General features: G+C 31.8%; 56 protein-coding genes and 1 other RNA gene (2 of these 57 only partly in view). 30 read left to right on the plus strand and 27 right to left on the minus strand.

The features are described from left to right. The 9 genes from tpiA to rnpB form a co-directional block, all read right to left on the minus strand. Positions 1–1,845, minus strand: the 5' portion of a protein-coding gene (gene tpiA, locus Y592_RS07050; protein ID WP_088368932.1) for a triose-phosphate isomerase. Its footprint begins 108 nt before the window's first position; only the first 1,845 of its 1,953 coding nucleotides appear in the window; the start codon lies at positions 1,843–1,845; its stop codon lies beyond the left edge, outside the window. A 66-nt stretch (positions 1,846–1,911) separates the two neighbouring features. Then, complete coding sequence (gene gap / locus Y592_RS07055; RefSeq protein ID WP_075666289.1) at positions 1,912–2,910, minus strand: type I glyceraldehyde-3-phosphate dehydrogenase; 999 nt, start codon at positions 2,908–2,910, stop codon at positions 1,912–1,914. 91 nt (positions 2,911–3,001) lie between these two features. Continuing rightward, on the minus strand, positions 3,002–3,718 hold the full coding sequence (locus Y592_RS07060) for a hypothetical protein (protein ID WP_075666290.1): 717 nt from the start codon (positions 3,716–3,718) through the stop codon (positions 3,002–3,004). 12 nt (positions 3,719–3,730) lie between these two features. Beyond that, a complete protein-coding gene (locus tag Y592_RS07065) occupies positions 3,731–5,050 on the minus strand; it encodes a hypothetical protein (protein ID WP_075666291.1) in 1,320 nt (439 codons plus the stop codon). A 13-nt stretch (positions 5,051–5,063) separates the two neighbouring features. Continuing rightward, a complete protein-coding gene (fliI, locus tag Y592_RS07070; protein WP_075666292.1) occupies positions 5,064–6,368 on the minus strand; it encodes a flagellar protein export ATPase FliI in 1,305 nt (434 codons plus the stop codon). Further along, on the minus strand, positions 6,361–7,044 hold the full coding sequence (locus Y592_RS07075; RefSeq protein ID WP_075666293.1) for a FliH/SctL family protein: 684 nt from the start codon (positions 7,042–7,044) through the stop codon (positions 6,361–6,363). Before Y592_RS07075 ends, fliI begins: the two co-directional genes overlap by 8 nt. 40 nt (positions 7,045–7,084) lie before the next feature. Beyond that, the gene (gene ackA, locus Y592_RS07080) at positions 7,085–8,305 is read right to left on the minus strand and encodes an acetate kinase (protein ID WP_077287768.1); all 1,221 of its coding nucleotides are present in this window, start codon (positions 8,303–8,305) and stop codon (positions 7,085–7,087) included. A gap of 22 nt (positions 8,306–8,327) precedes the next feature. Continuing rightward, positions 8,328–9,263, minus strand: a complete 936-nt coding sequence (gene fba, locus Y592_RS07085; protein ID WP_075666295.1) for a class II fructose-1,6-bisphosphate aldolase — start codon at positions 9,261–9,263, stop codon at positions 8,328–8,330. Between the two features lie 43 nt (positions 9,264–9,306). Then, an RNA gene (gene rnpB / locus Y592_RS07090) (RNase P RNA component class A) lies at positions 9,307–9,628 on the minus strand. A gap of 39 nt (positions 9,629–9,667) precedes the next feature. Between rnpB and Y592_RS07095 the strand changes: the two genes are divergently transcribed. The 27 genes from Y592_RS07095 (at position 9,668) to fliY (ending at position 38,725) form a co-directional block, all read left to right on the plus strand. Further along, on the plus strand, positions 9,668–10,150 hold the full coding sequence (locus Y592_RS07095; protein ID WP_232218175.1) for a DUF4894 domain-containing protein: 483 nt from the start codon (positions 9,668–9,670) through the stop codon (positions 10,148–10,150). A 5-nt stretch (positions 10,151–10,155) separates the two neighbouring features. After that, positions 10,156–11,421 carry a cell division protein FtsA gene (gene ftsA / locus Y592_RS07100; protein WP_075666296.1) on the plus strand — a complete coding sequence of 422 codons (1,266 nt, stop codon included), beginning with the start codon at positions 10,156–10,158 and terminating at the stop codon, positions 11,419–11,421. Positions 11,422–11,423: 2 nt separating this feature from the next. Beyond that, positions 11,424–12,479 carry a cell division protein FtsZ gene (gene ftsZ, locus Y592_RS07105; RefSeq protein ID WP_075666297.1) on the plus strand — a complete coding sequence of 352 codons (1,056 nt, stop codon included), beginning with the start codon at positions 11,424–11,426 and terminating at the stop codon, positions 12,477–12,479. Then, positions 12,460–14,157, plus strand: coding sequence for a GspE/PulE family protein (locus Y592_RS07110; RefSeq protein WP_077287770.1), 1,698 nt, complete (start codon positions 12,460–12,462; stop codon positions 14,155–14,157). Before ftsZ ends, Y592_RS07110 begins: the two co-directional genes overlap by 20 nt. Further along, positions 14,147–15,289, plus strand: coding sequence for a hypothetical protein (locus tag Y592_RS07115; RefSeq protein WP_075666298.1), 1,143 nt, complete (start codon positions 14,147–14,149; stop codon positions 15,287–15,289). The genes Y592_RS07110 and Y592_RS07115 overlap by 11 nt, the downstream gene beginning before the upstream one ends. Positions 15,290–15,334: 45 nt before the next feature. After that, positions 15,335–15,892: a ribosome recycling factor gene (gene frr, locus Y592_RS07120; RefSeq protein ID WP_075666299.1), complete on the plus strand. Its 558-nt coding sequence runs from the start codon at positions 15,335–15,337 to the stop codon at positions 15,890–15,892. A gap of 1 nt (position 15,893) precedes the next feature. Continuing rightward, positions 15,894–16,571 (plus strand): polyprenyl diphosphate synthase, encoded by a 678-nt coding sequence (gene uppS / locus Y592_RS07125; RefSeq protein WP_075666300.1) that lies wholly within the window; start codon positions 15,894–15,896, stop codon positions 16,569–16,571. After that, positions 16,568–17,389, plus strand: coding sequence for a phosphatidate cytidylyltransferase (locus Y592_RS07130; RefSeq protein ID WP_075666301.1), 822 nt, complete (start codon positions 16,568–16,570; stop codon positions 17,387–17,389). The genes uppS and Y592_RS07130 overlap by 4 nt, the downstream gene beginning before the upstream one ends. A 12-nt stretch (positions 17,390–17,401) precedes the next feature. Next, entirely contained in the window at positions 17,402–19,981 is a 2,580-nt protein-coding gene (gene alaS, locus Y592_RS07135; protein ID WP_088368933.1) for an alanine--tRNA ligase, read from the plus strand. A 1-nt stretch (position 19,982) separates the two neighbouring features. Further along, positions 19,983–20,996 carry a rod shape-determining protein gene (locus Y592_RS07140; protein ID WP_075666303.1) on the plus strand — a complete coding sequence of 338 codons (1,014 nt, stop codon included), beginning with the start codon at positions 19,983–19,985 and terminating at the stop codon, positions 20,994–20,996. Continuing rightward, complete coding sequence (locus tag Y592_RS07145; RefSeq protein WP_075666304.1) at positions 20,993–21,607, plus strand: hypothetical protein; 615 nt, start codon at positions 20,993–20,995, stop codon at positions 21,605–21,607. Before Y592_RS07140 ends, Y592_RS07145 begins: the two co-directional genes overlap by 4 nt. 1 nt (position 21,608) lies before the next feature. Continuing rightward, positions 21,609–22,202, plus strand: a complete 594-nt coding sequence (locus Y592_RS07150) for a diguanylate cyclase domain-containing protein (RefSeq protein WP_075666305.1) — start codon at positions 21,609–21,611, stop codon at positions 22,200–22,202. A 9-nt stretch (positions 22,203–22,211) separates the two neighbouring features. Then, positions 22,212–23,462 (plus strand): UDP-N-acetylglucosamine 1-carboxyvinyltransferase, encoded by a 1,251-nt coding sequence (gene murA / locus Y592_RS07155; RefSeq protein WP_075666306.1) that lies wholly within the window; start codon positions 22,212–22,214, stop codon positions 23,460–23,462. Position 23,463: 1 nt separating this feature from the next. Further along, positions 23,464–25,257, plus strand: a complete 1,794-nt coding sequence (locus Y592_RS07160; protein ID WP_232218176.1) for a polysaccharide biosynthesis protein — start codon at positions 23,464–23,466, stop codon at positions 25,255–25,257. Next, positions 25,254–25,763: a hypothetical protein gene (locus Y592_RS07165; RefSeq protein ID WP_075666307.1), complete on the plus strand. Its 510-nt coding sequence runs from the start codon at positions 25,254–25,256 to the stop codon at positions 25,761–25,763. Before Y592_RS07160 ends, Y592_RS07165 begins: the two co-directional genes overlap by 4 nt. Positions 25,764–25,778: 15 nt before the next feature. After that, positions 25,779–26,066: a hypothetical protein gene (locus tag Y592_RS07170; RefSeq protein ID WP_075666308.1), complete on the plus strand. Its 288-nt coding sequence runs from the start codon at positions 25,779–25,781 to the stop codon at positions 26,064–26,066. A gap of 51 nt (positions 26,067–26,117) precedes the next feature. Next, a complete protein-coding gene (fusA, locus tag Y592_RS07175; protein ID WP_075666309.1) occupies positions 26,118–28,175 on the plus strand; it encodes an elongation factor G in 2,058 nt (685 codons plus the stop codon). Positions 28,176–28,278: 103 nt separating this feature from the next. Then, a complete protein-coding gene (locus Y592_RS07180; RefSeq protein WP_077198547.1) occupies positions 28,279–29,226 on the plus strand; it encodes a hypothetical protein in 948 nt (315 codons plus the stop codon). After that, entirely contained in the window at positions 29,223–31,433 is a 2,211-nt protein-coding gene (fliK, locus tag Y592_RS07185) for a flagellar hook-length control protein FliK (RefSeq protein WP_077287787.1), read from the plus strand. Before Y592_RS07180 ends, fliK begins: the two co-directional genes overlap by 4 nt. Continuing rightward, positions 31,411–32,073: a flagellar hook assembly protein FlgD gene (locus tag Y592_RS07190; protein WP_237254748.1), complete on the plus strand. Its 663-nt coding sequence runs from the start codon at positions 31,411–31,413 to the stop codon at positions 32,071–32,073. Before fliK ends, Y592_RS07190 begins: the two co-directional genes overlap by 23 nt. A gap of 5 nt (positions 32,074–32,078) precedes the next feature. Further along, a complete protein-coding gene (locus tag Y592_RS07195; RefSeq protein ID WP_075666313.1) occupies positions 32,079–34,196 on the plus strand; it encodes a flagellar hook-basal body complex protein in 2,118 nt (705 codons plus the stop codon). Positions 34,197–34,213: 17 nt separating this feature from the next. Then, positions 34,214–34,426, plus strand: a complete 213-nt coding sequence (locus Y592_RS07200) for a flagellar FlbD family protein (protein ID WP_075666740.1) — start codon at positions 34,214–34,216, stop codon at positions 34,424–34,426. Further along, complete coding sequence (locus Y592_RS07205) at positions 34,426–35,214, plus strand: motility protein A (RefSeq protein WP_075666314.1); 789 nt, start codon at positions 34,426–34,428, stop codon at positions 35,212–35,214. The genes Y592_RS07200 and Y592_RS07205 overlap by 1 nt, the downstream gene beginning before the upstream one ends. After that, positions 35,214–36,080: a flagellar motor protein MotB gene (locus Y592_RS07210; RefSeq protein ID WP_075666315.1), complete on the plus strand. Its 867-nt coding sequence runs from the start codon at positions 35,214–35,216 to the stop codon at positions 36,078–36,080. Before Y592_RS07205 ends, Y592_RS07210 begins: the two co-directional genes overlap by 1 nt. An 11-nt stretch (positions 36,081–36,091) precedes the next feature. After that, positions 36,092–36,616, plus strand: a complete 525-nt coding sequence (locus tag Y592_RS07215) for a flagellar basal body-associated FliL family protein (protein WP_075666316.1) — start codon at positions 36,092–36,094, stop codon at positions 36,614–36,616. Between the two features lie 13 nt (positions 36,617–36,629). Beyond that, positions 36,630–37,619, plus strand: a complete 990-nt coding sequence (gene fliM / locus Y592_RS07220) for a flagellar motor switch protein FliM (protein ID WP_075666317.1) — start codon at positions 36,630–36,632, stop codon at positions 37,617–37,619. Then, positions 37,619–38,725, plus strand: a complete 1,107-nt coding sequence (gene fliY / locus Y592_RS07225; RefSeq protein WP_075666741.1) for a flagellar motor switch phosphatase FliY — start codon at positions 37,619–37,621, stop codon at positions 38,723–38,725. The genes fliM and fliY overlap by 1 nt, the downstream gene beginning before the upstream one ends. 29 nt (positions 38,726–38,754) lie before the next feature. On the opposite strand, the gene Y592_RS09110 is transcribed toward fliY, so the two are convergent. From Y592_RS09110 to Y592_RS07270, 10 genes are all read right to left on the minus strand, one after another. Then, positions 38,755–38,856 carry a MetS family NSS transporter small subunit gene (locus Y592_RS09110; protein WP_143609944.1) on the minus strand — a complete coding sequence of 34 codons (102 nt, stop codon included), beginning with the start codon at positions 38,854–38,856 and terminating at the stop codon, positions 38,755–38,757. Positions 38,857–38,870: 14 nt separating this feature from the next. Then, positions 38,871–40,364, minus strand: coding sequence for a sodium-dependent transporter (locus Y592_RS07230; protein ID WP_075666318.1), 1,494 nt, complete (start codon positions 40,362–40,364; stop codon positions 38,871–38,873). 205 nt (positions 40,365–40,569) lie between these two features. After that, positions 40,570–41,595 (minus strand): AAA family ATPase, encoded by a 1,026-nt coding sequence (locus tag Y592_RS07235; protein WP_075666319.1) that lies wholly within the window; start codon positions 41,593–41,595, stop codon positions 40,570–40,572. Beyond that, positions 41,546–42,088 (minus strand): SMC-Scp complex subunit ScpB, encoded by a 543-nt coding sequence (gene scpB, locus Y592_RS07240; protein ID WP_075666320.1) that lies wholly within the window; start codon positions 42,086–42,088, stop codon positions 41,546–41,548. Before scpB ends, Y592_RS07235 begins: the two co-directional genes overlap by 50 nt. A 1-nt stretch (position 42,089) precedes the next feature. Then, complete coding sequence (locus Y592_RS07245) at positions 42,090–42,740, minus strand: segregation and condensation protein A (protein ID WP_077287789.1); 651 nt, start codon at positions 42,738–42,740, stop codon at positions 42,090–42,092. Beyond that, the gene (locus Y592_RS07250) at positions 42,740–43,342 is read right to left on the minus strand and encodes a CBS domain-containing protein (RefSeq protein ID WP_075666322.1); all 603 of its coding nucleotides are present in this window, start codon (positions 43,340–43,342) and stop codon (positions 42,740–42,742) included. Before Y592_RS07250 ends, Y592_RS07245 begins: the two co-directional genes overlap by 1 nt. Before the next feature lie 15 nt (positions 43,343–43,357). Then, positions 43,358–44,299: a hypothetical protein gene (locus Y592_RS07255; protein ID WP_075666323.1), complete on the minus strand. Its 942-nt coding sequence runs from the start codon at positions 44,297–44,299 to the stop codon at positions 43,358–43,360. Then, positions 44,259–45,431, minus strand: coding sequence for a bifunctional phosphopantothenoylcysteine decarboxylase/phosphopantothenate--cysteine ligase CoaBC (gene coaBC, locus Y592_RS07260; protein ID WP_075666324.1), 1,173 nt, complete (start codon positions 45,429–45,431; stop codon positions 44,259–44,261). Before coaBC ends, Y592_RS07255 begins: the two co-directional genes overlap by 41 nt. A 1-nt stretch (position 45,432) precedes the next feature. Then, positions 45,433–46,227: a 3-methyl-2-oxobutanoate hydroxymethyltransferase gene (gene panB / locus Y592_RS07265; RefSeq protein WP_075666325.1), complete on the minus strand. Its 795-nt coding sequence runs from the start codon at positions 46,225–46,227 to the stop codon at positions 45,433–45,435. A gap of 49 nt (positions 46,228–46,276) precedes the next feature. Beyond that, positions 46,277–47,017, minus strand: coding sequence for an MBL fold metallo-hydrolase (locus tag Y592_RS07270; RefSeq protein WP_075666326.1), 741 nt, complete (start codon positions 47,015–47,017; stop codon positions 46,277–46,279). A gap of 62 nt (positions 47,018–47,079) precedes the next feature. On the opposite strand from Y592_RS07270, the gene Y592_RS07275 reads away from it, so the two are divergent. Beyond that, positions 47,080–48,051 carry a polysaccharide pyruvyl transferase family protein gene (locus Y592_RS07275; RefSeq protein ID WP_232218177.1) on the plus strand — a complete coding sequence of 324 codons (972 nt, stop codon included), beginning with the start codon at positions 47,080–47,082 and terminating at the stop codon, positions 48,049–48,051. On the opposite strand, the gene Y592_RS07280 is transcribed toward Y592_RS07275, so the two are convergent. The 7 genes from Y592_RS07280 to Y592_RS07310 are packed head-to-tail and all read right to left on the minus strand — an operon-like array spanning position 48,041 to position 53,460. Next, a complete protein-coding gene (locus Y592_RS07280; protein WP_075666328.1) occupies positions 48,041–48,805 on the minus strand; it encodes an ABC transporter ATP-binding protein in 765 nt (254 codons plus the stop codon). The genes Y592_RS07275 and Y592_RS07280 overlap by 11 nt on opposite strands. Then, on the minus strand, positions 48,789–49,325 hold the full coding sequence (locus Y592_RS07285; RefSeq protein WP_075666329.1) for a transglycosylase SLT domain-containing protein: 537 nt from the start codon (positions 49,323–49,325) through the stop codon (positions 48,789–48,791). The genes Y592_RS07280 and Y592_RS07285 overlap by 17 nt, the downstream gene beginning before the upstream one ends. 10 nt (positions 49,326–49,335) lie before the next feature. After that, a complete protein-coding gene (locus Y592_RS07290; RefSeq protein WP_075666330.1) occupies positions 49,336–49,677 on the minus strand; it encodes a divergent PAP2 family protein in 342 nt (113 codons plus the stop codon). A 9-nt stretch (positions 49,678–49,686) separates the two neighbouring features. Next, positions 49,687–50,097 carry an ATP-binding protein gene (locus Y592_RS07295; protein ID WP_075666331.1) on the minus strand — a complete coding sequence of 137 codons (411 nt, stop codon included), beginning with the start codon at positions 50,095–50,097 and terminating at the stop codon, positions 49,687–49,689. After that, a complete protein-coding gene (locus Y592_RS07300; RefSeq protein WP_075666332.1) occupies positions 50,094–50,885 on the minus strand; it encodes an epoxyqueuosine reductase QueH in 792 nt (263 codons plus the stop codon). Before Y592_RS07300 ends, Y592_RS07295 begins: the two co-directional genes overlap by 4 nt. After that, entirely contained in the window at positions 50,885–51,334 is a 450-nt protein-coding gene (gene dtd, locus Y592_RS07305) for a D-aminoacyl-tRNA deacylase (protein WP_075666333.1), read from the minus strand. The genes Y592_RS07300 and dtd overlap by 1 nt, the downstream gene beginning before the upstream one ends. Then, positions 51,331–53,460, minus strand: coding sequence for a RelA/SpoT family protein (locus Y592_RS07310; protein WP_075666334.1), 2,130 nt, complete (start codon positions 53,458–53,460; stop codon positions 51,331–51,333). Before Y592_RS07310 ends, dtd begins: the two co-directional genes overlap by 4 nt. Before the next feature lie 114 nt (positions 53,461–53,574). Here Y592_RS07310 and Y592_RS07315 point away from each other — a divergent pair, with 114 nt between their 5' ends. Both Y592_RS07315 and Y592_RS07320 read left to right on the plus strand, forming a co-directional pair. Next, positions 53,575–55,182: a hypothetical protein gene (locus Y592_RS07315; RefSeq protein WP_075666335.1), complete on the plus strand. Its 1,608-nt coding sequence runs from the start codon at positions 53,575–53,577 to the stop codon at positions 55,180–55,182. A gap of 18 nt (positions 55,183–55,200) precedes the next feature. After that, complete coding sequence (locus Y592_RS07320) at positions 55,201–57,222, plus strand: S8 family serine peptidase (protein WP_075666336.1); 2,022 nt, start codon at positions 55,201–55,203, stop codon at positions 57,220–57,222. Between the two features lie 135 nt (positions 57,223–57,357). Here Y592_RS07320 and Y592_RS07325 read toward each other — a convergent pair whose 3' ends face one another. Continuing rightward, positions 57,358–57,671: the end of a xanthine dehydrogenase family protein molybdopterin-binding subunit gene (locus tag Y592_RS07325; RefSeq protein ID WP_075666337.1), read on the minus strand. The gene runs 1,987 nt beyond the window's last position; the window shows 314 of its 2,301 coding nt (coding positions 1,988–2,301); the start codon falls outside the window, past its right edge — the gene reads right to left on this strand; its stop codon occupies positions 57,358–57,360.

Consider the following 57,671-nt stretch of genomic DNA (forward strand, 5'->3'; position numbering starts at 1 on the left):
ATTATTTGGTTTAATACTTCCACCGTACAATATTCTTATCTTTTCTGAGGCTTCATCACCGTACATTTCTTTAATCAAGTTTCTTATAAATTTGTGCACTTCTTGTGCTTGATGTGGAGTTGCAACTTTACCCGTACCAATTGCCCAAACCGGCTCATAGGCGATTATTACTTTTTCGATATCCTTAACTCCTTTTAGTCCTTTTTTTATTTGTGTTTCAATAACAGCAAATGTAAGATTATTTTCCCTTTCTTCTAATTTTTCGCCCACACAGAAGATGGGATTTAAACCAACTTCTAGGGCTTTTAATATTTTTTTGTTGATTAATTCATCGGATTCTCTAAAGATATTTCTTCTTTCGCTGTGACCTAAAATAACGTATTCTACACCAGCATCTTTAAGCATTTTCCAAGAAATTTCTCCTGTAAATGCACCTTCATCTTCAGAATACATGTTCTGAGCTGCAAGTTTTATGTTTGAATCTTTTAATATTTCATATACAGCAGGAATTGATATAAATGTTGGTGCTATTATTACATCAAATCCTTTCATTTTTGCAAACCCATTTAGTAATATAGATGCAAAATGCATGGATTCAGAAGGAGTTTTATTCATTTTCCAATTACCTGCAAGAATTAATCTTCTATTTTTTTTTTTATTAGCTATAGCTGCAATACCAGGTAGTTCTTTTCCTTCTAGGAATTCAAGAGATGCGCCACCTCCAGTTGAGACATGTGAGACTTTATCTTTTAATTTAAATTTAGCTATAGCTGCTGCACTATCACCACCACCAATAATTGTTGTTGCTCCTTTTTCAGTTTCATTTGCGATAGCAAGAGCTATCTCTTTTGTTCCATTTTCAAAGTCTTCAATTTCAAATACTCCCATAGGTCCATTCCATGCAATTGTTTTTGCATTTGCTATTTTTTCTTCAAAGAGGTTTATTGATTCTGGACCAATATCAAGGCCCATCCAACCTTCTGGAATGCCTTCATCAATCTTGAATATTTTTTTCTCAACACCACTTTCTATTTTTTGTGCGCATACGGCATCTACGGGTAATATAAATTCTACTCCTTTTTCTTTTGCAGAATCGAGAATTTTTTTTGCAAGATCTAATTTGTCTTCTTCAACCAATGAGGAACCAACATCTTTTCCAAGCGCCTTTAAGAAAGTAAACATCATTGCTCCACCGATTAAAATCTTGTCGGCTTTGTTTAATAGATTGGTTATAACACCTATTTTGTCTGAAACTTTTGCACCACCGAGAATTACTACGTATGGTTTTTCTGGATTTGATGTTGCTTTGGAAAGAAACTTTATTTCTTTTTCCATTAAAAACCCTGCTACACTTGGGATGTATTGGGCAATGCCGACATTACTTGCATGTGCTCTATGTGCTGTTCCAAAGGCGTCATTTACGTGTATATCTGCAAGCTCAGCCCATTTTTTGGCAAGTTCTGGATCATTTTTTGTTTCACCTTTATCAAAACGGGTATTTTCAAGAAGAATAATATCTCCAGGGTTTGCATTTGCAATTGCTTTATTTACAGGTTCACCGTATAATTCTGGAACAAATATTACTTCTTTATCCAGTAGTTCACTGAGTCTTTGAGCAACAGGTTTAAGTGAAAATTCAGGTTTTCTTTCACCTTTTGGTCTTCCAAGATGTGACAAAAGAATAACTAATGCTCCATTTTCAATTGCATATTTTATTGTAGGTAGTGCCTCTACAATTCTTGTATCATCTGTTATGATTCCATCTTTTAAAGGGACATTAAAATCTACTCTCATAATTAATTTTTTACCATTTAAATCTAAATCCTTGATTGTCATTTTTTCCATTGATATTTCCCTCCCTTTTAACAATGGGGGCAGCTTTGCCCCCATTGGTATTAAAAATGGAATAGATTATAACATTTTTTCTACAAGTTCTAGTGTATCTACGACTCTACAAGTGTATCCGTACTCATTGTCGTACCAAGAGAAAATGTTTACCAATTTTCCATCCATTACTTTTGTAAGGGTAGAATCAAAGATTCCTGCATATCTTGTACCAACTATATCTCCACTTACTATTGGTTCAGTATTGTATCCTATAATACCTTTTAATTTGCCTTCTGTTGCTTTTCTTACGACTTCGTTTACTTCTTCTGTGGTAGTTTCTTTTTCAACTATTATACTTAAGTTTGTAAGTGAACCAACTGGTGTTGGTACCCTTATTGCCATACCATCGAGTTTTCCTTTCAATTCTGGAACAACCAAAGCAACGGCTTTTGCAGCACCTGTTGTTGTAGGAATAATATTTATAGCAGCAGCTCTTGCCCTTCTTAAGTCTTTGTGTGGAAGATCAAGTATTCTCTGGTCATTTGTATATGAGTGAACTGTTATAAGATGACCTGTTACAATTTTAAATTCATCGTTAATTACTTTTGCAATAGCTGCTATAGAGTTTGTTGTACAAGATGCACATGAAATAATTGCATGCTCAGGTTTTAATTGTTCTTCATTACATCCTAAAACTACTGTAATATCTTCACCTTTTGCGGGAGCGGTAATAACAACTTTTTTTGCACCTGCCTTGATGTGCTTTTCTGCTCCTTCTCTTTTTCTAAATACACCTGTAGATTCGACTACAACGTCAATTCCTAAATCTTTCCATGGAAGATTTTCTGGATCTTTTTCAGCAAATATTTTGATTTCTTTACCATCAATAATAATGGAGTTTTCTGTTGCTTTTACTTCGTTGGGTAAAATCTTGTGTACCGAATCATATTTGAAAAGATGAGCTAATGTTTTTGCATCGGTTAAATCGTTAATGGCTACAACTTCAATGTCGCTATTGCGGCGTATGAGTTCCCTAAGTACTAACCTTCCAATTCTTCCAAATCCGTTAATGGCTATTCTCATGTTTTCCCTCCTTTTTTCATGGTCCTCGTGAAAAATTTTACTATCTTTTTTTGACATCCAATCTACAAATTCAATAAAATTTTTGTTACAATTAGAATAAAAATTCTATGGTATGGATATTTTCTGGGTTTACAAACATTACACCTACTGCCGTTTCAATTAAAAAACTATTAGATTCAAATTTAAGTATCTTTGCGTGTATTTTCGCGCCATCTCTTAATGTAAATACTATGTTGTATTTTGTATTTTCAGGGTAAATTATTAATTTAATTAAGCTGGTTGGGATGGATATAATACCTTTTTCTACGGTGAATGTGATTACGTCACCAAGTCTTGAAGAAAAGTTTGCACTAAATGTTCCTCCTGTTTTTAAAGTAATTTTTAATTTATCAGTTTTCCCTGGGATAATGGATGTATACTGTTTGTTTTCAGTATTTTTTTGTGTTTCTACAAAATTAGAGTATTTAATAGCATCTCTACTTGAAAACACAAATGTTCCGTTATTTGGTAGAAGTACAGTGCCTGAATTTCCATCAAACTTTGTGAGTTTTCCGGGAATATTGATCCATTCATTTTCGTTTGGTTCGATCCATGCGCCAGCTATTGGAGTAGCACTTTCATCGAAATATACTTCTTTTATCAAATCTGTGTACGATACAATTTGTCCTACAATAGATTTAATGCTTATAATATTTGAATTAATAGTCTGTATTTCTCCTTTTATTTGACTGCCATCTTTGAGAACTATAGTATCTGAAAAAGCTAATATTGTAATCAAAGTTAAAAGTGTAATAAAGATCTTTTTCATTGTTTTTCCTCCTTATATTTCAATTTTAAAAAATATACTTAGTTCTAAGATGTTTTTTTGTTCATTTGAGGGGGCAAAGTATGGTAAGCCATTTGCATCGTTTGCATCCACTTTCTTTAAAACATTAAATATCTTTCCAATTTTGGAGTTAAATCCTAAACTAATTATATCAAATTTTTTAAGGACACTGAAATGTAAAAATACACTTTTTTCAAGTTTGGATTCGTTAAGCAAATTAAAATTTGGATCAAATGTGTCTTTGTCTGTCCAAGGATTTATTGGTGATTTTGTTCCAGAGATTACCAACTCAATTGCGGTGTTCAATTTTATTTTGTCTATGTATTCTGCTTCTATCATAAAAGCAAGATTATTTTCTCCATATTTGTATCCAATGTATATATCTTGATAATCTATGGGAAAGTTGTTAAGCTCCAACGTGTTGTAATATGTATAACCATAATAAAATGCGTTACTTGATTCATCGATGCTAGATGGTTGAAATGTGTATTTTGTTGCCCCTGCATGAAAAATCTTTAATTTTATCTTTTCAAGCATTAAAGTGCTTCCAAAAGACCAGGCTATTTTGTCTACTGTATTGTGTTCTGGATTAAAAAACCTGTTTGCGTTAAAGTCATCTATTAAAATCTGTCCGTATAAGTTATAGTACTTACTTTTATATTTTGCAAAAAACCCCATTAAACTGTTATCATTAAATGAATTTCCATATATGTTGTTTATTCTATAGATTTGTATAAAAAAGTTTGGTAAGGGATTGGAAAAATATTCAAAATCAAATATTCTATGAACATATACTGCTGCTTCTTCAAATCCAAATGTAAAGTTATGGATTTTTATAGCGTAATATTTTAAATTAATGCCTTTGTCAATAAAACCATTTTTGTTGTATGTTGCTAGTATATACCTTGACTCGTATAGAAAATTAGAATCTTCATATTTTATTGATGCTTCAGGTTTTGAATGGCCGAGGGAGGATATGAATAGGGAATAAGGTGAATCTATCACGTCATAATTTTCGAAATTTCCGAATTTGATTTTTAGATTATTTTGAGTAATTACAATGCCAGCATTTTTTATTTTTATATAATAATCCCCATAAAATTGTGGATAAAATGGGAGAAATTTCCCGTCATTTGACAATTTCATAGATGCCATGAATGAAAAATTATTGTTTGTGTAGGAAAATTCAGGTATAAAGGTATTTGAAAAGTATTTTATTCCGTTGTATAGGGAATTTTCATATGTTAGAGAAAATTTTACGGCGAATAAAAAAGCGGGAAAAGAAATAATCAAAATAAACAAAAACTTTTTCATTAATTTTCCTCCCCTAAATTTTTTTTGCGATTGAAATCAAGTATTGTACCGTGTCTTCAAAGGACATACTTTCATCGATTGATTGTTTTAGAAATTTATTTATTTCTTCTATAAGTTCAATTGATTTGTCTATTTTAGGATTGGTACCTTTTTTATATGCACCAACATCTATTAAATCTTTTGCATCGTAATATGTTGCAACTAAGTCTCTAAGTTTCATAGCGGCAATCTTGTGTTCTTTAGTAACAATGTCGTTCATTAATCTGCTCACACTCATTAATATGTCAATGGCTGGATAATGGGCTGATTCTGCAAGTTTTCTTGATAGTATTATATGACCATCTACAATTCCACGTACTGTATCAGAAATAGGTTCATTAAAATCATCTGCTTCTACAAGTACAGTGTAAATTCCCGTAATGCTTCCCTTATCGGAATTTCCCGCTCGTTCTAAAATTTTTGGAAGACCTGCAAAAACACTAGGTGGATAACCCCTAGTTGTTGGAGGTTCTCCAGTAGCAAGGCCAACTTCTCTTTGTGCCATTGCCCACCTTGTTAAAGAATCGACCATTAAAAGGACATTATATCCTTTATCTCTAAAGTATTCTGCGATAGCAGTTGCCGTTAGTAAAGCTTTAACTCTTAAAAGAGCAGGTTGATCCGAAGTTGAAACTATAACTATTGAGCGCTTTAATCCATCTTTTTTTAGATCTTTTTCTATGAATTCTCTTACTTCTCTTCCCCTTTCACCAATTAACGATATTACATTTATATCTGCTGAGGTGTTTCTGGCTATCATTCCAAGGAGTGTGCTTTTTCCAACACCACTCCCTGCGAATATTCCTATTCTTTGACCATATCCAAGGGTTAAAAAACCGTCAATTGCTCTTATTCCAACAGATATAGGTGTTGTTATTCTCTTTCTAATCAAAGGGTTTGGAGCTTCTCTTACAATGGGGATCTTTTCTTTTGAAAAGATCTTTTTACCATCCAGTGGTCTTCCAAGGGCATCTATAACTCTTCCAAGCAGCTCTTCTGAAACTGGGATACTTACATGTTGGCCCGTTCTTAGTACTTGACACCCTTTTTTTAATCCAGAGATGTCTTCAAGAGGCATCAGAATGACACCACTTTCATTGAATCCAACTACCTCCGCATATGCCTTTCTATATTCGGTAAGTATTTTGCATAGTTCACCAAGAAAGGCATCAGGCCCTTTTGATTCAATTGTTAGTCCCACTATTTTGTTTACTGCACCTATTTTTTGATAGGGTTCAAATTCCAATAATTTCTTTTTTAAAAATTCAAATTTATCCATTTTTAAGAACCTCATCTATAATTTCGTTGATTAATTTCATTTGAAATTTTAGATCAGTATTGATATTTCCTATTTCAGTTTCTGCGATTACACCAAATTGTACTTTAGAATCTTCTATTATTTCAATCCCTTTATTGTTTAGTTGAGAGATAATGTTAGGATCTAATAGTTTGATATCTTCAGGATTTAAGTATAACTTTACATTTTTCATTCCAGCGATGTGAGTTAAAATTTTGTTTAATTTTCTCTTTGTTATCTCTTCATCTATTTCTTTTTCAAGAATTTTTGAAATAATTATTTTTGTTAACTGGAACAAGTCATTTTCAAATTGTTCCACAATTTTTAGTATGTTCTCGTCGAATTTTTGTATTAAAAAATTTATTCTTTCGTTTAATTTGCTAATACTCTCATGAGTAGCCTTTTTTTGAGAGTTAATTAGATTTTCTTTTTCCTTTATCGATTCATCCAAAATTTTTTGTGCATCTTTTTTTGCTTTTTCAATTATTTCATTTGCCTTTTTTTGTGCTTTTTCAATTATCTCATTTGCCTTTTTTTGTGCGTTTTTAATAATATCAGCTTGTTGTTTTACCTCTTCTTTTTCTTTTTTTTCTTCTACATTTTTTTTGTTAATTACTTGAGGAGTGTCAATATACACGTATCTTTTTTTTATTATCATATTTAACACCTCTAATAAAGGGCTGGCGAATGCCAGCCGATTAATAATCAAGTTGTTTGAGACCTTTTTCAATTATTTCTTTTGTATCCCTTGCAATCATTAATTCTTCATTAGTTGGAACTACTAAAACTTTTGTTTTGGAATCAGGAGTTGAAATTATCATTTCTTTGCCTTTTACGTTGTTTTTCTCTTTATCAATTTTTATTCCTAGAAAACTTAGATAATTTTCGCAAATTTCTTCACGAGTAATTGGTGAATTTTCTCCTACCCCAGCAGTAAATGATATAGCATCTACGCCATTCATTGCCGCTGCGTATGCTCCAATGTATTTTGCGATTCTATATTCATATATGTCGAGTACTAATCTGCATAGTGGATCATTTTCAAGTGCTTTATCTTCTATGTCTCTCATATCAGAACTAAAGTTTTTGGACAATCCTAAAACTCCGCTTTTTTTATTTAATATTGTGTAGACTTCTTCGGCGGATAATCCTTCTTTCTCCATTAAGAATGTAACTATAGATGGATCAAGGTCTCCAGAACGAGTTCCCATAACTAAACCTTCAAGAGGTGTGAATCCCATTGAAGTATCGATACTTTTTCCATTCTTAACCGCGGCAATAGAAGCACCGTTACCAAGGTGAACGGTTATGATTTTGGAATTGTTATAGTCGAGTTCCAACAATTCCGCAGTCCTTTTTGAAACATATCTATGACTTGTTCCGTGGAACCCATATCTTCTAACTTTGTACTTTTCATAATATTCATATGGTATTGCGTAGAGATAGGCTTTTTTAGGCATTTTGGCATGGAATGCGGTATCGAAAACTCCTACATTTGGGACACCGGGAAGCAATTTCATAATAGCTTTTATGCCCATAAGATTTGGTGGATTATGTAAAGGTGCAAGGTATGAAAACTCTTCAATAGCATTTATAACTTCATCAGTTATTAATACAGAGCCAGAGAATTTTTCTCCTCCATGTACAACTCTATGACCCACTGCATCGATTTCGTTAAAGTCTTTAATTGCCCCTATTTTTTCGTCTTTTAAAATTTCTAGTACGGCTTTGAGTGCTTCGTCGTGATTAACCATGGGTTTTTCTACAATAAATTTTTCTCCGTTTTTTTTGTGAACTATTCTACTTCCAGGAATACCAATTCTTTCGGCTATACCTTTGCAAAGTACATTTTCATCATCCATGTCAAGAAGTTGGTATTTAATTGACGAACTGCCGCTGTTTACAACGAGAACAACCATCTTGATTCCCCCTTTTAAAATTTTAAGCTTTCCCGGCTGCATTAAGGAATTCCAATCTTTCCATAACTACTTCTTTCACAAACTCCATACCTTGTTTGAAATATTTTCGCGGATCAAATTCTTTTTCATTTTCAAGAAGATGTTTTCTAAGACCGGCAAGAAATGCTATTCTAAGGTCTGTATCTGTATTTACTTTATTTATTCCTAGTTTAACACACTCTTTAATATCTTCTTGTGGGACACCTTTTGCACCACCCAGATTTGCCCCGTATTTTTCTGCAAGTTCTACGAATTTTTTTGGTACACTGGATGCACCGTGTAACACCAATGGAATCTTAGTTAATTCTTTAACCTTTTTAAGTCTTTCAAAATCTAATTTTGCTTCCCCTTTAAATTTGAATGCACCGTGGCTTGTACCAATGGCGGGAGCAAGGAAATCTACGCCTGTCCTTTCTACAAATATTTTTGCTTGTTCTGGATCTACTAGAACATTTTCTTCAGCCATAACGTTGTCTTCAATTCCAGCTAATTGTCCTAATTCCGCTTCAACGGATACACCGGATGCGTGTGCCCATTTAACTACTTCTTTTGTAATTTCTAGATTTTTTTCGAAAATTTCGTGTGAAGCATCAATCATTACAGAAGAATACCCGGCTTTAATTGCAGCTGCAATATATTCTAAGTTTTTTCCGTGGTCAAGGTGAAGTGCAATTGGAATGTCTAGTGTTTCAGCGTAGTTTTTGACGGTTTCTACGAAAAACTTTGCTCCTCTTAAAGGATCACCATTTCCAGCGTATTTAATTGCCCCTTCACTTGTTTCTATTATTACGGGCGCCTTTTTTTCTGCAGCTCCTTGTAAAATAGCGATTAAAAACTCTAGGTTGTTAATATTAAAAGCGGGAACTGCGTAATAATTTTTACTTGCTTTTTCCAAAATTTCCTTTGTGTTTACATACATTTTTTCAACCTCCTTTTATATGAAAAATAAATTGTTTTTAATATTTAGGAGTGGAGCGGTAAGCCGGATTCTGTTGCTGGAGGCATCTATCTTGGGAATTTGTTACCAAATTCCTCGAGCGGTCTACCCGGGCTAGTGGGCGGGCCACCCAAGCCCTGCTTGACCTTGCTCCAGGTAGGGGTTGCCAAGCGTATGGATTACTCCATACCTGGTGAGCTCTTACCTCACCGTTCCACCCTTACCATATAGGTGGTCTTCTTCTCTATGGCCCTGTCCAGGGATTACTCCCTCCGGACGTTATCCGGTACCTTGCCCATGGAGTCCGGACTTTCCTCGGCAAGTGCCGCGCCTCCACGCTCCACTCCAGTTTGTCATATTTTCATAATTTTATGATAAAATAGTTTATGATGTTTGATAAAAAGATTATATTTTTGTGGAGCGTATTATTCATCTTTTTTTTGTTTTTCTATTATCCAAAAAGTAATTTAAATTATGTCGAGGAGTCTAATAACGTCCCTAGGTTTATTTTACCATATGAAGATAATTTGTGGATAGTTTCCTCAAATGGTAAAATAATTGACATAGTAGATAATTATAAAGTATTTTCTTCTTTGCCTGTGATTGTGATTCCTATAGATGAAATAGATTATTTTAGAGGGAAGGTTAGTGAAAAATATTTGAAAAATCTATCTTTTGGTATACCTAACTTTGTGTATGAAATAAATTTTGTTGAAAATTACATGGTATTAAACAATAATTCAAAAGTGTTTTTTAATGAGAATTTTGATTTTAAAGTTTATTTTGAAAAGTTGAAAATAGTGTATAAATATATTGAACCAAACGAGGTTTATTATTTTTCTAATGATAGGTTAATAAAGGCGAGGTGAAATATATGGGTAAATGGGATCCTGTAACTTCTATAGATATAGGTAATCATAGTATAAAAGGGGTTGTGATTAATTATTCTAATGATGGGAAAGAAGTTATTGCATATTCAACCATTAAGTCCAAAGGAATTGAATCAGGAGAAATAAAGGATGTTGTTGCGCTTAATGAATCTATGAATGTTTTGATTGAAAATTTGGAGGAACAAATTGGAAAAAATTTAAAAGGAGATTTTTTGGTCTCTTCAAGTGTGGGGAATTTCAAGCTTCAGGAGATTAGGGAAGAATTAATACTTACCGAATCTGAAAGTTCTGTTGCCGTTAATGAGAAACACGTAGAAGAGTTGAAAAGTTTGATTTTAGGAACTATACTTGGGGATAATAATAATGTTTATCATTCATATATAAAGAAATATATTTTGGATGAAAAGAAAATAGTTTTTAATCCTGTTAACATGAATGCGAAAAAGTTAGAAGGTGTTTATTCATTTATAATTGGTGACAATATGCATAGAAGTATTGTAGATTATGCCACAAGGGATACAATAGGAGAGGCAGAATATTTCATATCTCCTATTTCAGCGGCAGAAGCTGTTTTGACTAGTTTTGAAAAGGATAGTGGAGTTGTACATGTGGATTTGGGACACTATTCAACTGTGGTTACCATATTCTTGAACAACGCACCTATAAAATTTGTGAGAATTCAAAAATCGATTAGGCATGTTGTATTAGACATAGCGAGGGTTTTGAAGACATCTATAAACGAAGCAGAAAGACTTTTAAAGATTTATGGAATAGCTGTTTTTGAAAATATTGAACCAAGTGTTATAGAATACAAGGCGTTGGATAACAGAACGAATTTAGAGGTAAATAGAGAACTTCTTGCAAGAATAATTTATGCAAGATTAAGGGAAATTTTCTTGAACGTTAGAAAAATTTATAGAGATGCAATGTTAGATTATAAAGAATTTAAAGATTTGGGAATACCAGGTGGTGTGGTTTTGACTGGTGGAGGTGCTAAAATTTCTAGGATTACAGATGTGGCCTCCGATGTGTTGAAATGTTCTGTGAGAGTTGGAAGCTTTGTAAATACAGATGAATTTATCATTGAGGAGAATGAACAAATATTGTCTGATCCGCAATTTTCAGCGGTATTTGGAAATGTTTTGCAATTTGAAAAAGAAGAGAGTTCAGAATTTATATCCAGTAAGAATAAATCAAAAAATTCTTTTGGATTTGGTGAATTTTTTAGAAAATTGTTTAAGGGGGAATAAATATGGCATTTAATGTAAAAAAAGAAGAGAGTTTTTCAAAAATAATGCCTGTTATAAAAGTTGTTGGTGTTGGAGGAGCAGGTTGTAATGCCGTGAATAGAATGGTTGAGTCTGGTATAGATGATGTGAAGTTTATTGCCGTTAATACAGATGCACAAGTTCTTGAAGTAAGTAAAGCGGATGAAATTGTGCAAATTGGTGAAAAATTAACCAAAGGTTTAGGAGCTGGTGGTAATCCAAAAGTTGGTGAAGAGGCAGCACTTGAAGATAAAAAGAAGTTAGAAGAAATATTAAGGGGAACTGATATGCTCTTTATTACAGCAGGTTTTGGAGGCGGTACTGGTACTGGTGCAGCTCCAGTTATAGCAGAAATTGCTAAAAATTTGGGGATTTTAACTGTTGCAGTTGTTACTACACCGTTTTATTTTGAAGGTGATCCAAGGTGGAAAGCGGCAATGCAGGGAATTAGAAAAATACATCAACACGTAGATACATTAATAAAGATAAGTAATAATAAGTTATTGGAGGAGTTTTCTTCAGATATAACTTTTGTTGATGCTTTCAAAAAGGCAGATGAAACATTGTATCAAGGTATAAAAGGTATTTCCGAATTAATTACCAAAAGGGGCATTATAAATTTAGATTTTGCCGATATTGAATCTGTAATGAGAAATGCGGGAGCGGCAATGCTTGGAATAGGTGTTGGTAAAGGTGAAAATAGAGCTACAATTGCAGCGAGAAATGCGCTTGAAAGTAAATTAGTTGAACATCCTATTGAAAATGCAAATTCAATAATCTTAAATATAACAGCATCTAATAGTTTTAAATTACATGAGATGCAGGAAGCTGCTGTTATAATAAGACAGACATGCAGTGAGAATGCAGATCTCAAACTTGGTATAAATGTTGATCCTGAAATGCCTGAAGATGAAGTAAGAGTGACTTTGATTGCAACAGGTCTTGAGAGAGAAGAAGACTTTTTATACAGTCAAGAAGATATTCCTGCTTTGTTTAAATTTGGGTTGGAGGTAATGGGAAATGATGGAAAAAAAGTATAAACGATTGGGGGATATTTTAATTGATAGGGGGATAATTACAAAAGAAGATTTGGAGTATGCATTACAGGTTCAAAAAAAGACAAGAAAGCCAATTGGAGAAGTTTTAGTTGAATTGGGATTTTGTACTTGGAATCAGATAGTAAAAGCATTGTCTAAGCAGTATGAAGTACCTTATTTTGCCGAAAAGCCCAAAGTAGATCCAACATTGAATTTGAATATGAAAAGAGAATTGATGGAGGAATTAAGGGCAGTTCCAATAAAGCTTGATGGAGATAAAATAGTAGTTGTTACAGATAACGTATATAACATTTCTTTGATAAAAAGAAGGTTGAAGTTTCTTTTTGGAAAAGAGATAGAAGTGTATCTTATAGCACCTGATATGTTTGAAGAAGTTTTAATGGAAGTTTCATCGGAAAAAAAGATGGAGTTTGAAGTTTCAGAATCATTATATGAGAATGAAGAAGGAGAAGAAGAGGAAGAAAATTTGGGTGAAATAGAAAATGAAGATACCCCCGTTGTTAGATTAGTAAACAATTTATTAACACATGCTATTGAATTAGATGCAAGCGATATTCATATAGAGCCTACTGGGAAGAGAAATGTTGTTGTTAGATATAGAATTGATGGAGTTTTAAAGAAAATAACGGAATATCCAAAAAGTAGTCATGGTTCTGTTGTGGCAAGGATAAAAATTCTATCAAAACTTGATATCACTGAAAGACGAATACCACAGGATGGTAAGTTTTTTATGAATTTAAATTCTGAACAGTATGACTTTAGGGTTTCCACGATGCCATCTGTTAATGGAGAAAAGGTTGTCATGAGAATTTTAAAAGTTTCTCAATCAAATAAAAAATTAGAAGAATTGGGCTATAGTGATTATAATTATGAAAGAATTAAGCAATTGATAACTCATCCATATGGAATTATATTGGTTACTGGTCCAACTGGTAGTGGAAAAAGTACTACATTGGTTGGAATAATTAATTCCCTTAACGATGAAGCTGTAAATATAGTTACAGCAGAAGATCCAGTAGAATATACTATTGAAGGTGTCACGCAATGTCAAGTAAATCCGGAAATAGGTCTTACATTTGCAAAGTATCTAAGAGCCTTTTTAAGACAAGATCCAGATATCATAATGGTCGGTGAAATTAGGGATAAGGAGACAGCAAATTTGGCTGTTGAGGCATCACTAACTGGGCATTTAGTTTTATCAACGTTGCATACAAATACTGCAGCAGGTGCAATTGATAGATTGCTGAATATGGGGATTGATCCAAGTCTTATCAGTTCTTCATTGATTGGAGTAATTGGCCAAAGATTGGTGAGAAGAGTTTGTAATAATTGTGCAAGAGAGGTATCCCTTGATGGAGAGTATGCAGAATTTGCTAGAAAGCTTTTTCCTGAGATACCTTTAAAACAAAAAGTAGCAGTGGGATGTGAAGCTTGTAATAATACTGGGTATAAAGGTAGAACCGCTATTAATGAAGTTTTAATAGTAAATGATGAATTAAAATATTTAATAAATAATAGGGTATCACTTTCAGAGATAACAAAGTCTGCAAAGCGGGGAGGGATGCGTACTTTATTTGAGGATGGTCTTTACAAAGTTTTGAATGGAGAAACAACTCTTGAGGAAATTATAAGGGTGACAGGTGGAATGTATGAGGAATGAGGAATATAAGAAAAAATTGGAGGAAAAGGAAAAAAAACTAAAAGAAGAAATTCAAGGTTATAGAAAAAGAAGTATTTATATACTTTTTATAAATATAGTAGTTGTTCTTGTTATTTTTTTCTTGTTCAAAAGTTTGAATGTAAAAAATCCAAATTTAGTGAATGGATTTCAGGTTATTATTAAACATAAAACTGAGTTTTTTTCCAACGAAGAGATTGATGCAAAGGTTTATCTTATAAATACAAGAAATGCTTTGCAAAGTTTTGTGATTAATAATTTCCGTTTTAAAATTTTAAAAGAAAATATCCCTATATATAATTTCTACTACAATTCAAGTGTAAATTCTAATGTTGATAAACTTTCAAGTGTCTTGGTTTTTGATCTAAAGCGAGAAGTCACTATTAAGAATTTGACTGCTGGAATTTATAAAATTGTAGTTAATTTAAACTTAAATGGAAAAGATATAGAAGTTGAAAATACTTTCAATGTCAAAGAAGAAATATTAAAAGAAATATCTATGGATCCATTTTATATAGTTGGTGAAAAAATTTATCCACAAATTGTTATTGAAAATAAGACATCTACATCTGTGGAACTTAATGTAGAATCTTTAGAGTGGATTTTAGGAGGTAAATCATTTAAGGATATAAATTTAGGAAAATACAAACTTTTTAGTGGTGAAAGACTTTTTTTGGAATCTTCAAAACCATTTTTAGCCGAAAAAACGGGAATATTTACTTTAAAGTGTAGCTTAGTTATTAACGGACAGCTAAATGAGATTTTAAATAAATTTTTGGTTGTAAATGAGGTAGAAAGAAATTTAGAAGATTTAAAATTAAGAATATATTCCGATGAATATTTGAAGAAAAACTCACCTGTTAAATTTTCTTTTGAGATAAATAATCTCAAAAATAAAGAAAGGTATATTTTGATAAGAAAGGTAAATGTGTTAGTTCCAGAAGAAAATTATTCGTATGAAGTTAGTAATATGAAGGTTTTTTTAAACAAATATGGTGGGGTAACTTTATTTGAACTTCCTTTAATGTTTGAAAATAGTGGAAAGCACACGATAATTTTCAGATTAGTTTCCGACAATGAGATTTCGAAAGTTTTAACTTTAAATGTTCCGTGATATAATACATAAAGGAAAATAACAAATAATTTGGGAGGTGTTTTGATGAAGGAACCTATTATAAAGGAAACGGAAGAAAAGATGAAAAAAAGTGTGAATTCGATTGATGAAGAATTAAAAAAATTGAGAACAGGAAGACCATCTCCTGCACTTTTAGAAGAAATAAAAGTAGATTACTATGGGGTGCCTACTCCAATAAATCAGGTTGCAACGGTAAATGTAACAGAAGAACGTTCGTTGATTATTAAGCCTTGGGAGAAAAATTTACTTGGAGCTATAGAAAAGGCAATTCAAAGTAGTGATTTAGGATTAAATCCAATGAATGATGGTAATGTTGTTAGATTGGTATTTCCTACTCCAACCACAGAACAAAGACAGAAATGGGTAAAAAAAGCAAAAGACATAGTTGAACATGGGAAAATTGCCGTTAGGAATATAAGAAGAGATAGTATAAAGGTGTTAAAAGAAATGAAAAAAGATGGAGAAATTTCTGAGGATGATGAAAGAAGGTTAGAAAAGGAAATACAAAACTTAACTGACAAATATGTTGAAGAGTTGGATAAGTTATTTGAGAAGAAAGAAAAGGAGATAATGGAGTTTTAATATGTTGCGGCATATAGCTTTTATAATGGATGGAAATGGAAGATGGGCGAAAAGACAAAATAAGCCTAGAATGTATGGTCATTACAAGGGAGCGTATAAAATTGAGGAAGTAGTAAGATGGTCTGCAAAACGTGGTGTAAAGTACACCACGTTTTATGCATTTTCAACGGAAAATTGGAAAAGACCGAAAAAAGAAGTAAATTTTATCTTTGGCCTTCTGCAGAGTAAAATTGCTGAATTTTACGAAAGAATGGATAAAGAAGGAGTAAAACTAGTCTTTTCAGGACGTCTAAAAGAATTGGGTGATAAGATATACAATATTTGTAGAGAATACGAAGAAAAGACGAAGAATAATGAGAGAATAGTTGTAAATATGGCAATAAATTACGGAGGGAGAGCAGAGATAATAGATGCTGTTAATAGAATTTTAGAGAGTGGACTACAGAAAATAGATGAAAATATTTTTAATTCGTTTCTTTATAGACCTGAAATTCCTGATCCAGATTTGATAATTAGAACTTCTGGAGAAATGAGGTTAAGTAATTTTTTAACATGGGAAGCTGCGTACAGTGAACTTTATTTTACAAATGTTTTGTGGCCAGATTTTTCAGAAAAAGATTTGCAAGAGGCGATAGATGATTATTTCAAAAGGAATAGGAGATTTGGGGGGATAAAGTGAAAGAAGAAACCAAAGTTAGGCTTTTTTCCGCATTAATTGTTGCGCCGGTTGTTGTTATATGCTTTGTTTCGTATCAAAGTTTGATAGGGCTAGTTTCCGCTATTGTTTTTTTGGCAAGTTCTGAGTTATATTTTTCAACGTTGATGAAGTACAAAAAAACGGGAGTAATTGTATTGTATATTATCATTGTTTCCGCATTTCCCGTTTTGTTTGGTTTATGGTTTATAAATTTTTCTATGGAATTGTTTAGTGTATTATTTATAATGGGTATTTTAGTAACATTAGTTTGGGTAAAGAATAAAGATATAGTTATGGAATATTTTGGTGTTTTTTCCATATCTATGATTTACATTTCATTTAATCTTTCTTTTTTTATTCCACTTTATAAATATTATGGTGCATCGCTGGCTTTACTAACATTAACTCTATCCTGGGCATATGATAGTTTTGCGTACTTTTTTGGTCTTGCTTTTGGGAAACACAAATTATCTAAAGTTTACAGTCCAAATAAAAGTTATGAAGGGCTTTTTGGAGGAATTTTTGGTACATTTATTTATGTTTTAATTTATTTTTATGTTATGAAAACCTTTTTTCAATGCAATACTAATATTAGTTATTTGTATTCTGTGCCTTTTGCTATAATTACAGGACTATTTGATACATTGGGAGATCTTTTTGAATCTGCTATAAAGAGGGCATATGGTTTAAAGCATATAGGAAAATTTATGCCTGGACATGGAGGAATGTTAGATAGAATAGATGGATTGTTATTTGTTGCTCCGATTATATTTATATTTTTGAAAATTTTTGTAGGTTAAGGAGGTAACTGTATGCAAAGCGAAGAAATAAGGCAGCTATTTCTAGAATTTTTCGAGAAGAAAGGTCATAAAATTTTACCTAGTGCTTCTTTGATTCCAGATGACCCACAATTAATGTTTACAGTTGCGGGTATGGTTCCTTTTAAACCTATTTTTTGGGGAAAGGTTGATCCTATTTATACACGTATAGCAACGTGTCAAAAATGTATAAGAACAACTGATATAGAGAATGTGGGAAGAACACCAAGACATCATACTTTTTTTGAAATGCTTGGAAATTTTTCTTTTGGTGATTATTTTAAAAGAGAGGCAATTGAATGGGCATGGGAATTTATAACACAAATTTTAAAAATACCAGAAGAGAAGTTGTGGATATCGGTGTATGAAAAAGATGATGAAGCATACGAAATTTGGAGAAATATAGGAATACCTTCGCAAAAAATTTTAAGGTTAGGAAAGGAAGATAATTTTTGGGGGCCTGCGGGTCCTACAGGTCCTTGTGGACCGGACACTGAAATTTTTTACGATACAGGTATGGAAGTTGAAACTGCAGATGGCAAAGAACCAAATCCTGCAAATACAGAAGGGCGTTTTGTGGAGATATGGAATTTAGTTTTTACGGAATATTATCAAGATGAAAATGGAAATTTATTACCTTTGAAGAGAAGAAATATCGATACAGGTGCTGGGTTGGAAAGAATTGCCGCAATGATGCAAGGCGTATATTATAACTTTGATACTGATTTATTTTTACCTATTATAAATAGGATTTCTGATATTTTGAAAATTGATTATGCAAAAGATCAGAGAAAGGACGTATCAATTCGTGTTATTGCTGATCATATTAGAGCTTTAGTATTTTTAATTTCCGATGGTGTGTTTCCATCTAACGAAGGAAGAGGCTATGTTTTAAGAAGAATTTTACGAAGGGCTGCAAGGCATGGTAAGTTACTTGGAGCAGATAGGCCATTTTTGTACAATGTTGTAGATGCTGTAGTAGAGAAAATGGGAAAGATTTACCCGGAAATTGTGGAGAAATCTAATTTTGTTAAAAAAATTATTCATGGAGAAGAAGAGAGGTTTTTACAAAATTTGAATAAAGGACTTGAAATTGTAGAAAAAGTTGTCAGAGAATCTGGGGGAAAAATAGATGGAAAATCTGCTTTTAAATTATACGATACTTATGGATTTCCACTGGATATTTTAAAGGATCTTGCAAATGAAAATGGATATGTACTTGATGAAGAGGGTTTCAATAAATACATGGAGGAACAAAGAAAAAAGGCGAGGAATGCAGCAGGAGAAGTTGAATTTTCTGAAAGAACAGAATATGAGTCTTTGAATTTTCACACAGAATTTGTAGGATACGATACACTAGAGACAGATGTAAAAGTTTTAAAGATTAAGACAGATGATTTTGTCGATAGTGTTGAAAACGTAGAATGTGAGTTGGTTTTTGATGTTACTCCTTTTTATCCTGAAAAAGGTGGACAGGTTTCCGATAAAGGTGTAATTAGTTTTGAAAATGGTAATTTTGAGGTCAAACATGTATATTTACCCGTTGAAGGAATAATAGTTCATAAAGGAGTGTTAAAGGGGAGGGTAAAAGTTGGTGATAAAGGTGTTGCAAGGGTGGACATGAATAAAAGAAAAGCTACTGCAAGAAATCATACAGCAACGCATTTATTGCATGCGGCGTTAAGAAAGATATTGGGGACTCATGTTAGACAAGCAGGTTCTTTGGTTGAACCTGAAAGATTGAGGTTTGATTTTACGCATTATGAAGCGTTAACAGAAAAGCAGATAAAAGAGGTTGAAAAGCTTGTAAATAAAATAGTTTTAGAAGCAATAGATGTGGAAACGGAAATTATGTCTTATGATGAGGCTGTTAGCAAAGGAGCGATGGCATTATTTGAAGAGAAGTATGGAGATAAAGTTAGAGTTGTAAAAGTATCAGATTTTAGTGAAGAGTTGTGTGGAGGTACACATGTAAAAAATACTGGAGAAATAGGATTGTTTAAAATTATCAGTGAGGGTTCAGTTAGTGCTGGTGTGCGAAGAATTGAGGCAATAACTGGAATGGTTAGTTTGAATTATTTAAAATCTCTGGAGAATAATTGGAAAAAGATTAAAAATTTACTTGAAGCAAATGACAGGGATGTATTTGCAAAAATTGAAAAATTGAAAACAGATATCAAGTTATTGGAATCAAAATTCAAAAAATTTCAGAAAAATATGGTTAATGTTGAGAAGTTATTGGAAGAAGTTAATTTGGAAAGTAACATAAAGTATTTAGTTAAAGAATTTGAAGGATTGGAAGTTGAGACATTAAGGGAGATATCCGATAGGATAATTGATAAGGGTGTGGATCTTGTAGTATTTTTTAACAAACAAAATGATAAGGTAGTGTTGATAGTAAAAAGAAGAAAAGACTTAAAAAAATTACATGCTGGTGAAATTGCAAAAACTTTATCTAAAGTTTTAGGTGGCGGTGGTGGCGGAAGACCAGATTTTGCCCAAGCAGGTGGCAAAGAAGTTTCAAAGATAAGTGATGCAAAGAAAAAATTAGTTGAATTTTTAAAGGAGTGTTAGTATGTTTAAAAGATATGATATGGGGATAGATTTGGGGACTGCTAATACATTAGTCTATGTAAGAGATAAAGGGATAGTAATAAATGAACCTTCGGTTGTCGCAATAAATGTAGAAAATGATGAAGTTTTAAAAGTTGGAAATGAAGCAAAAAATATGATTGGAAAAACTCCTTCGTATATAAAAGCAATACGGCCATTGAAAGACGGAGTTATTGCTGATTACAATGTGGCACTTGCTATGCTTACTTATTTTATTAATAGAGCTCAAAATGGTTTTTCATTTTTTAGACCCATGGTTGTTGTTGGAGTACCTGTGGGAATTACTGAAGTTGAAAGTAGAGCAATACTTGAGGCAGGTAATGAAGCTGGTGCAAAACGAGTTTTTTTAATAGAAGAACCTATGGCTACAGCTATCGGTGCTAATTTGAACGTTGAGGAACCAACGGGCAATATGGTAGTGGACATAGGGGGAGGTACTACCGAAATTGCTGTTATTTCCTTGGGAAGCCTTGTTACTTGGACTTCAATTAGGGTTGCGGGAGATGAACTTGATGAGGCGATTATCCAATATGTAAGAGAAGTGTATAGAGTGATAATTGGTGAAAGAACAGCAGAAAGGGTTAAAATTGAGATCGGAAATGTATTTCCAGATAAGGAATATGATGAACTTGAGACGAGCATTACCGGAATAGATTTGTCAAGCGGACTTCCAAAAAGGCTTGTGTTAAGAGGTGGTGAAATAAGAGAAGCTTTGAAACCTATAATAATGCAAATTGTAGATTCTACAAAGGCAACTTTGGAAAAGACTCCTCCGGAGTTAGTGGCAGATATTACAGAGAAAGGAATAGTAGTTGCAGGTGGAGGAGCACTACTTAGGGGTATCACTACGTTGATGAAGAAAGAGACGGGAATAGAGGCGTTTGTTGCAGATGAACCTATGACTTGTGTAGCACGTGGTGCAGGAATGGTACTTGATAAAGTTTCAATATTATCGAGATTGAGGAGAAATGAATGAAAAAAGTAGAAATTCTGATGTTATCTTTTTTATTACTTATCTTTATTTTTATTTTTAATTATATGTTTGAAGATAAAGTTTTGGAAAGTGTAAATGTGTTTTTTGAAAAAACATCTTATCCGTTTTTTTTACTAAGAAAAGGTTTAAATACTTTATTTGATGATGATGTAAAATATAAAATGGTTTATTTTGGCATCGAAAAGGATGAATTAACTCCCTTAAGTTTTTCTGAAAAGGGGATTTACTTTTTTGGAGTAGATGCTACTGGTGTGATATTAACAAATGATAAAAGGTTATTTGGGATAGTAAATACTACTGGTAATTTTGTTTTTGTAAAAAAATGGTGGTATGATAAATTTGAAGTTACGGTGGTAACGGATAAGTTTGAAATTGAAGCGTTGCTTGATAATGGAAATTTGGAATTTTTTGATAGTGTAGAAGTAAAAAATGGAAATATATATTATTCAAAGTATTTACCATATGGAGTTTATTTGCACAATTTAGGTGTTAGGTTGGGTTATATAAAAGATGGGAAGGTCTATTTAAATCTTACAAATTTCAATCTAAATACACACTTTTTTTTATTAGAAGATTATATTAGGAGGAGATAGAATGGGTGAATATGAAAAAATGACAAAAGAAGAATTGATAGTTAGAATTAGGGAGTTAGAAGATGAGTTATTATTACTCAAGACAAGACAAAACGAGCTTGAAAGCTTGCTTACTGAATATTCAGAGATTGTAAAGAAGCAATTTGAAGCCTTTGATGATTTTATAAAAGATTTGGGAACAAAGAGAATGATTGACCCGTTAACAAGGGTTTATTCAAAAGAACATATATTGAAATTAATAAGCTATTACCATCAAAAAGCATTTGAAGAAAACTTTGAATATGCTATTATTCTGATTAAGTTGAGAGGAATAAATGAAAAAGAAGATTTTGAAAAGGAACAAATTATTATTACCTTAGGTAAAGTTTTAAGAGAATCGGTTAGAGTTCCTTTAGATAGTATTGGAAGATATTCATATGATTCATTCTTAGTGCTATTGACCGAAATTTCAAAAGAAAATGCAAATGTTGTAAAGGATAGAATAGAAAGTTTAATGAATATTAAACTTCCAGAAGTGGAGTTTGACATAAAAATGGCTACATATCCTTACGATTCAACAAACCTTGAAGAACTATTAAATATTGTGAAAGAATGAGGGATTAAATTGGGATATTTTGTGCTAGAAAAATCTGTATTAAATGGTGAAGTGGTTATTTCAGGTGCTAAGAATGCAGCGCTTCCTATTTTGGCAGCCACTATATTAATTGATGATGAAATAGAGTTACGTAATGTGCCCGATTTGCTTGATATTAGAACGATGATTGATATTCTAAAAGAGACGGGCAAAAATGTGTATTTTGAAAATAACATTGTTAGGATTTCGGGAGTTGCTAAGAATAAAGTGATTCCATATGATTTAGTAAGAAAAATGAGAGCTTCTTTTAACGTTTTAGGGCCTTTAGTGTTGAGGTTAGGAGAGGGGCAGGTTTCATTGCCAGGGGGGTGTGCAATAGGAGTTAGGCCAGTAGATTATCATATAATGGGGTTAAAAAAACTTGGTTTTAGTATAGAAATTGAACATGGTGAGGTTTTTGCAAAAAGAGGAAAAAGTGAAGGGGAAATTTTTATTACATTACCTTTTCCCAGTGTAGGTGCAACAGAACATTTAATGACAACTGCTGCATTATTAGATGGTGTAGAAGTTGTTATAGAAAACGCTGCAATGGAGCCGGAGATTGTTGATCTTCAGAAATTTTTGAACAAAATGGGAGCGAATGTAGTTGGTGCTGGAACAAGAAAAATTATAGTAAAAGGAGTTAAAAGACTTTCAGGTGGAACATATAGTGTAATGCCAGATAGAATAGAAGCGGGTACTTACGCTATATCTATAGCATCAACAGGTGGTGAAGGTGTTGTAAAAGGTATAATCCCAGAACATTTAGAGATATTATGGGAAGTATTAGAAGAAACAGGTACAAAGGTTGACATATTTGACTCATATGTTTATGTAAATGGTAAAAATAGGAAAAAGTCTATTAATATAAACATACAACCTTATCCAGGATTTCCCACTGATTTACAACCTCAGATTATGGTTTATTTATCTGTTGCAAATGGGACTAGTATGATAATGGAAAATGTATTTAAAAATAGGTTTCATCACGTAGATGAATTGGTTAGAATGGGGGCAAAGATAAGAATATTTGATGGAACGGCGATAGTAGAAGGCGTCAAAAAATTAAGTGGAGCCAAAGTCGAGGGAACCGATTTACGTGCAACTGCGGCACTTATCATTGCAGGATTCCTTGCCGAAGGAAAAACAGAAGTACATAATGATTTTCATGCGCTAAGAGGGTATGAAAATATAGCGTATAAATTTAAAAAATTGGGAGGAAATATTAAACACGTAATTTGAGGTGATCTTTTTGAATAGAAAGGTTTTGTTGTTTTTTGTAGACGTATTCTCTACTTTAATAGCTGGAGTTTTAGCTCTTTTTATTAGATTTGGTTTTAATTTTTCTGAGATGAGAAAATACGATGAGTCAATATATGTATACATTATAATTTCAGCGTTGGTATACATTTTTAATGGAAATTACAAAGTGGTGTGGAGATATGCAAACCAAAAGGATTTTTTGAAGCTTTTTAGAGCCTCTGTTATTTCTTATTTACTCGTTTTGTCATTTTTTCATTTTTATAAGGGAATAGTTTTACCAAGGTCAGTTGGGTTTGTAATGTTTTTATCTTCATTTATTTTACTAGTTGGTGTAAGACTTTTTTATCAATTTATAATAGAAATAAAAAAAAGTGTAGAAAACAAATACTTGATAATTGGAGCTGGAGATGTAGCTGTTTCAATTGCAGAAGAAATAATGAAATCTGGTATTGGTGATGTTGTTTGTTTTATAGATGACGATACAAATAAGATTGGCCGTACAATATTTGGAAGGAAGGTCTTTGGACCTCTTTCAAAAATTGATGAATATTTAAAGTTATTTTCGTACGATGAAATTATAATTGCTATACCAGAATTAAATAGTCAACGAATCAATAGTATAATTGAAAAAATAGATCTAAAGAAAACAAAAGTAAAAGTTATTCCTTCTTTCGAAGAACTTTTTAAAGATAAAATCAGAATTGAAGATATTAGGGAAATTTCTTTGGAAGATATAATCGGTAGAAAACCTGTAAGGGTTGATTTGAGCAGAATAAGGGAGTATATAAAAGATAAAGTTGTTATGATAACAGGAGCTGGTGGAAGTATAGGCTCTGAGATTTGTAGACAAATAGCTTTTCAAGAACCAAATCGAATTATTCTTTTGGGTAGAGGAGAAAACAGTATTTATGAAATTAATGAGGAAGTAAGAGAAAAATTTCCCAATTTGGAAGTTTCAAGGGTGATTGGGGATGTGGAAAATTCGAAGTGGATGAGGGAAGTATTTAAAAAGTATAGTCCCGATATTGTTTTTCATACGGCAGCTCATAAGCATGTTCCTTTAATGGAAGAAAATCCATATGAAGCTATTAGGGTAAATGTATTTGGTACCGTGAATTTGGTGGAACTTTCATGTGAATTTAATGTTGAAAGATTTGTATTTATTTCCACAGACAAAGCGGTTAATCCAACATCTTTTATGGGGTTGAGTAAAAGAATTTCAGAACTTTATGTTCTAGCAAAAAAATGCCCTGTAAAGTTCTCAATTGTCAGATTTGGTAATGTTATTGGAAGTCGTGGGAGTGTTTTATGGAAATTTAAAAAACAAATTGAAAATGGAAGAGCAGTTACGATAACTCATCCGGAAATGAGAAGGTATTTTATGAGTATTCCAGAGGCTGTTTCGCTAGTTTTACAATCAACTATTTTGAATGGAAATTTGTTTGTTTTGGATATGGGAAAGCAGATATATATTGAAAGCGTTGCAAAAAAATTGGCAAAGATTCTAGGGAGGGATGATATTGATATAATTTATACTGGAATTAGAGAAGGCGAAAAATTATACGAGGAATTATTTTATCCTTACGAGGTTCCGTTAAAAACAGAACATCCTAAGATATATTCTGTGAATTTTTCGGTTCCAATTTCAACTGAACAAATTAAAAATCTTTCTAAAGAGATAATGGAGAATTTGTTAGTAGGAAATATTGAGAAAGCTGTTGGCATTGCTAGAAGAATTGTTCCAGAATTTAAATTTAAAGGAGGATTAAAATGAAGTTTATAGATTCATTTGTATTTAAATATGTAAAAAAAGAAAAAAAGAATGATTTTTCCAAAATTTTAAACGAGATATCTAAATTTTCAGAGCAAGGAATTAATTTTTCGGTAGAGTTAAATGAGAATATAGGGCGTTTAAGATTAGAATTGTACGAAACAAATCAAGAAAAAGATTTGATTTTTTTCAAGGGTTTATTATACACTAATATAGACAAAGTAGATTTTTCTAATTTGATGGGATTTTCTGAAAAGATTGTATTACCATCTGGTTTAGTTTTAGATTATGCGATTTCCGAAGGTGCAAAGAGTGCCATTAAAGGGTTATTTTTAGACGGAGATGTAGCTTACGTAGTAGTTGACAGTAAAAAAACAGAAAAATTAACAAATAAAGCACTGGCAATTTTAGTGTTAGAATATTTGGTTAACAACGTCTTTGAAGTAAAGTTTAATCAAGATGATTATGAAATAGAGATTGAAACTGAATTAACTGATTATTTTATATAAAAAAGAGGTTAAAGCATGATAAGTGGTTTGGTATTATTATCAATAGGAGTGTTGCTATTATTTTCTATATTTTTTTCTTTTTCATTTTCTCTAATATTTTATTTTGGTCTTTTTATTGGAGTATTTGGTTTTTATAGGATAATAAAGGAATTTCCAAAAGGAGTTGCAGCTATTATATTGGGGATTATAGTTATACTGCATGGTTTAAGTTATATAAAATTAACATTTTTTGATTTCATTTTGGTACTAGTCAGTGCTGGGCTAATAGAAGTAGGCTTAGGATATATTGTAAAGAAAAGGTAACTGAAATGTGATATAATAGGGGTTGCAATAAAAATAAATGGAGGTGGGCTAATGGGTGCTGTTGATAAAAAAAGAACTCTTACTCTGATAGGACATAATAGTTGTGGTAAAAGCATACTTTTATCTGCGATGTTGGTAAATGGAGGAAAGATTGATAAAGTTGGAAATAAAGAAGTAGATTTTGATCCCATTGAAGTAGAAAGAGGCTCAAGTATTTCTTCACACGTTGCAAAATTTGATTTTAATGGATATCAATTTACTGTTATTGATACACCGGGTTTTAGCGATTTTGTTGGTGATGTTATAAATGCGATATTTGTTACCGAAAATATAGTTTCAGTGGTTAATGCAACAGCTGGAGTTGAAATTCAAACTGAAAGAACATGGAGTATAGCTGAGGAATTAAAAAAACCTATATCGGTGTTTATTAATCAGCTGGACAAAGAAAGGGCAAATTTTGAAGAAGCATTAGATAGTTTAAAAGAAAGATTTGAAAGAAAGTTTGTTCCAGTTTTTTACCCTATAGGTAAAGAAGATAGCTTTACGGGTATTGTAAATGTATTTTCGGGAGAAGCATTTGTTTACGAAAGTGGGAAGGCAAAAAAAATAGATATTCCTGAAGAACTAAAAGATAAAGTAGAAGAGTTAAGATCATCCATGATTGAAGATATAGTTTCTTTGGATGAGGAATTAATGGAAAGATATTTTGCAGATGAAGATATTAGTTCTGAAGAGCTTTTAAAAACTTTGAAAATTGGTTATAAAAATGGTGAAATTGTTCCAGTATTTTGTGGCTCTGCCGAAAAAAATATAGGTGTTGATAAATTTTTGGAAGTAATGTCAATTTTAGGTGTAAATCCACTAGAAGGAAATGCGTATAAAGCAGTTCTTGAATCTGGTGATGAAGTTGAGATTCTTCCATCAGAAGGTGAGCCCGTTGTTGCATACACCTTTAAAGCGATAGTGGATCAATTTGTCGGTAAGTTGAGCTTTTTGAAAGTAATTAGTGGAAAATTAACCGCAGGTGATACACTTGTTAATGTTAATAGAGGGGCAAATGAAAAAATTGGGCATATTTACTATCCTGTATTAAAAAATACAGAAGAAACTTCTGAAGCAACTTGTGGGGATATTATTGTCATTCCAAAATTGAAAGAGAGTGCCATTGGAGATACAATGACTCATAAAGATAGAAGATTAAAGATTGTATTACCTGAATTCCCAGAGCCAATGATTTCAAGGAGTATAAATCCAAAATCCAAGTCAGATATTGATAAAATTAGTAATGGACTTGCAAGACTTGCAGATTCTGATCCAACGTTTAGTTGGGAGTTTGATCCTGAAACTTCGGAAACAGTTATTTCGGGTATTGGAAATATTCATTTGGATGTAATGGTTGAAAGATTAAAGAACATATTTGGTGTAGATGTTGAAGTTGGAAAGCCAAAGATTGCATATAGAGAAACAATTACTGGAAAGGCGATTGGTGAACATAAACATAAGAAGCAAACAGGTGGGCATGGTCAATATGGACATGTGAAAATTGAAATAGAGCCAGTTGAAAGAGGAAAAGGGTTTGAATTTGTTGATAAAATAGTTGGTGGGGTAATTCCTAAAAACTTTATTCCATCTGTTGAAAAAGGAATCAAAGAGGCTATGAAAAAGGGATCACTTGCAGGATTTCCTGTAGTTGATATTAGGGTTACATTGTTTGATGGCTCGTATCATGAAGTTGATTCTTCTGATATTTCTTTCCAAATAGCTGCAATACAGGCATTTAGGAAGGCTTTTGAACAAGCAAGACCCGTATTACTTGAACCTATAATGGAAGTTTTTGTATTTGTACCAGATGAAAATGCAGGAGATGTAATGGGAGAAATTAGTTCAAGAAGAGGTAGACCACATGGAATGGAACCTGCAGGAAAAGGAGTTACAAAGGTAACAGCTGAAGTGCCACTTGCAGAGATGTTGGATTTCTCGGGTAGACTTTCTTCTATCACAAGTGGTAGAGGATATTTCACTATGAAATTTTCGAAATATGATATTGTTCCGCCAAACGTTCAAGAAAAAATTATTCAAGAAAGAAAAAGAGAAATGGAACAAGAATAATAAGTTTTAAATCTTGCGGGGCTAAAAGCCCCGCATTTTTTTAAGGAATGATTGTAGGTTGTGTAGAAAAATTTACTTGGAGAAGAATATTTGGAGGTTGAATATGGAGAAGAAAAACAAACTTCTAAAATTTCTAATAGCGTTTGTTATAGCAGTTTTAGTTATTTCGGAAATTTTGTTGTTTTCTTATTTTAATTTTTTATTAAAAAATGTATATGGTGTGGATGAATCATTGTTTTCAAATTTCAAGAGTTATGCTGCGTATTTGTTGAATAAAGTACCTATTCTAAATAGGTATGTAAAGTATGAGTCATTAAGTGTAAATGAACCCAAAAAGTACTTTACAGAAATATTTGAAAGTTATAAGAAAAATATAGAGGGGTTAATTAAGCAATCGGAAGAAAAATTGAAAGAGGCAGAAAAATTAAGAAAACAAAACGAAATTTTATACAATTCACTTAAAAGAATAGAGGATGAATGGAAAGAGAAAAAAATAAGTGAAGAATTATCCAAAACAAAAGTTTTTGATACTGCTAAGAATTTAAATAAATTAGTTGAAATTTTTAAAAATGGAGATGCAAATGAATTAGTACCGTTGATGAATAGTAAAGATGTGAATGTAGAGACATTAGCTGTAGTTTTTCAGCAGTTAGCTCCAGACTTAAGGAGTGAAATGGTACAAGCACTTGCAAAAGTAAATCCAACAAAAGCAGCTGCGGTTGTTAATAAAATTTACAATGTAAATGAAATTCTTAGTAATTTAAATGAAAAATTGGAATTTTTGAAAAAAGAGATTGATAAATTGTACACATTACAAAGTCAGTTGATATCACTTGAAGGATTTAACAAAGCAGTAAAAGGATATTTATCTTCATTAAGTGAAAACGAGATTTACTCAATGATTAATTTATACAAGGATTCTCCTAGAATTGTATATTATCTGCTATCTAATGTGGATGTCTCAATTACAAAAAGGATTTTAAAACGTTTAAAAGATGAAAATGAGAAACTTTTTGTTGAGTTAATAAAATTAGGTGGTGGGATAGAATGAATCTTTTAAAACAACTTATTGCTAATAACGTTGAAATGAATCATGGTAAAAATGTAAAATTAAAAAGCCAAAAAGAAAGTAATAGCGCTTTTAAACAATTAGTAGAGGAAAAAAAGAAAATTTTTGGAAAAACAGTTTCAAAAGAAATATTAAGGCTACAAGATGAACCTTTTATAGATGAAAAAAAATTACTAAAGCATGTTATAGAAAGTTTGGAAACTTCTGTGAGTACTAAAAACTTAACAGAAGACGTTAAAGATAAGTTTTCAAATGTTGTTTTCGAAAGAAAAAATGGAGAGAATTCAAAAAAGAAAGAATATAAATTTAGTAATATGGATGGTAAAAAAGAAATTTTACCACGAGACGAAAAAACCATGCTGCAAGAAAAAAAGATAGTTAATACTTTTGAGAAAAAGGAAATCTTAGAGTTAGACAGATTAAAGTTGGAAAGATCAGAGGAAAAAAACGTAAAAAATAGTATTTTAAGAAAGATGATTAGTGATAAAAAGGAAAATAATGAAAAGTTACTCGTCTTAAAAAGTAAAAAAGATGGAAAAGTAAAAATTATAAGTAAAGTTTTTGTTGAAAATGATATTGTTGAAAAGAAAAATTTTATAAAAGAAGATACAAATACTTTAAAAAAAGGAATTACAAAATTAAAAAAAGAACCATTGGAAACAGGGAAAGATCAGAAGTTTTTTGATATCTCAAAGAAAGATGAAAAATTAAAAAATTTACGGAGAGATGTTATAAAGAGTAAAGTAGTTGAAAATAGTAAAGTAATTGAAAAAAAGGAGGATATATCTCCTTTCCATTCAATAGAAAAAACTTATTTGAATGTAAAAGAATATGTAAATGGACTCAATGAAGATGGAAATTTTCAAGGTGATTTTGTTGGTGATATTAAGAAAAATATAACAAGTGAAAATATAAAAAATAATGATAAAAAGAAAAATATAATTCTAAATTCTTCAAAAAAGATGGATGTTAAAAATATTAAAGCTGTTAAGTATAGTAAAGCTAAAGAAGTGAAAAAATTGGATGTTCCTGCAAAAATAGGCAAAGAGATAGAAAAAAAAGAAACTAAGATAAATTTAAAAGTGCAAGAAGTTATAACGAATTTTTTAGAAAAGTTAGAAGGGAAAGAATCTTATCTTTTAGAAAACAATCAAGTGAGCTTAAATGTGGATATTAAGGATTTAAGATTGTTGTGTGAAAATGTAAGACATTTAAAAAATATTAAAATAAAAGATGTGAAGTTACCAAAGAACACCCCACCCAAGATTAAAGTAATTTTTACAAATGAGAATAACCTAGAAAAAAAGCTATTAAAAAGAGATGTAATATTGAATAGGAATATAATTTTAAATAAAAAAAAGGATGTAGTTTACTTTTTCAAAGACAAAATATTTAGAATTGGAAATAAGACTATAAATTCTTTAATATTAATACCTATTTCTATGACAAATGAGAAATTATCCCCAATAATTAGAGAAAAAAATCCTCCAAGGACAAATGAAATTAATAGAAGGGTTAAAATTTTAGAGCGGTTTATTAGGGAAAACAATGTTTTTTTGAAGAATAATATAAAGGGGGATAGTGAACATAAGTTGAAAATAGAATTTATTTTTGAAAGCGAAAGAAATATAAAAAAACATGTAGCACGTAAGGAAGTTAATCCAAAAATTTCCAATGAAATTTTCAAATATCAAGCAAGAAAATTATATAAGATGCCAAAATATGAAGAAGTGCATACGAAAATTGATCTTTTGAATAATACAGAGAAGGCGAACAATTTACATGTAATTAGAACAGAACTAGAATCTCGAAATAGAAACATAGAGGAAATTTACAAAAAAATTACGGAGATGATAGAGAATAAAGGAAGTTATAAGGAAAAAGCAATAATTGATTTAAAACATCCAGCTTTTGGCAAGCTTGAGATTAATTTGGAAAAAGTGGATGACGAAGTAGTTATAAGATTTGTTTTTGAAAATAAAGAATCAAGAGATATTGTAGAAAAAGGATTACACAATTTAAGGGAAAGATTTAATAATATAGGGCTTGAGATCAAAGAATATTCTTTTGAAGTTAAAGAAGAACAAGAATGGTATGAAGAAGAAAAACAAGACAAAGGAAATGAACAAAATAGAAAGCAAAAAAAGAGGTGGGTGAAAGATAATGATGAACTGGATACAAATGAATAATATTTATCCAATGGAAAATTCAAAAAATCACGGTGTAAAAAAAGAGTTAGACAAGGAAGCATTTTTAGAACTATTAGTTACTCAATTAAAAAATCAGGATCCTTTAGAACCATTAAAAGATAGGGAGTTTATTGCTCAAATGACGCAGCTATCTACACTTGAACAAATTACAAATATGAGTGAGTCAGTTCAAAAATTTGTTGAAAGTTCAGCATCGTTGTATAGAGCACAAGTTTCATCTATGGTGGGAAAGTATGCTGTTGTAAAGTCGAATATTATTGAGTTAAAAAACGGTGTGACAAATACCCAAGTTTTTAAATTAGAAGAACCTTCGCATGTAATTTTAAAGATATACGATGAAAATGGGAAAATTGTTAAAGAGGAAGACCTTGGAAATTTAGAAGCAGGTATGCAGACCTTTTTATGGGACGGTAGGAACAATGACGGAGTTGCTTTACCAGACGGGATTTATAATTTTGGACTTTATACGGTACAACCTGATGGAAGTTTAAGTGAAATTTCAGCTATGGATGGTGGAAAAGTTGAAGCAGTGCAGTTTAAAGATAATGATGTATATGTACTTGTGAATGGGAATTTGTATCCGATAAATTCAATAATAGAAATTTCTGAAGAGGGGTGAAATAGATGATAAGATCAATTTACAGTGGAGTAACTGGTCTTCAAGGATTTCAACAGGCTATTGATGTCGTAGGAAATAATATTGCAAATGTCAGTACAATAGGTTTTAAAGCATCGCGTGTAACTTATGCAACAACTTTTTCTCAGGTTTTGGAGTTGTCAAAAAGGGCAACAGAGCTTACAGGTGGGACAAATCCAAAGCAAATAGGCTATGGTGTAAAAGTTGCATCAATAGATAAGATAATGTCTCAAGGGAGTTTTCAAAACACGGGGAAAAAAACTGATCTTGCAATTCAAGGAGATGGTTTTTTTATTCTAAGAGATGGTACAGGAAAGACATATTATACTAGAGCGGGGAACTTTGATTTAGATGTGAATGGTACAATTATACAACCAACTTCAGGGTTAAAATTGCAGGGATGGATAGCCGAACCAGATCCAGAATCTGGCAAAAGATATGTAGATACAAATAAACCAATATCAGATATCCAAATTTCTGCTGGACTTTCTATGTCTGCAAAGAAGACTACTTCTATGACTGTGGCAAATAATTTAGATGCAAGAGTTGGCCCAGGTAAAACTGTTATGACATTGTCAGGTTACGGAGGAACTTCTGTAAATGTAAAGATAATTTTCGATAGAGATAAGGGAGGTTTACAGGATCCATTTGCAGATTATCAAATTTATAGAGCAAAAGTATACAGTGGAACAGATGATAATATCGATGGAGAGATATATATGAAATTTGACAAATTTGGTAATGTTGTACAATCTGGTGCAATAAAGCAAAAGTTGAGTGTTACAGCAACGACTGATGGAAGTGTTAATTTAAGTGGAATAGGTCAGGAGGATGGAAATTACACATTTATTATCAGAGATTCTAGTGGCAAAATTTTGGATGTTCAAACTGCTAGTGTAAGTTCAGGAACTGCAATTGTTGCTTCTGATCAAATAAAGAATGGTAGTGATTATGTGATAGAAGTTGCAAAAGATGTTGTTGATCTTGCAACTCCTGGGTTTATTGCATCAACGGAAAATGGAACGGTGGTTTCAACTAATCAGTTGGATTTCACATATAACGGAGCAGATATTTCTTCCAATGCAAAAGTATTTGTTAGAGATTCAAACGGTAATTTGGTTGCACAATATGATTTTACTTCTGGTTTGATAAATGGTACAAACTATAGTTTGACGGGTGTTTTTGATCCAGCAGAGATTTATACGGTGGAAGTTTATAACGGTTCGACTGTAAATAGTCTAGTAGTTCCTGGAAGTGGTGAACCTAGATTTTACGAAGCGGATAATCCTACTAATTTTTCTGTTACAGATTTTAATTCACCATTTTATACAACATCGGTGCAGGTATATGATACGCTTGGTAACGCGTATACATTATATATAGATTTCGTAAAACTTTCTGCAAATTACAACGATGGTTCTGCAAATTATAAAAATGCTTGGGCATTTAGAGTAAGGAGTGCTTCGGGAGAGAATGTAAAATATTTAAGTAATTACGATACTGGGCAAGAGATAACAAGTGGTACAACTGGTGTTATGACTTTTGATGAGAGTGGAAGGTATACAGGATTGTATGCTTTTGATCCAATAACTGGTCAGATAAATCGTGGAGAATCTATTGATGCAATTAAATTTAATGCTGCAGAAAACGGAGATGGGGAAGTAAAAATTAAATTGAATCTGACTGGTATAACGCAGTTTGCTGCAACCTCTGATGCTTATGTTGTTGAACAAAACGGAAATGCTCAAGGTACTTTGGAGTCTTTCTCAATTGCAGAAAATGGAGATATAATTGGTACATTTAGTAATGGACTTACTGATAAACTTGGGAAGGTAGCACTTGCTATTTTTAATAATCCTGCGGGTCTTTTGGAGGCAGGGAACTCTCTTTACACGGAAAGTGCGAATAGTGGAAGCGCAATAATTAGACAACCTGGATTTGGGGGTTCTGGTGCATTGATTTCTGGAGCACTTGAAATGTCAAATGTAGATTTGTCCGAAGAGTTTACAAAATTAATAATTGCTCAGAGAGGTTTTCAAGCAAATGCGAGAGTTGTAACTACTGCTGATCAAATTCTTCAAGAAGTAGTGAATTTAAGACGATAAAATAAGGGGTGAAGTGTATTATCTTACTTACTTTTTTAAATAAGAAAAAATTTTATCTTAATGCAGAGTACATTGAAAAAGTAGAAGCTTTGCCTGATACAACTATTACACTCTACAATGGGAAAAAGTATATTGTATTGGAAAGTGTGGAGGAAGTAATTGAAGAAATAATGGAATATAGAAGAAGAATTTTGAGTATTCCCCCTTTATATAAGGATGGTGAGGAATAATGGATATAGCATTACTGGGTGGTATGGGTTTGGCCTTTATTATGGTTATTTATGGGATTATATCCGGTGGAGGTGACTTTGCGGCTTTTATCAATATTCCATCAATAGTTATAGTCATTGGTGGTTCGATAGGTGCTGCAGTTGCTGCAAATCCTAAAGATATAGCTTTTAAATTTGTCCAAGTTGCACTAGAGTCTTTAAAAGAACCAAAGACTGACTATGTAAATCTTTTGAAAACTTTGGTTTCGTTATCTGAAAAAGCTAGAAGGGAAGGACTTTTATCCCTAGAGGAAAATATTGAACAACTTGAAGATCCATTTATGAAAAAAGGGTTACAATTATTGGTTGATGGTACTGAACCAGAAGTTTTAAAGTCTATGATGGAAATTGAAATAGAAGTTGCTTCAAGTGAAATGAATTTGAAAAAAGGGTTATTTGATGCAATTGGAGCATATGCCCCTGCTTTTGGTATGATAGGTACTTTGATTGGTTTAATACAAATGCTTAAAAGTTTGAATGATCCAAATTCTTTAGGTCCATCTATGGCAGTTGCACTTATTACTACGCTATATGGTTCAATAATGGCTAATGCCTTTGCGTTGCCAATTTCAGAGAAAATAGGAAAAAGAATATTAAATATGGAATTAGAAAAAAACATGATATTAGAAGGTATTTTATCAATTCAAGCTGGAGAAAATCCAAGAATATTAGAAGAAAAATTAAAGGCGTTCTTACCTCAAGCGGCTAAAGCACAATACGAGGCATCTACTCAGGAGGCAAGTGCATAATGGCTAAAAAGCAAGAATGTCCAAAAGGTGCCCCTTTGTGGATGACCACATATGGTGATATGGTTACGTTGTTGCTGACATTTTTTGTGTTGCTCTTTGCAATGTCTAGTATTAGTCCAGGTAAGTTTCAACAAGTTGCGGTAGGTTTAACATCGGCTTTAAATGGAAATCCCCCAAGTGTTTTAACTGGTGGAAAATCTTTACAAACAGAACCATTAATTTCACAAAATCCTGGGGTTTATCAGGAGATTTTAAGGATATCAGAGGAATACAAAGGAAAGGTAACTGTACAGGAAAAAGATGAAGGTACATTAATTACAATTAGTGATTTGGATATATTTGAACCAGGGAGTGCAAGGTTAACTGCTGAAGCGAAAAAACTTTTGGAAAAATTGGGAACTGTGATAATTGAACATACTACTAATGTTCTCGAAGTATATGGTTTTGCAAATGAAATACCTTTGCCTGAGAATTCTATATATTTTTCCAATTGGCATCTCAGTGCTGCACGGGCTTCTAGTGTTGTTCTTTTCTTTACAACAGAATTAAAACAGAAACGTTCATTAGAAAGAATAGCGGATATCCAGTTAGGAAGGTTTGATCCAGATTACTATTATGCACCTGAGAGGTTTGTACCAATAGGGAAGGGTGATGTTGAAATACAAAAAGAAATAAAAGCATTGAGAAATTTATATGAATTTAAACTTGAGGAGATGAGAAAAAAGTTAGTTGCAGGTGAAATTACGAGAAACGAGTGGAATGATTTTGTTGCAAGACTCACTCAAGAAACCGATCAGAAAATCGTGGATTTAAGGCAAAAATATAGAAGAATTGATATTTTGATAAAGAGAGAATTAGCAAAATAGGAGGGGTTCAAATGCCAGAGGAAGAAATTCAAGAAGCTCAGCCAAAGAAAAAAAAGGGAATAATGGGATTGCTAATGCCAATTTTGATACCTTTAGTTATATCGTTAGTGGTAAGTGTTGCAGTGGTTATGTTCTTGGGCAATAACACTCAACCACAAGCTGCAAAAGAAACTACTCAATCTGAAACTACTTCTTCAGTTCCTATAAAAGCGGTTGTTATTCAGCCAGGAACTTATCAGACGTTTATGTTAAAAGGCGGAAAGGAAGTTGCTGTTATTGACTCGCTTTCGTTTAAGGTGGGAAGCGATCAATGTAGAAGTTTAATTGCAGAAAAGAATGATGAAATCATGGATGCTTTAATGCTTATTTTTCTTAGTAAAGAGAGAACAGAAATAAATACACCTGCAGGGATAGAACTTTTGAAAAAACAAATAAAAAATGCTGTGAATGAAATAACAGGATTTGTTGGTGAAAAAGAAAAACAAGGAGTGATAGATGTATATCTTTATATAAAAGCTGTTAGCTCTGTACAGTAATTGAGGTGATAATATGTCTGATGTTTTAAGTCAGGAAGAAATAGATAGGTTATTACAGGCTGTAAATCAAGGAGAAGTATCGATTGAAGAGGTGAAGAAAGAGGAAGAAGAGAAAAAAGTTAGAACTTACGATTTCCTAAGACCTAGGAAATTTTCCAAAGAACAAGAAAGAACATTGCAGATGCTCCATGAGAATTTTGCAAGAAGTTTATCAACGTATTTTTCTGGTAGATTGAGAAGTTTTGTTGCGGTTGATCTTGTAAGTATTGACCAGATGACATATGATGAGTTTATAAAGTCGATAAAAAATCCTTCCTTTATTACTGTATTTTCTGCAAAGGAATTTGTTGGAAGTGCTGTACTGGATATAGATTTAGAGATTTTTTACGGTATTTTGGAAATTTTACTAGGAGGTCCAGGAACTTCTGTTGAGTTAAATAGACCTCCAACAGGAACTGAAATAGAAGTTATGAGAAAAGAAGTTGTAAATATCTTGACAAATTTATCACAGGCGTGGAATAGTGTTTATTCTTTTGTTCCTGTTATTGAAGCTATTGAAACAAACCCACAATTTGTTCAAGTGGTGGCGTTAAATGAAATGGTTTTGGTGATAACGTTTTTCGTAAATATTGGTAAACTTGAGGGATATATAAATGTCTGTTGGCCTTCTTCATTGGTAGAACCAATTGGAGAAAAATTAACTACCCAGAGTTGGTTTAAAACAAAACAGAAAATTGTTTCCGAGGAAGATATGAAAGCTTTAAGAGAGAATCTTGCAAGAACAATTGTGGAGTTATCTGCAACTATTGGAGAAACTAACTTGACACTTTGGGATATTTTAAATCTTGAGGTTGGTGATGTAATACGTTTAAATACTTTTAAAGAGGATCCTCTAAAGATAAAACTAAATGGGAAGGATAAATTTCTTGGGGTTCCAGGTGTTTTTAAAGGAAGGTATGCAGTTAGAATTGTAGAGGTGTTAGATGAGGAGGAGATAAAATGATGGGAGACGAACAATTTCTTTCGCAAGAAGAGTTGGACTCTCTTTTGAATCAAATAGATGATTCGCAAAATGAACTAACTGATCTTGAAAAAGATATGTTTGGTGAAATTGGGAATATAATAATGGGGAGTGGGACTACTGCTTTATCAACACTCCTTGGGAGGAAAGTTGATATAACTGTTCCTACAGTTGAAATGAAGAAACTCAAAGAAATAAGAAAAGAGGTTAAAGGTAAAAATGCGGTAGTTTCGATAAATTTTGTAGGAGAAATAGAAGGATTAAATGCCTTGGTTTTACCACAGATTGCAGTGGCAAGGATTGCAAATATTATGATGGGTGGTACTGGAGAAGTAGAATCAGAGGAAGTGGATGAAATATCATTGAGTGCAGTCTCTGAAGCAATGAACCAAATGATGGGGGCGGCAGCAACTTCTCTTTCAGATATGTTAAAAAAACCAGTGGATATAACACCTCCGGTCGTTGAATTGTTAGATTTTGATGATGAAAATGTTAAATTTCCACCGGTAGTTACTAACGAGGATGATGTTGTTGCAAAGGTTAATTTTAATCTTATAATCGAGGGGTTAGAACCTGCAGCCTTCTTTTTAACAATGTCACCACCTTTTGTAAAGAAATTGTATAAGATGTTATTTGGTAGTACTGAAACGGTACAAGAGGAAAAACAGTCTCCATTGCAGCCACAAACGCAAGTTAATAATCAATCTGGGAAGCCATCGATGGGAATGGTTACTTCTGAAAATGTTCAGAAAAATCCAGTTGCGGTTTCACCAGCTCAATTTCAATCTTTTGAAAGTGGAGGAACTGTAAAAAGTGGTACACAGATTCCAGATAGGATTCAAGCACTTTTAGATATTCCTTTAAATGTTGTTGTGGAATTAGGAAAAACGAAATTAACTTTAAAACAAGTTATGGAGCTTTCTGTAGGTTCGTTGATTGAACTTGATAAATTGACAGGTGAACCTGTGGATATTATAGTTAATGGGAAGCTTATTGCAAGGGGTGAAGTCGTAGTAATAGATGAAAATTTTGGTGTAAGAATTACGGAAATTGTGAGTCCACAAGAAAGATTTTACACTTTAGAATAAAAAAGGCTTCGGAAGATCCGAAGCCTTTTTTATTTTCTCTTTGATTTAGCCGCTATTGAAAGGGACCAAAATAGTCCTCCAAATAAAACTACACCTGCAAAAATCATAAATATTATAGCACTTATGCTCATTTTGTCTCCTCCCTTTAAATTTCCTTCTTATAGTATTCGCTGTCCTTTGAAGGAATTTTTGAAAGAATAATAGCGATAATCGGAGTTGCAATTAGTATTGCAAAACCAGTTAATAATGCCCAAGTTGGATAACCCCCATATGGTTCTTTAATCTCATCTATTAATGTTAAAACAAGAACAGATATAAGTGCAGTTGGAATTATGAATTTTAACGATAAATTAAACCATTTTCCGATCTTTACTTCTGAAACTTTGTTGATATAATTTCTGAGTTTTTCCGCACCAAAAACCCAACCAATGATTATTGATTCCAAAATTCCAACAATTAATAATGCATATATACTAAGGAAGTGATCAATGATATCAAGCCAATACAGACCTCCTTGCGTGGAGAAAAGAAGTCCACATAGGAATCCAAATATTGAAAATCCTATTAAAAATGCCTTTTTGTTTGTTTTGAATTTATCAGCAGCTGCTGCTTCTACCGATTCAACTAGCGAGAAAGCAGAATCAATACCAAGTGTTAATAACATCAAAAAGAAAGCAAGACCAATAATTGATTGGATAATCATACCACCTGGGAATAAAGAGATAGCTTTTGGATAAACTACAAATGCGAGTCCAATTCCACCATTTACAACTTCATTAACAGGACTTCCAGTTTGTAAAGCCATGTAACCTAGCACTGAAAATACGGCAATTCCAGCAAGAAATGATGTAGCAGAGTTTCCTAATGCCGTAATTATAGCGTTGTTTGCAATGTCTTCATCTTTTTTGTTGTAACTTCCGTATGCAATCATTATACCAAACGCCAAACTAAGCGTGAAGAATATTTGACCAAATGCATTAGCCCAAACTCTTGGATCTGCAAGCTTTGCAAAATTTGGTTCAAATAGATAATTTAATCCTTGTGCTGCACCATCTAAAGTAATACCTCTGATTCCAAGTAGAATTAATAAAACTACGGGTAATGGGACTGTCCATACAACTGTTTTTCCAACTGATGCTGTGCCTTTTCTTAAGATAAAGTAAATCCATAACCATGCAAGTACAAGTCCAATTAATATTGGCCATCTTATGGAACCTAATTCACCAGGACCATTGGATATTTTTAGAAAATTTCCAAAGAAAAAGTTGCTTGGATTGTCTTTCCATGCAACACCGAAAGAGTGATAAAGGTAGTTAAATATGTATGCCATTATAACATTGTAATAGAATGTTATTAATGCACCAGTTATAACAGCCCACCAACCGATAAATTCTGCACCTTTTTTGATTTTTGCCATTGATTTTGGGGCACTGCTTTGGAATTTTTGTCCAATAGCAAATTCAGCCATAAGTAGTGGAATACCTGCTAAAAATAAAGCAATAAAGTATGGAACGTAAAAAGCACCTCCACCATTTGAATAGGCCATGTAAGGAAATCTCCAAGCATTCCCAAGTCCGGCAGCAGAACCAATTGCCGCAAGTACAAAAGCCCATCTTGAACCCCACTTTTGTCTAGCCATAAAATCCCTCCTTTGTTAAGGTTGTAAAAACATTTGTAACTTTTAAGAAATTTTCTTATAAATAATATAACATATTTAACATGTAAAAATCAAATAAAAAAATCCGTTCTAAAAAAACGGATTTTTAAAAATTTTTTGTTAATTTTGTATTTACTTAATGATGTATTTTTTTAATTATTATAAAATAACCCCTCACTTTGAGGGGTTATATAGATATTTTTTCCAGGATTTTATCACATATTAGACCTTTAAAGCCAGGTTCATTTGAAAGTTCGCTGAGTAATCGAACTAAACTAAAAAATACGTCTTTAGGTACAATTGAAGATACGGATAATAGATTTTTGGAAATAGTTTCCACGTTGTTGATTAAATTTTTGGCTTCATCTTCTGTCAAATTTGTCAAGAAATCAATTATTCTTAAAATTAAAGAGTTTGCATCGTGTAATTCTAGATTCTTTGGTATTTTTCCATTAATAATGATTTCTCTTGCGGTAGGAATATTAGAAGTGATATTCTCTATAAAGATTTTTGCAGCTTCTGGGCCTAAAATTCCAGATGCGAGTTGATATCCGTATTGTCTTTTTTCATCCTCGGTTAGATTTTTTAAAACATTTCCTAATTTGTACCAACTTCTAGGGCTTGGTTTTAGCGTAGTTTTTAAAGATATATAATTTGAAGTATGGAGAAATTCTGGATTTTTCTCTATAAATTCTATTATTTCATTTGGTAAATGATTATTTTTTGCCCAATTGATCCACTCAGTTGTATCTGGTGAAACTTCTAAGATAAAAAATCTTGATAAAAAGGCGGGATCAGTTATTAAATCTACTTGATCATACTCTTCATCTGGCGGGTTCATAGAAGCTACTATCCATGTTCCTTTTGGAAGAATATGGTTGTGAATACGCTTATCAATTAAGAGTTGCATTATTGCGTTTCTTATGCTTCTGTGAGAGCGGTTTATCTCATCTAAAAAAATTATGGTATTTTCGTCTTCAGGCCACCAATCTGGTGCCAAAAAAACTGTTTTATTATTTTCTCTTGAAGGAAGTCCTATTAAATCTCCAGGTTCCATTTGGGATAATACAAGTATGATTAGTTTTCTGTTTGTTTCTTTTGCAATTTCTTTTATTATGTCAGTTTTTCCTACACCGAAATGACCTATTAGAAGTGGAATTTCGTTACTTTCCATTATTTTTTTCGATAGTATTTTGGCTTCTTCCAGCGTCAAATTGTACACCTCCTAATTCGACTAAGAGATCTTCAATAAAAGTTTCTTCTTTGAAGGTTTCAGTAAGGCTGTAAATGTATTTCCTCCCCTTCTTTTTTCTTTTTATAACGCCATTCATAAGTAATTGTTTTATAATGTTTGTTGAATCTTTTCCTCTGATTCCATCGATTTCCTTTTTGGTAGCGTTTTTTGTTGATGCAAGAAAGATAACAATTTCAAGTTGAGAAGTTGAGAGAGTACTCAAAGAACGCCTTTTAACCACTTTTTCAACATATGTTGAAAATTTTTTCTTTGTAAAAAATTTTATATATCCATCTATGTTTCTTAATTCTATACCTGATTCTTCGTTTAGATTGTATTTTTTTTCTAGATTTTTAATTATTTCTTCTAATTTTTTTTCGTCTATTTGTGTTATTTCAATTATCTTTTCTTTTTGAATACCTTTTGAAGCAAAAATTAATGACTCAACTATTGCTATTTTTTCCACATCCATTTTAAATTCTCCTTATAAAGAGGTTTTCTTCTATTATTATTTTTTTGAGTTTTACAAGTTCCAAAATTGCCAAAAATTTTATTATAATTTCATATTTGTTTTTTGAGTTTTTTAGAATATTTATTAAATTTTTTTCTGTATCATTTAAAATTTGACTCATTACTGTCTCAATAGAAATATCTTCTTTCTTTATTTTGTAAACTTTTTGTTTTAACTCCACTTCTTTTATGATAGAAGAGATTAGTTTCTGTAATTTTTTCTCGTTAATTTTAGGAAATACCGTTTTTACAGATACGGGAATATTTTTAATACTAACATTTTCTGCTTTTTTTATCTTTTTTACCATTTCTTTTAATTTAGCGTATTGTTCGACTTGAAAGTAAAGTTTTTCTTTTGATTTTATAAATTCTTTATCTTCTGAGCTTCTAGGAAGTAGACTTCTGGATTTTAGCTCCATAAGATATGCAGCAGTTGCAATAAATTCAGATGTTATTTTTAGATTAAATTCTTTCATTTTTTGTAGATATTGATAAAATTCGTCAGCAAGCTGGGAAATTGGTATTTCCCTGATACTTAATTTCTTTTTTTGTATAAGAAAAAGAATTAGATCTAAAGGTCCTTCAAATTCTTCAAATTTGAAGATAAATTCCATTAAAATCCTTCTTCTTCAATGATTGAAAGGTATTTTATCTTGTATATTTCAAGTAAATTTGCAACTGTTTCTGGATCCTCGCATTGGATTTTTATAGATACTTGTCTTTTATCATTTTCCTTTAATGTTAATATGGAAAGTATATTCATTTTGTTATTTGCAAGGACATCAATAACCCTTTTTAATTCACCTGGTTTGTCTTCAAGTTCTAGTACAATCCTTGTGCCTTGTTCATCCATAGCAGAGAGTTCTGTAAATGCCTCAAGTACCTCCTGAACAGTTAATACACCAATTACTTCTGCGTTGTTATTGACGACTGGTAATATTTGGTCTTTGTTTTCAATTAACATTAATGCTGCTTCTTCAACATTTGAGTCTTCTACCACGTAAAAGTCTGGAAATGTTATATACATATCTAATGGCTCATCTAATTCTGAATCTCTAATGCTTGATTTGTATACTACTCCTTCAAATTTTTCATTTTCATCTAAAACTATACAATAATCACAAGAAAAGTCCCTCATTTTCCTTAATGCATTACCGATTGTTTCATTTTTTTTCAATGATGGAAAATGTGTAAGTAACCATTTTTTTACATTCATAAATACAACCTCCTTTTAGAATATATTAATTACCCCATTTTCAGCACATATAACAAATACTTTATTTTTGTAAGAAAATATGTCGATAGGATATTTGTCAGTTTTAAATTCTTTTGTGTTGCCGTTAGAATTAAATACTATTAATTTATTATACGGTGCTGAAAGTATATACAATTTGTTGTTTATCACTTTTGCATTTGTTGGCGTATATTGTAACTTTTTCCATAACTCTATTTTATCATTTTTAATGGTGTAAATTTCATTACTAAACATTGAACCAAAGTAAATTTTTTTATTCCAATTTAATACAAATGAAATATAAGGAGATGTTTTGTAATTTTTGAAGTTAACCAAGTATAATATGTTACCACCACGTGTGTCTACGACGTAATCTTCTACAAGAAAAGAAGGGGTAATTAAATTGAAATTATACAATTTTTTTTTGTATTCTAAATCCACTTCTTTTTTCCAGATGAAAAGTCCTAAAGGATAGTTCTTATACATGTAGAAATAATTTGGAGCTGACAGGAATTTGTAGTAATATTCCAGGTGTAACGTGAAACTATATCCATACAAATTTCCATCTGTATCCAAAATGTAAACTTTATCTTTATCTCTCTGATAGAAGATAGGTTTTTTTTCAAGGTGTTTTAAATTTTTTTCGTGTGTTTTTAAGTTTAGGGAAATTAATTTTGTCCCTACTGTATCAATAATCAACATTAAGTTTTTATCAAGATAAGATATTGCAGGAAAAATTCCCACATTGGTGAAGTAATATTCTATTTTTTCTGTTTCCATGTTATACACAATAACTGTTCTTTGAGTTGAACTTGTTAATATTAAGTATTTGTCAAATTGTGTATTTCTAAAGATGTATTTTACTCCCAAGTGTTGAGAAATTGAAAAAATTAACACGTTAAATATTAGAAGATATAGTATCAAGTATTTTTTTTGCAACGTATTCTTTACTCCCTTCAAATTTTAAAACTTGTGTTTTTGAAATTAAAAATACTTCAGAGTAATTGCTTCCCATTACTTTAGAAGCGTTATTTGCTATTATGTAATTAACTTGTTTTTTTTCTAACTTTTCTTTTCCGTATTCTATTATATTTTCCGTTTCCGCTGCAAATCCTACAATTACTTGGTTTTTAAGTCTTTGTCTAGAAATTTCTTTTAAAATATCTTTTGTTTTTTTAAGTTCTAGTATTAATGATTCATTAGCTTTTTTAATTTTTTTAGCTTCCTTTCTAACAGGTGTGTAATCTGCAACTGCAGCAGTCATTATTACAATGTCAAAGTTTTTAAAACGTTTAACAACTTCATTGTACATTTCATCTGCCGTTCTAATTTCTATGTATTCATCTATAAAGTATGGTTTTTCAATGTTTGTAGGTCCTGAGATTAGTGTTACATATGCCCCCATTCTTTTTGAAATTTTAGTAAGTGCATATCCCATTTTTCCGCTAGAATGGTTGGTTATGTATCTTATAGGATCTATACTTTCTTGGGTTGGACCAGCAGTAATTAAAATTTTTTTGCCGTTTAATTTTTTTTCTTCTAATATGATTTTCAACATTTCAATTATTTTGGAATTTTCTGGGTATCTTCCTTTTCCCACATCTCCACAGGCAAGGTGACCTGTTTCTGGTTCTACTAAATACCAGCCAATTTTTTTTAGTTTTTGTATGTTTTCTAGTGTGATTTTATTTTCATACATCCTAGTATTCATTGTTGGAACAAACACTTTAGGCGTATTATTTGGAAGTGCTATTGCCGTTGTTGTTAAAAGATTATCACCAAAACCGTTTGCAATTTTTGCAATTGTATTTGCAGTTGCAGGAGCAAGTAAAAAGATATCTGTTTTTTTGGAAAGTTCTGTGTGTATTATATATCCTCCATTTATTTGATATGTATCGGTGTATACGTTACAATTTCCAACTGCGGAGAAAACGGAAGGTGATATAAGTTTTGTTGCGTTTTCACTCATTATTACATCTATTTCAAAATTTTCTTTTCTTAATTTACTGACTAAGTCGACAGTTTTGTATATTGCTATACCACTTGACACGCCTAAAAGTATATGTGGCATTTTATTTTCCTCCTTTGAAGATATGTTTTTCTTCTGGAAATTTATTTGTTTTCACATCTTCTTTGTATGCCTTTAGTGCATCTAGCATTATAGTAAATGTGTTGGCATATTGTTTTGAAAATTTTGGTTTAAATTCCGGATTTAGTCCAACTATATCATGAAATACCAAAACTTGTCCATCACAAAATCTACCTGCACCTATGCCAATTGTGGGAATAGAGAGTTTTTCTGTTATTTGTTTTGAAACATCTTCCGTTAGCATTTCAAGAACTATTGAAAATACCCCACATTTTTCTAATTGTACTGCGTTTTCAAGTATTATTTCTTTGGAACTTTGTTCTTTTCCTTGAACTTTATATCCACCAAAAATATTTAACGATTGAGGGGTAAATCCTAAGTGTCCCATAACGGGGATGCCAATATTTATGCATTTTCTTATTAAATTGCAGTGGATTTTCCCACCTTCGATTTTAACTGCATTTGCTCCATTTTTAATCAGTAATCCTGCGTTTTTAATGGATTCTTCTAAGCTACAACCATATGAAAGGAATGGCATATCTGCAACTATAAAAGAATTTGGAGCTCCCCTTTTTACTGCTTTGAGATGTATAATTATTTCATCCATTGTTACAGGAATAGTTGAATTGTATCCGAGTACATTATTTCCAAGTGAATCTCCTACCAAAATTATATCTACACCTGCTTTTTCGGCAATTTTAGCAGATGGTGTATCATAAGCTGTTACCATTACTATTTTTTCTTTGCCTTTCATGTTTATTAATCTTTGGATGTTCATATTTTTCACCCCTTCTTGTTACAATTTTAGCATAAAAAAACCCTCTTTTTTAAGAGGGAAGGAGATTTTCTAAACTCCATTTTAGTAATTCTGGATGTTTCCGATTTTTGAAATTCGGATCATTTTCTAATTTGTAGGCGTTTATATTTCCAGATTTCATTTGTTTTATTTTCTCTAAATAGTCAATCATTTTATCGATATCTTCTTTATTTCCAATTTTTCCATGTCCTGGAATTATGTTTGAAACTTTGGGCATATTTTCAAGTGTATTTATCCAAAGTTCTAGATCGCTATCTGGAACTATTTCTGGATGAATGTCTGTAATTATTGTATCTCCTGCAATTATGATATTTTCTGATTCAATGTGTATATAAGATGAATCTAAGGTATGACCAGGACCACTATATATAACAAGTTTTATACCGTCTTCATATTCAAAATAATTTTCAAATACTACATTTGGAAGTTTTATCTCAATGTCTTCTAATTTAAGTTGTTTTAGATAGTTTTCGTCCATTTGTTTCATAAATTCCCTTGTCAATTTATGTGAAACAATGGGACAATCAAATGCAGAGTTTCCAAAAGTATGGTCTGGATGATAGTGTGTGTTTATAACCAAAGAAATGTCCTTTCCAGAAATATCTTTTGAAAATTGCTTTATTTTCATTGCTTTTTTTGGGAAAAGTGAAGTATCTATTAGTATAGTCCCTTTTTTTCCTATTATAAGTGTACTATTTGCGGCAAGTTCATTTTCGATAACATAAATTTTGTTGCTTATGTTTTTAATCATATTTATCCTCCTATATGATATACTTTTCATAGAAATATTTCTTTGTTAGGAGGGTGTATTCCTTGAATTTATCAAAAACTATACTACTTGTAGGATACTATGGTTTTGGAAATTTTGGCGATGAGCTTATGAGAAAAAGTATAAAAACATTTCTTAAAGGTAAGAACTTTAATGTTTTGGAGTTATTACCAAAAGATAAATTATCACATGGAGGTTACAATAGATTTAATTTAGTTTCTGTTATTTCCGCAATTTTAAAGTCAGACGTGGTCGTTTGTGGTGGTGGTGGCATTTTACAGGATAAGACAAGCTTGAGGAGTTTTATTTATTACTATACTATCTTTAAGTTATCATTGCTCTTGAAAAAGCCTGTTGTGTTTTTTGGAAATAGTTTTGGCCCTTTAAATTATTATTTTTCGCGGGTACTTTTAAAAGATTTGCTAAAAAATGATAATTTGTACATTTTTGCAAGGGATCCTGTTTCATACAAATTTTCAAAGTGTTTTAATGAAAACACATATCTTTGCACTGACCCTGGAATAATAGGCTTGAGTGATAAAGAACTTTCATTTGAGAAGAAGGCAGTAATAATTCCCAGAAAGATTAAAAGTTATATACCTATTTTATTCGATTTGAAAAGAAAAGGTATAAAAGAGGTAGTTTTTCTTCCGTTCTCTCCTGAGGATGTTAATCTTGCAAAAAAACTTTCAAATTTTTCAATTAAGGGTTTAAAAATGTACTTTTCTAGTGATATTAGTGAGATTTTTAGTTCAAGTATTGTGATCTCTGAAAGGTTTCACGGTTCTTTGATTGCGGCTTTCTATGGAAAACCATTTGTTTCAATTAAAGATGAAAAATTTAGAAGATTTTTTTCAAAATATGAAAATAACGATACATACTTTGCGAACAACTTATTTGAAGTTGCCTTAAAGTTAAAAGATATTCAACCTCCAAATATTAGTAAAAAGATGAAAGAAGAATGTGTTCAAATGTATAGAATGCTTGAAAAACTTCTTTTGAATATTATACGGTAACTACAGGATAATTATATACTGGATGATTTAGTATGTAAAATTCCTTATTGTATAACTTTTTAATATTTTCTTTGTTAATAACATCTTTGGGCGTGCCTTGAAATATTAATTCCCCATCTTTTAATGCATAGAGGTAATTACAATATTTTGAGGCAATATTAATGTTATGGAATGCGGCTAAAATACTTTTTCCTGATTCTGTAAGTTTCTTTAAAATTTCTACAATTTGAATTGCATGCGAAATATCCAAATGAGCAGTAAGTTCATCTACAATTATTATAGGGGTTTCTTGAAACAAACTTCTTGCTATTAAAACTCTACGTTGCTCTCCACCACTTAATGTGGAGAAGTATCTGTTTTCATATCCTGTTAATTCTACCATAGCTAGACATTTTTTTATTTTTGATGAATCATTAACTGTGTTAAAAAAACTTTTTTTTATATGTATAGCTCCAAGCTCGATAATATCCTTGACTTTGAATTCAAAAGTAGGGTTAAATTCTTGCCTTACGAAAGATACTTTTGAAGCTATAAAAGAGCGTGAGACCTTTTCCAAGTTTTTTCCAAAAATAAATACTTTCCCAGATTTTGGCTTTATTAATTTTGTAATTAATTTTAAGGTAGTAGATTTTCCGCTACCATTTGGCCCTATTATTCCCACAAAATCTCCATGTTTTAAAGAGATATTTATGTTTTTTAATTTGAAATTTTCATATTCAAAACAAATATTTTTTGTCTCAAGAATTGTTTTCATATACACTTGCCACCTTTAACATTTGTTGGTATTTTTCTAATATTCTTTCAGCATATTGTTCTTTGTAAATACCACCGTTGTAGTGTTTTACAGCTTCTTGAATGTTTCCAAATTTATCGTAAAGGTACTTTAAATAATAACTTCCTATTTTTATATTTAATTTAAAATCCCACAATATTCTTGTCCAGCCTTCTTTAGGTTTTTTTAGGTTATAATAATTTGCAACAAAATCCGCCGTTTCAGGTTTTATCTGCATCATTCCAAGTTCCCCGTAAAGTCCTATCACATTTCTGAATTCACTTTCAACTATTATGACAGAAGTTATTAGAAGTGGATCAAGCTCTGTTTCCTTTGAAGCATCTAATATTGCATCTTCTATTTTTATTAACAACTCATCGTCTGCTGGTAAACCATATGCTCTTCTGTATTCTTTTACAAAATTTCTAAACCATTCACCGGGAAGAGCATATACGATTGAAAATAATATCAAAAACACAAAAACAAAAGTCCATTTTTTCATTGTTGCCCTCCTATTTTGGAATAATAAATGCCAAAAAAGTACCTAATAGAAAGCCTGCAAGTGCTTCAATAAATGTATGACCACTATTTGGATCAACTTTTCTCCTTAACCCTACAGCATCAGATGCAATTATAGCAAGAAAAATAGCAGCTATTGCAGTATTAGGTGAGTCATATCCAGTAATACGTGCCACCTTCCAGGCCAGTGCAGATACAGTTGCAACATGCGCGCTCGGCATTCCTCCATACCTTCCAAAACTTTTAATATCTTTATAAATTAGAACTTTTAAAAATTGAGCGATTAAAAATGCGAAGAAGGCTGTTAACAATGCATTGTTTGTTAGTAAGTGCATTCTTCCCTCCTAAATTTCATACTTTTTTAATAGGTATAACAAATTTCCATTTTCTACATCTTTAAATTCCATTTTGTTGAATATCTTTTTTATTATGTATACCCCCAATCCCCCAGGTCTAATTTCTTCTAGTTTTCTTGGTTTTACTTTTGTAGGATCAACTTTTTCACCAAAATCTCTGAGATATACTTCCAATATATTGGGTTCAAGCCATTTTAAGGTCATTATTATTGTTTTATCTCTTTGAAATTTGTAAGTGTGCTCTATTACATTGGCAATTGCTTCATTTACAGCAAGTTCTGTATCAAAGATATCTTGCTCTTTTATTCCTTTTTGAGCTAAGAAGTTTTGAATTACACTTCTTGCAATTTTTATATTTTCACTTCTTGAGAAAAAGGTTAAAGAAATAAAATCCATCATAGATTCTCCTTTATAATCTTTACTTTTTGGTTGTAATTTCCAAATTTATTCCAGCCTTCTTTTAGATTGAACTTGTTCTTTATATAGCTATCTACAATCAATATTTTGGGTCTTATCGATTTTACTACCTCAAAGAAGTTTTCTGTAATTTTTCTTTTGGATTCCTTTGTGATTTTAAAAGATTCTGGTAATATTTCCAAATTACTCAAACCAAGTTTTTCAAGATTATCTTTTGATCTTTCTAAAATCTTTTCAAATCTTTTTTTGCTTTCTATTTTTGAGAAAATACAACCACAATAGTTTTGTCTGTATATTTGGTTTTCTTTTACAAATTTTGCAGCAAGATGAGATTCATTACCTTTTCTAAAAAAGCTTTCAATATATTCAATTTTTTCCTCTTCCTCAACTATTTTACCAATATTGTTTATTTTTTCCAAAACTTTTTTTCTAGAAGCTGTTAAAGTTGTTGCAAAGGAACTTAATTTAAGTTCTTTTGCTTTTTTTGCGGTGTTTAATAGCCTAAAATAGATACATTTGTCGCATCTTTTTGAATTTTCACCAAGATTCTCTAACCCTTTTATTACTTTGAAGAATTCTTCTATGTTGTAATCACTTTCAATGAATGTCAAATTCCAGAGCTTTGCCAGTTTTTTAACTTCATTTAGCCTTTTTTTGTATTCTTCTTTAGGATGAATGTTGGGATTAAAAAAGTAAATGTATTTTATTTTATCTTTCCAGTGAAAGTACGCTGCTACAAGATCAGGAGCGCAACATACATGTAGTAGCATTAAAACACCTTCTTTGAGTCTAATAGTAAAGTTACAGGGCCATCGTTTTCTAATTTCACACTCATATTTGCTTTAAATTTTCCCGTTTCAACTTTGATATTATACTTTTTTACCTTTTCAACAAAATAATTGTATAAAATTTCTGCATCTTGCGGAGGAGCAGAATTGGAATATGAAGGTCTTCTTCCACGTCTACAATCCCCATACAAAGTAAATTGTGAAACAATCAGTATTTCACCTTTAATATCTAAAAGTGAAAGGTTCATTTTTCCTTCTTTATCGTCAAATATTCTCAAATTTAATATTTTTTCGACTAAATAATCTGCATCCTTTTCTGTATCTTCCTTTCCAATACCTACAAATACCAATATTCCATTTTTTATTTTTCCAATTATCTTACTTTCTACTTCTACACTTGCATTATTTACTCTTTGTATTACCGCTCTCATCTTCTTCTCACCTTCAATATCCCCGCTTTTTTTTCTAAATCATTTATTACTGAGTAAAGCTCACTTAAAGATTTTACCACAATTGTTATATTTGCAAAGATAGTGTTCCAATTTTTTGATTCATTTAGTTTGAAGCTTGTAACATTAATTTTGTTTGAAATTAAGAGATTCATAATTTCTGGGAGTCTTTCTGTTTTATCAAATTCAATCTCGAGAATTGTTGTAAATCCATTTTCATTTGTTGTCCCCCATTTAGCTTCAAAGATTCTATCTTCATCAATGTGACGTATGTTTTTACAATTAATTCTATGTACAGTTATGCCTCTTCTACTTGCAACACCAACTATGTTATCACCTGGTACAGGCATACAACATTTTGCAATATGGACATCTAGATTTGATATTCCATCAATTATTACTATATTTTGGGAACTTGACTTTTTTTTATTTGATTTTTTCTTTTGCTGTTTTTCTTTTTTTTTCTCGATAATAGTCAGGATATCATTGAATGTAATACTTCCTTCACCAATTCTAGAGTAGAATTCTTCTACACTTAAATTATGACTTTTTAAAAAATTTTGGATTTTTTCAAGTTCGAAGAATTTTTCAATTGAAATGTTTAATCTCTTTGAAATTTTTCTGATTACGTCTTTCCCTGAATCAATTAGTTTTTCCTTTTCTTTTTCTCTAAAGAATCTTCTTATTTTTGCTTTTGTTCGAGGACTTTTTGAATATTTTATCCAGTTAAGACTTGGTCCTTTACTTGATTTATTAACGAGTATTTCAATAACATCTCCGTTTTTTAATTTGTAATCAATTGGAACGATTTTTCCGTTTACTTTTGCACCAGAAAAGTGGTGTCCGATTTCTGTGTGAATTGCGTATGCAAAATCTATTACAGTTGATCCAAATGGCATATGAATTATTTCACCTTTTGGTGTTAAAACAAAAACTTCTTCTAATTGTAGTTCATTTTTCAGTTCAGAAAGATTAGTATTTCCTTGTAATAACTCTTTCCGCCAGTCTAGTAATTGAATAAGCCACTTTTGCTTTAGGTTTACATCTTTTTCTTTATATATCCAATGTGCGATAAGTCCATATTCTGCTTCGTTGTGCATTTGTATATCCCTTATTTGAATTTCAAGTGGTTCACCATACTGAGTTATAACTGTTGTGTGTATTGATTTATAACCGTTTGATTTAGGTGCTGCTATGTAATCTTTAAATCTCCCGGGCAAAGGGACCCATATTTGATGTACAACTCCTAATGCAGAATAACAAAATTTTATATTATCAACAATTGCTCTTATACCGATTAAGTCGTAAATTTCTTCAAATTTTTTCTTTTTTTCTATCATTTTCTTCCAGATACTGTAATAGTGTTTATACCTTCCTTCCACTTTTGCATTAATGTTGTGTTCTTTTAGTGCTAATTTTAATTGGTTTACATATTCATTAGTTCTTTCTTCACGTTCTTTCTTTTTTTCAGAGACAAGTTCCTTTATTTTGTAGTATTCTTTAGGACGTAGTACTTTAAAAGATAGGTCTTCTAGTTCCCATTTTATAATATGGATTCCTAATTTGTGAGCAATTGGGGCATACACTTCAAGTGTTTCAAGAGCTTTATACTTTTTTTTATCTTCATTTTTAACAAATTGTATAGTTCTCATATTGTGCAACCTATCTGCAAGTTTTACAAAAATAACCCTGACATCTTCTGCCATGGCAAATAACATTTTTTGTATTGTTTCACTTTTTTTCTTTTGTTCTATATTCCCAACAGGTGCATTTATTTTGCTTACTTTAGTAACACCATCAACTATTAAAGCCACTTTTTCACCAAATTCATTTTTTATGTCATCGAGTGTAACTTTTCCTTCACTATCTTCAACTACATCGTGTAATATACCTGAAATCATAGTTTCGACATCAAGTCCCAAAGAGGCTAGAATTTTTGAAACTTCTAAGGGATGTGTAATAAAAGGTTCTCCTGATTTTCTAAAGAATCCTTCATGAGCATATTCTGCCATTTTTATGGCTTTTTTTATTTTTTCCTTTTCTAGATTGTTTAATTCTTTCTTTAGAAGCGTTTCCAAAGTTTTTATAAAATCTTCATATTTACTCAATTTAATCACTCCTCACTCTTTGGAAATAATTTTAACATATTTTTGTAAAAATATGTTATAATTCGTGTGATGATTATTTTCTTAAGCATATCTTAAAAAAAGGGAGGGGTCAAGGTGAAAAAGGTGTTCTTGTTTTCGGTTGTTTTAGTTTTACTTTTGTTATTACTAAGCGGTTGTTTTTTAGTTGATACCACACCTGTTACTTTGAAAGTATATGTTACTGATTATAACAGTGGGGCGGCGGTTTCTGATGCTAAAATCAGTCTGCTACATAATGGAATTGAAAAGTTAGATATTTATACCAATGAAAAGGGAGAGGCGTTAATTAATTTACCAACAAATCGCGATATTATCTATGTTGACTTAATAGTTACTAAAGATGGACATTCTGTTACGAGGATAAACAACCTTAAATTGGAAAAGGGAAAAGAAAATATTTTTGAAACACAACTTAGGGTAAGTTCTTCTGGTAAAACAAATGTTTTAGAACCTCTAACTGTTAATTTAGAGCTGTATGGAGATAGTGCAATGAGTAAAAATTTATCGTTTGTAGATAATGTACTGGATGTTTCAACGGATACTTTATATTACAAAGTAACCGTTGAAAGCAATGAGTATAAAGAAAAATACATCTATGTAAAATTAGGAAGTGTTCCAGGTTCTGGATTTTTTACAAATCCAAGGGATATTAATTATGGCTCACCAGCTGAAGGTAGTATTTCAACAGTTGGATTTGACGGATTGGTACCATTATATGTTGCTGCGTTTGATCAAAATGAAAATTTAGTTGTAAATGTATATTATCTAAATATCCATAGAAAGGGAAAAAGTGTAGATAACTATTATCAAGTCGAATATAAAGATGGTGCAAGGATTTTCGCGTATACCAGAAGAGGTGGAATAGCGTTTTATGGTGGTTCAGATAAGATAAATAAAAAGGCAGATATTACATTGAGAAAGCCACAAGCAGCTCCTGAAAAAGATACAAATCTTTGGGTAGAAGTAAAATGGATTTCTTGGGAGCAGTCAAGTGCATCTTCTACAACAGATCAACCTGATGCATATGTTGTATATAGAAGTTTTGATGGTGAAAGCTTTGAGGAAATAGCAACTGTTCCAGAGGGATACAATTACTATAGAGACAAATCTCCAAGACTTGAAGTTGGAAAAGAAGTCTGGTATAAAGTAGGCGCAAAATATGGAGATTATGTTGCAACTCCAACATTGTTAGGTTCTGTTGTTCCTTTGGATATTTTTGGTATAAAATACATTTCACCTGTTGATGGTGCGACAAACGTATCAACTAATCCAATATTTTCTTGGGAAATAGTAAATCCTGTAGAGTCAAAAGAAGGGACACCTGTTTATTACTTTGATATTTGGTTATACGATAACACCGTGAATGATTCTGGATATTATTCTTTAAGTAAATCTGGATATCCGAAGTATAATTTTTTGATTACTACAGCAACGTCTGTTGAAATTGAGTTTAGTAATCCTCCTTTTGGATTACGGTGGGTGGATTATGCGGCAAAGACGTGGTATCCATATGTTACTTTGCAGAAAAATAAAACATATGAGTGGGGAAATGAACTTGCAGTAGCAGTGGTAAGCGATGAAGATTCTGAAGCATATTCAATTTATGCTGATTTAGGCAAGATATTTGATCCATTTAAGATTGAAGCAGAAATATATAATACATTTACAACGGGTGAAAATTAAGAAAGGGGGTAGAAAGAGATGAGAAAAAGTTTAAAATTTATTTTTCCACTTATTTTGATAGTATTTTTGATATTTTCTTCCTGTGGATTAAATAGTGGTATAGTAAGTAATCCGGAGAATAATAATGTAAACAATGTAAAATTTGGCAGTTTAGAGGAAGAACACGAACAAGGAAAAGTATTGGTTGGATATGAAAATAGAGAAGATGTAGAAAAAGTAGTAGAGGCGTTGAATGGTAAAATTTCTGTTGATTTGCCACAAATTAAAGTTGTTTCAATTAAATTTGATGGTACGGTAAAAGATGCATATGAAAAGATTATGAAATTAAATTTAAAGGGATTGAAATTTGTTGAGCCAAGTTACAAAAGATGGATAATTGATCCTAAACCTGTTTCTGATGAACATTTAATGATAAAATCAAATGGAGATTCCCTGTTTTCAGAAAGAGGAGAAGAGGAATTTTCAAAGTACCTTTGGGGTCTTGAAGCAATAAATGTAAAAGCAGCATGGGATGCGGGATATAAAGGAAATGGTATAGTTGTTGCAGTTATAGATAGTGGTGTTGATGGTACACATCCAGACCTTCAAGGACAGGTTATTGAAGGTTATAGACCACTTACTAATGAAGTGCTTTCCGCTGGAACAGATTCATCATTTGGTGGAGCTCATGGTACTCACGTTGCTGGAACGATTGCGGCATCGGAAAACTCTCTTGGAATCGTTGGAGTAGCCCCAGAGGCAAAGATAATGCCAATAGTAATTTTTGATGGTGCGGATGGTAAGTATATTGGTGATGACGAAGCTGCAGAAGGAATTATTTGGGCAGTTGATCATGGTGCGGATATTTTACAAAATTCTTGGGGAGGTTGGGGATACAGTTATACACTTAAGGCTGCATATGATTATGCTTTGGATAACGATGTAGTTGTAACTGTATCCGCTGGTAATGATCATACGGATCAACATGTGCATTATCCAAGTGGATATCCAGGAATTATACAAGTTGCAGCAGTAGAGTATAATGGTGGGAACTATAGGACAACGTGGTTCTCAAATAGAAGTGATGCAATAACAGTTGGAGCACCGGGCGTCTCAATTTTGTCGACAGTTCCATTGAGTACATCTAAAGGTTATGAAGGTCACAGTTTTGAAGATTCAAAGGGCGGATTGTACGATGTTTATCAGGGAACGTCAATGGCATGTCCACATGTATCTGGTGTTGTTGCATTATTAAAACAAAAATATCCAAATGCAAAAGTATGGCAGATAAGAAAGCTTATAGAAGAAGGTGCTGTTGATATAGATGAAGCAGGTTTTGATCATTCATCAGGTTATGGACTTATTAATACAAAAAATTCAATTGGTATGGAATTACCAACAAGTGGAGGAATTGAATCATTTGATGTGAAAGTGGTTAATTCTCAAAATAATGGAATTTCCGGAGTTTTTGTTACATTAAAGAGACTTGAAGGTTTTGGTGGAGATTATTTTGCAAAGACAGATTCATATGGAATTGCTCACTTTTCAAATATTGATGCAGGAAAGTATGAAATAATAGCAGGTGGTCCCGATTCAAACGATAGAAGCTATAATGGTGGATATCTTGGAAGTTATGCAACACGTAGAGAAGAAGAAAGGCAAGTTTCTAAAATATTGAATTTATCAACAAACACAACTCAAGAATTTACTTTTACTTCAACTTTCAAGTTTAAATTTGATGCACCATCGGTGAGTTTGGGGCAGGCAACGGTGACAGTTGATTCTGCATTGCATGAGATTGTTTTGGGAAAAAGAGTTTCTTATAGTGAAGAAGAGTTTATTCCTGGAAATGACTATGATTATTCAAACATTGCTGGTTTAGCACTGATAAGGATTGAAAGATCAAATGTTGGTGCAACTTGCACAGTCAATGGAACGGTAACTTTGAATGGTTATGAAATCCCAGTATATGGTACATTTGAATCAACAGATGCTACGCTTGCCACGGTAGATGAATTAGGTGGAGCAAAGCGTTGGTGGTTATTATTTGGTAGCAACTGATAAATTAATGGTAAAAATTCCCTCCCGTTTTTAGTCGGGAGGGTTTTTTTATAAATATTTTTTTATAAATATTTAAGTTATAGATAAATGAAACGAATGGAACAGCTTATTGTTAAAGTTTTTACACAGTGGTGTTTATTTTATAGCATTTAGTATCTTTTCTGGGGTTATTGGGAGTTGTGTAATTCTTACGCCGACAGCGTTATAAATGGCGTTAGCTATTGCTGCGGGTGGAGTGTCAATACCTATTTCACCTACTGATTTTGCACCGAAGGGACCACTTGGTTCATAACTTTCGACAAATTTTACAATTATATTTCCAATGTCCATTCTTGATGGTATCTTATAATTCATCAAATTATTTGTTAATAATTTTCCATTTTTAGTGTATTTTACATCTTCAAATAGTGCCATGCCTATACCTTGCACAATTCCCCCTTCTATTTGTA

Origin of the sequence: Thermosipho sp. 1070 (genome assembly GCF_001682135.1) — a bacterium.
Classification (GTDB): domain Bacteria; phylum Thermotogota; class Thermotogae; order Thermotogales; family Fervidobacteriaceae; genus Thermosipho; species Thermosipho affectus.

Excerpts from the sequence above, each read along its gene's own strand:
- fba (WP_075666295.1), bottom strand. The coding sequence starts at position 9,263 with ATGTATGTAAACACAAAGGAAATTTTGGAAAAAGCAAGTAAAAATTAT.
- Y592_RS07290 (WP_075666330.1), bottom strand. The coding sequence starts at position 49,677 with ATGCACTTACTAACAAACAATGCATTGTTAACAGCCTTCTTCGCATTT.
- Y592_RS07075 (WP_075666293.1), bottom strand. The coding sequence starts at position 7,044 with ATGATAATAAAAAAAAGATACGTGTATATTGACACTCCTCAAGTAATT.
- gap (WP_075666289.1), bottom strand. The coding sequence starts at position 2,910 with ATGAGAATAGCCATTAACGGATTTGGAAGAATTGGAAGGTTAGTACTT.
- Y592_RS07210 (WP_075666315.1), top strand. The coding sequence starts at position 35,214 with ATGGCTAAAAAGCAAGAATGTCCAAAAGGTGCCCCTTTGTGGATGACC.
- scpB (WP_075666320.1), bottom strand. The coding sequence starts at position 42,088 with ATGGATGTGGAAAAAATAGCAATAGTTGAGTCATTAATTTTTGCTTCA.
- Y592_RS07190 (WP_237254748.1), top strand. The coding sequence starts at position 31,411 with ATGAACTGGATACAAATGAATAATATTTATCCAATGGAAAATTCAAAA.
- ackA (WP_077287768.1), bottom strand. The coding sequence starts at position 8,305 with ATGGTTGTTCTCGTTGTAAACAGCGGCAGTTCGTCAATTAAATACCAA.
- Y592_RS07140 (WP_075666303.1), top strand. The coding sequence starts at position 19,983 with ATGTTTAAAAGATATGATATGGGGATAGATTTGGGGACTGCTAATACA.
- coaBC (WP_075666324.1), bottom strand. The coding sequence starts at position 45,431 with ATGCCACATATACTTTTAGGCGTGTCAAGTGGTATAGCAATATACAAA.
- Y592_RS07320 (WP_075666336.1), top strand. The coding sequence starts at position 55,201 with ATGAGAAAAAGTTTAAAATTTATTTTTCCACTTATTTTGATAGTATTT.
- fliI (WP_075666292.1), bottom strand. The coding sequence starts at position 6,368 with ATGGATAAATTTGAATTTTTAAAAAAGAAATTATTGGAATTTGAACCC.
- Y592_RS07215 (WP_075666316.1), top strand. The coding sequence starts at position 36,092 with ATGCCAGAGGAAGAAATTCAAGAAGCTCAGCCAAAGAAAAAAAAGGGA.
- Y592_RS07095 (WP_232218175.1), top strand. The coding sequence starts at position 9,668 with ATGATGTTTGATAAAAAGATTATATTTTTGTGGAGCGTATTATTCATC.
- Y592_RS07245 (WP_077287789.1), bottom strand. The coding sequence starts at position 42,740 with ATGGAATTTATCTTCAAATTTGAAGAATTTGAAGGACCTTTAGATCTA.
- panB (WP_075666325.1), bottom strand. The coding sequence starts at position 46,227 with ATGAACATCCAAAGATTAATAAACATGAAAGGCAAAGAAAAAATAGTA.
- Y592_RS07110 (WP_077287770.1), top strand. The coding sequence starts at position 12,460 with ATGATGGAAAAAAAGTATAAACGATTGGGGGATATTTTAATTGATAGG.
- Y592_RS07145 (WP_075666304.1), top strand. The coding sequence starts at position 20,993 with ATGAAAAAAGTAGAAATTCTGATGTTATCTTTTTTATTACTTATCTTT.
- uppS (WP_075666300.1), top strand. The coding sequence starts at position 15,894 with ATGTTGCGGCATATAGCTTTTATAATGGATGGAAATGGAAGATGGGCG.
- dtd (WP_075666333.1), bottom strand. The coding sequence starts at position 51,334 with ATGAGAGCGGTAATACAAAGAGTAAATAATGCAAGTGTAGAAGTAGAA.
- Y592_RS07270 (WP_075666326.1), bottom strand. The coding sequence starts at position 47,017 with ATGATTAAAAACATAAGCAACAAAATTTATGTTATCGAAAATGAACTT.
- Y592_RS07180 (WP_077198547.1), top strand. The coding sequence starts at position 28,279 with ATGGAGAAGAAAAACAAACTTCTAAAATTTCTAATAGCGTTTGTTATA.
- Y592_RS07230 (WP_075666318.1), bottom strand. The coding sequence starts at position 40,364 with ATGGCTAGACAAAAGTGGGGTTCAAGATGGGCTTTTGTACTTGCGGCA.
- Y592_RS07065 (WP_075666291.1), bottom strand. The coding sequence starts at position 5,050 with ATGAAAAAGTTTTTGTTTATTTTGATTATTTCTTTTCCCGCTTTTTTA.
- Y592_RS07165 (WP_075666307.1), top strand. The coding sequence starts at position 25,254 with ATGAAGTTTATAGATTCATTTGTATTTAAATATGTAAAAAAAGAAAAA.
- Y592_RS07170 (WP_075666308.1), top strand. The coding sequence starts at position 25,779 with ATGATAAGTGGTTTGGTATTATTATCAATAGGAGTGTTGCTATTATTT.
- ftsA (WP_075666296.1), top strand. The coding sequence starts at position 10,156 with ATGGGTAAATGGGATCCTGTAACTTCTATAGATATAGGTAATCATAGT.
- frr (WP_075666299.1), top strand. The coding sequence starts at position 15,335 with ATGAAGGAACCTATTATAAAGGAAACGGAAGAAAAGATGAAAAAAAGT.
- Y592_RS07060 (WP_075666290.1), bottom strand. The coding sequence starts at position 3,718 with ATGAAAAAGATCTTTATTACACTTTTAACTTTGATTACAATATTAGCT.
- Y592_RS07300 (WP_075666332.1), bottom strand. The coding sequence starts at position 50,885 with ATGCTACTACATGTATGTTGCGCTCCTGATCTTGTAGCAGCGTACTTT.
- Y592_RS07295 (WP_075666331.1), bottom strand. The coding sequence starts at position 50,097 with ATGATGGATTTTATTTCTTTAACCTTTTTCTCAAGAAGTGAAAATATA.
- Y592_RS07285 (WP_075666329.1), bottom strand. The coding sequence starts at position 49,325 with ATGAAAAAATGGACTTTTGTTTTTGTGTTTTTGATATTATTTTCAATC.
- Y592_RS07195 (WP_075666313.1), top strand. The coding sequence starts at position 32,079 with ATGATAAGATCAATTTACAGTGGAGTAACTGGTCTTCAAGGATTTCAA.
- fusA (WP_075666309.1), top strand. The coding sequence starts at position 26,118 with ATGGGTGCTGTTGATAAAAAAAGAACTCTTACTCTGATAGGACATAAT.
- Y592_RS07250 (WP_075666322.1), bottom strand. The coding sequence starts at position 43,342 with ATGAATGTAAAAAAATGGTTACTTACACATTTTCCATCATTGAAAAAA.
- Y592_RS07150 (WP_075666305.1), top strand. The coding sequence starts at position 21,609 with ATGGGTGAATATGAAAAAATGACAAAAGAAGAATTGATAGTTAGAATT.
- alaS (WP_088368933.1), top strand. The coding sequence starts at position 17,402 with ATGCAAAGCGAAGAAATAAGGCAGCTATTTCTAGAATTTTTCGAGAAG.
- Y592_RS09110 (WP_143609944.1), bottom strand. The coding sequence starts at position 38,856 with ATGAGCATAAGTGCTATAATATTTATGATTTTTGCAGGTGTAGTTTTA.
- fliK (WP_077287787.1), top strand. The coding sequence starts at position 29,223 with ATGAATCTTTTAAAACAACTTATTGCTAATAACGTTGAAATGAATCAT.
- Y592_RS07280 (WP_075666328.1), bottom strand. The coding sequence starts at position 48,805 with ATGAAAACAATTCTTGAGACAAAAAATATTTGTTTTGAATATGAAAAT.
- Y592_RS07205 (WP_075666314.1), top strand. The coding sequence starts at position 34,426 with ATGGATATAGCATTACTGGGTGGTATGGGTTTGGCCTTTATTATGGTT.
- fliM (WP_075666317.1), top strand. The coding sequence starts at position 36,630 with ATGTCTGATGTTTTAAGTCAGGAAGAAATAGATAGGTTATTACAGGCT.
- Y592_RS07115 (WP_075666298.1), top strand. The coding sequence starts at position 14,147 with ATGAGGAATGAGGAATATAAGAAAAAATTGGAGGAAAAGGAAAAAAAA.
- fliY (WP_075666741.1), top strand. The coding sequence starts at position 37,619 with ATGGGAGACGAACAATTTCTTTCGCAAGAAGAGTTGGACTCTCTTTTG.
- ftsZ (WP_075666297.1), top strand. The coding sequence starts at position 11,424 with ATGGCATTTAATGTAAAAAAAGAAGAGAGTTTTTCAAAAATAATGCCT.